Annotated in this window: 53 protein-coding genes; 24 read left to right on the top strand and 29 right to left on the bottom strand. The window is 74.4% G+C overall.

Annotation, left to right across the window (positions count from 1 at the left end; genetic code table 11):
* Positions 1-32 precede the first annotated feature (32 nt).
* Positions 33-398: an STAS domain-containing protein gene (locus AC3WT4_RS02190; RefSeq protein ID WP_021482430.1), complete on the top strand. Its 366-nt coding sequence runs from the start codon at positions 33-35 to the stop codon at positions 396-398.
* Positions 399-451: 53 nt separating this feature from the next.
* Here the strand turns inward: AC3WT4_RS02190 and ppgK are convergent, their stop codons facing one another.
* Both ppgK and map read right to left on the bottom strand, forming a co-directional pair.
* The gene (ppgK, locus tag AC3WT4_RS02185) at positions 452-1,249 is read right to left on the bottom strand and encodes a polyphosphate--glucose phosphotransferase (RefSeq protein WP_108048370.1); all 798 of its coding nucleotides are present in this window, start codon (positions 1,247-1,249) and stop codon (positions 452-454) included.
* Positions 1,246-2,139: a type I methionyl aminopeptidase gene (gene map / locus AC3WT4_RS02180; protein WP_492314572.1), complete on the bottom strand. Its 894-nt coding sequence runs from the start codon at positions 2,137-2,139 to the stop codon at positions 1,246-1,248. The genes ppgK and map overlap by 4 nt, the downstream gene beginning before the upstream one ends.
* Before the next feature lie 69 nt (positions 2,140-2,208).
* Between map and AC3WT4_RS02175 the strand changes: the two genes are divergently transcribed.
* Positions 2,209-2,430: a hypothetical protein gene (locus tag AC3WT4_RS02175; protein WP_108048367.1), complete on the top strand. Its 222-nt coding sequence runs from the start codon at positions 2,209-2,211 to the stop codon at positions 2,428-2,430.
* Positions 2,427-3,344 carry an N-acetylmuramoyl-L-alanine amidase gene (locus AC3WT4_RS02170; protein WP_186810388.1) on the top strand — a complete coding sequence of 306 codons (918 nt, stop codon included), beginning with the start codon at positions 2,427-2,429 and terminating at the stop codon, positions 3,342-3,344. The genes AC3WT4_RS02175 and AC3WT4_RS02170 overlap by 4 nt, the downstream gene beginning before the upstream one ends.
* A 21-nt stretch (positions 3,345-3,365) precedes the next feature.
* Here the strand turns inward: AC3WT4_RS02170 and panB are convergent, their stop codons facing one another.
* Together panB and AC3WT4_RS02160 are read right to left on the bottom strand one after the other, a co-directional pair.
* Positions 3,366-4,214: a 3-methyl-2-oxobutanoate hydroxymethyltransferase gene (gene panB, locus AC3WT4_RS02165; RefSeq protein WP_492314571.1), complete on the bottom strand. Its 849-nt coding sequence runs from the start codon at positions 4,212-4,214 to the stop codon at positions 3,366-3,368.
* 56 nt (positions 4,215-4,270) lie between these two features.
* On the bottom strand, positions 4,271-5,974 hold the full coding sequence (locus AC3WT4_RS02160) for an NAD+ synthase (RefSeq protein ID WP_492314570.1): 1,704 nt from the start codon (positions 5,972-5,974) through the stop codon (positions 4,271-4,273).
* Positions 5,975-6,090: 116 nt separating this feature from the next.
* Between AC3WT4_RS02160 and glnA (AC3WT4_RS02155) the strand changes: the two genes are divergently transcribed.
* Positions 6,091-7,428: a type I glutamate--ammonia ligase gene (gene glnA, locus AC3WT4_RS02155; protein ID WP_021483141.1), complete on the top strand. Its 1,338-nt coding sequence runs from the start codon at positions 6,091-6,093 to the stop codon at positions 7,426-7,428.
* Positions 7,425-10,583 (top strand): bifunctional [glutamine synthetase] adenylyltransferase/[glutamine synthetase]-adenylyl-L-tyrosine phosphorylase, encoded by a 3,159-nt coding sequence (locus tag AC3WT4_RS02150; RefSeq protein WP_492314569.1) that lies wholly within the window; start codon positions 7,425-7,427, stop codon positions 10,581-10,583. Before glnA (AC3WT4_RS02155) ends, AC3WT4_RS02150 begins: the two co-directional genes overlap by 4 nt.
* A 21-nt stretch (positions 10,584-10,604) precedes the next feature.
* Here the strand turns inward: AC3WT4_RS02150 and AC3WT4_RS02145 are convergent, their stop codons facing one another.
* Positions 10,605-11,312 (bottom strand): NADPH-dependent F420 reductase, encoded by a 708-nt coding sequence (locus AC3WT4_RS02145; protein WP_492314568.1) that lies wholly within the window; start codon positions 11,310-11,312, stop codon positions 10,605-10,607.
* Positions 11,313-11,338: 26 nt separating this feature from the next.
* Between AC3WT4_RS02145 and AC3WT4_RS02140 the strand changes: the two genes are divergently transcribed.
* Both AC3WT4_RS02140 and AC3WT4_RS02135 read left to right on the top strand, forming a co-directional pair.
* Positions 11,339-12,934 carry an SLC13 family permease gene (locus tag AC3WT4_RS02140; RefSeq protein ID WP_286185824.1) on the top strand — a complete coding sequence of 532 codons (1,596 nt, stop codon included), beginning with the start codon at positions 11,339-11,341 and terminating at the stop codon, positions 12,932-12,934.
* Positions 12,935-13,052: 118 nt separating this feature from the next.
* Positions 13,053-14,798, top strand: coding sequence for a flavin-containing monooxygenase (locus tag AC3WT4_RS02135; RefSeq protein ID WP_492314567.1), 1,746 nt, complete (start codon positions 13,053-13,055; stop codon positions 14,796-14,798).
* A gap of 99 nt (positions 14,799-14,897) precedes the next feature.
* On the opposite strand, the gene AC3WT4_RS02130 is transcribed toward AC3WT4_RS02135, so the two are convergent.
* The 3 genes from AC3WT4_RS02130 to glnA (AC3WT4_RS02120) form a co-directional block, all read right to left on the bottom strand.
* The gene (locus AC3WT4_RS02130; protein ID WP_257419291.1) at positions 14,898-15,815 is read right to left on the bottom strand and encodes a glycoside hydrolase family 19 protein; all 918 of its coding nucleotides are present in this window, start codon (positions 15,813-15,815) and stop codon (positions 14,898-14,900) included.
* A 160-nt stretch (positions 15,816-15,975) separates the two neighbouring features.
* Positions 15,976-16,506 carry a hypothetical protein gene (locus tag AC3WT4_RS02125; RefSeq protein WP_257419290.1) on the bottom strand — a complete coding sequence of 177 codons (531 nt, stop codon included), beginning with the start codon at positions 16,504-16,506 and terminating at the stop codon, positions 15,976-15,978.
* Positions 16,507-17,090: 584 nt separating this feature from the next.
* Positions 17,091-18,515: a type I glutamate--ammonia ligase gene (glnA, locus tag AC3WT4_RS02120; protein ID WP_061269191.1), complete on the bottom strand. Its 1,425-nt coding sequence runs from the start codon at positions 18,513-18,515 to the stop codon at positions 17,091-17,093.
* A gap of 262 nt (positions 18,516-18,777) precedes the next feature.
* Between glnA (AC3WT4_RS02120) and AC3WT4_RS02115 the strand changes: the two genes are divergently transcribed.
* Entirely contained in the window at positions 18,778-19,254 is a 477-nt protein-coding gene (locus AC3WT4_RS02115) for an RDD family protein (protein WP_074809558.1), read from the top strand.
* Between the two features lie 117 nt (positions 19,255-19,371).
* Here the strand turns inward: AC3WT4_RS02115 and AC3WT4_RS02110 are convergent, their stop codons facing one another.
* The 5 genes from AC3WT4_RS02110 to AC3WT4_RS02090 all read right to left on the bottom strand — a co-directional run bounded on the left by AC3WT4_RS02110 (position 19,372) and on the right by AC3WT4_RS02090 (position 23,838).
* Positions 19,372-20,115 (bottom strand): DUF4191 domain-containing protein, encoded by a 744-nt coding sequence (locus AC3WT4_RS02110; protein ID WP_492314566.1) that lies wholly within the window; start codon positions 20,113-20,115, stop codon positions 19,372-19,374.
* Positions 20,116-20,125: 10 nt separating this feature from the next.
* On the bottom strand, positions 20,126-21,136 hold the full coding sequence (gene lipA, locus AC3WT4_RS02105) for a lipoyl synthase (RefSeq protein WP_400112333.1): 1,011 nt from the start codon (positions 21,134-21,136) through the stop codon (positions 20,126-20,128).
* A 106-nt stretch (positions 21,137-21,242) separates the two neighbouring features.
* Entirely contained in the window at positions 21,243-22,571 is a 1,329-nt protein-coding gene (locus AC3WT4_RS02100) for an MFS transporter (protein ID WP_492314565.1), read from the bottom strand.
* Positions 22,572-22,653: 82 nt separating this feature from the next.
* Positions 22,654-23,325: a lipoyl(octanoyl) transferase LipB gene (gene lipB, locus AC3WT4_RS02095; protein WP_492314564.1), complete on the bottom strand. Its 672-nt coding sequence runs from the start codon at positions 23,323-23,325 to the stop codon at positions 22,654-22,656.
* A 9-nt stretch (positions 23,326-23,334) separates the two neighbouring features.
* Entirely contained in the window at positions 23,335-23,838 is a 504-nt protein-coding gene (locus AC3WT4_RS02090) for a MarR family winged helix-turn-helix transcriptional regulator (RefSeq protein WP_257418696.1), read from the bottom strand.
* A gap of 104 nt (positions 23,839-23,942) precedes the next feature.
* Between AC3WT4_RS02090 and AC3WT4_RS02085 the strand changes: the two genes are divergently transcribed.
* Positions 23,943-26,237: an MMPL family transporter gene (locus AC3WT4_RS02085; protein ID WP_492314563.1), complete on the top strand. Its 2,295-nt coding sequence runs from the start codon at positions 23,943-23,945 to the stop codon at positions 26,235-26,237.
* Here AC3WT4_RS02085 and AC3WT4_RS02080 read toward each other — a convergent pair.
* A complete protein-coding gene (locus AC3WT4_RS02080; RefSeq protein WP_074809542.1) occupies positions 26,150-26,863 on the bottom strand; it encodes an HNH endonuclease family protein in 714 nt (237 codons plus the stop codon). The genes AC3WT4_RS02085 and AC3WT4_RS02080 overlap by 88 nt on opposite strands.
* Positions 26,864-27,026: 163 nt before the next feature.
* Here AC3WT4_RS02080 and AC3WT4_RS02075 point away from each other — a divergent pair, with 163 nt between their 5' ends.
* Both AC3WT4_RS02075 and AC3WT4_RS02070 read left to right on the top strand, forming a co-directional pair.
* Positions 27,027-28,067, top strand: coding sequence for a Gfo/Idh/MocA family protein (locus tag AC3WT4_RS02075; protein ID WP_257418694.1), 1,041 nt, complete (start codon positions 27,027-27,029; stop codon positions 28,065-28,067).
* A 94-nt stretch (positions 28,068-28,161) separates the two neighbouring features.
* Positions 28,162-29,688: a hypothetical protein gene (locus AC3WT4_RS02070; RefSeq protein ID WP_492314562.1), complete on the top strand. Its 1,527-nt coding sequence runs from the start codon at positions 28,162-28,164 to the stop codon at positions 29,686-29,688.
* A gap of 90 nt (positions 29,689-29,778) precedes the next feature.
* Here the strand turns inward: AC3WT4_RS02070 and AC3WT4_RS02065 are convergent, their stop codons facing one another.
* The 3 genes from AC3WT4_RS02065 to lpdA form a co-directional block, all read right to left on the bottom strand.
* On the bottom strand, positions 29,779-30,672 hold the full coding sequence (locus AC3WT4_RS02065) for a TIGR01777 family oxidoreductase (protein ID WP_492314561.1): 894 nt from the start codon (positions 30,670-30,672) through the stop codon (positions 29,779-29,781).
* Between the two features lie 170 nt (positions 30,673-30,842).
* Entirely contained in the window at positions 30,843-32,654 is a 1,812-nt protein-coding gene (gene sucB, locus AC3WT4_RS02060; protein WP_492314560.1) for a 2-oxoglutarate dehydrogenase, E2 component, dihydrolipoamide succinyltransferase, read from the bottom strand.
* A gap of 30 nt (positions 32,655-32,684) precedes the next feature.
* Positions 32,685-34,067, bottom strand: coding sequence for a dihydrolipoyl dehydrogenase (gene lpdA / locus AC3WT4_RS02055; protein ID WP_492314559.1), 1,383 nt, complete (start codon positions 34,065-34,067; stop codon positions 32,685-32,687).
* A 224-nt stretch (positions 34,068-34,291) separates the two neighbouring features.
* Between lpdA and AC3WT4_RS02050 the strand changes: the two genes are divergently transcribed.
* Positions 34,292-34,645 (top strand): oxidoreductase, encoded by a 354-nt coding sequence (locus AC3WT4_RS02050; RefSeq protein ID WP_492314775.1) that lies wholly within the window; start codon positions 34,292-34,294, stop codon positions 34,643-34,645.
* 86 nt (positions 34,646-34,731) lie between these two features.
* Here AC3WT4_RS02050 and AC3WT4_RS02045 read toward each other — a convergent pair whose 3' ends face one another.
* A complete protein-coding gene (locus tag AC3WT4_RS02045; protein ID WP_108048337.1) occupies positions 34,732-36,237 on the bottom strand; it encodes a leucyl aminopeptidase in 1,506 nt (501 codons plus the stop codon).
* Between the two features lie 89 nt (positions 36,238-36,326).
* Here AC3WT4_RS02045 and AC3WT4_RS02040 point away from each other — a divergent pair, with 89 nt between their 5' ends.
* The 4 genes from AC3WT4_RS02040 to AC3WT4_RS02025 are packed head-to-tail and all read left to right on the top strand — an operon-like array spanning position 36,327 to position 38,554.
* Complete coding sequence (locus AC3WT4_RS02040) at positions 36,327-36,683, top strand: hypothetical protein (RefSeq protein ID WP_108048335.1); 357 nt, start codon at positions 36,327-36,329, stop codon at positions 36,681-36,683.
* 16 nt (positions 36,684-36,699) lie between these two features.
* Complete coding sequence (locus AC3WT4_RS02035; protein WP_492314558.1) at positions 36,700-37,239, top strand: hypothetical protein; 540 nt, start codon at positions 36,700-36,702, stop codon at positions 37,237-37,239.
* Positions 37,236-38,348, top strand: coding sequence for a quinone-dependent dihydroorotate dehydrogenase (locus tag AC3WT4_RS02030; protein WP_492314557.1), 1,113 nt, complete (start codon positions 37,236-37,238; stop codon positions 38,346-38,348). Before AC3WT4_RS02035 ends, AC3WT4_RS02030 begins: the two co-directional genes overlap by 4 nt.
* Entirely contained in the window at positions 38,345-38,554 is a 210-nt protein-coding gene (locus AC3WT4_RS02025) for a hypothetical protein (protein ID WP_034652937.1), read from the top strand. Before AC3WT4_RS02030 ends, AC3WT4_RS02025 begins: the two co-directional genes overlap by 4 nt.
* A 39-nt stretch (positions 38,555-38,593) precedes the next feature.
* Here AC3WT4_RS02025 and yczR read toward each other — a convergent pair whose 3' ends face one another.
* Complete coding sequence (gene yczR, locus AC3WT4_RS02020; RefSeq protein ID WP_108048331.1) at positions 38,594-40,105, bottom strand: MocR-like transcription factor YczR; 1,512 nt, start codon at positions 40,103-40,105, stop codon at positions 38,594-38,596.
* A gap of 62 nt (positions 40,106-40,167) precedes the next feature.
* On the opposite strand from yczR, the gene yczE reads away from it, so the two are divergent.
* Positions 40,168-40,929 (top strand): membrane protein YczE, encoded by a 762-nt coding sequence (gene yczE / locus AC3WT4_RS02015; RefSeq protein ID WP_167405708.1) that lies wholly within the window; start codon positions 40,168-40,170, stop codon positions 40,927-40,929.
* Positions 40,930-40,987: 58 nt separating this feature from the next.
* Here the strand turns inward: yczE and AC3WT4_RS02010 are convergent, their stop codons facing one another.
* Together AC3WT4_RS02010 and AC3WT4_RS02005 are read right to left on the bottom strand one after the other, a co-directional pair.
* On the bottom strand, positions 40,988-42,001 hold the full coding sequence (locus AC3WT4_RS02010) for an aldo/keto reductase family protein (protein WP_108048329.1): 1,014 nt from the start codon (positions 41,999-42,001) through the stop codon (positions 40,988-40,990).
* A gap of 50 nt (positions 42,002-42,051) precedes the next feature.
* Entirely contained in the window at positions 42,052-42,645 is a 594-nt protein-coding gene (locus AC3WT4_RS02005; protein WP_074809513.1) for a DUF3043 domain-containing protein, read from the bottom strand.
* Positions 42,646-42,719: 74 nt separating this feature from the next.
* On the opposite strand from AC3WT4_RS02005, the gene AC3WT4_RS02000 reads away from it, so the two are divergent.
* On the top strand, positions 42,720-44,129 hold the full coding sequence (locus AC3WT4_RS02000) for a dipeptidase (RefSeq protein WP_108048476.1): 1,410 nt from the start codon (positions 42,720-42,722) through the stop codon (positions 44,127-44,129).
* 37 nt (positions 44,130-44,166) lie between these two features.
* Here AC3WT4_RS02000 and AC3WT4_RS01995 read toward each other — a convergent pair whose 3' ends face one another.
* Both AC3WT4_RS01995 and AC3WT4_RS01990 read right to left on the bottom strand, forming a co-directional pair.
* A complete protein-coding gene (locus AC3WT4_RS01995; protein WP_286185817.1) occupies positions 44,167-45,006 on the bottom strand; it encodes a DUF8817 family protein in 840 nt (279 codons plus the stop codon).
* A 49-nt stretch (positions 45,007-45,055) separates the two neighbouring features.
* Complete coding sequence (locus tag AC3WT4_RS01990) at positions 45,056-45,586, bottom strand: acyl-CoA thioesterase (RefSeq protein WP_074809507.1); 531 nt, start codon at positions 45,584-45,586, stop codon at positions 45,056-45,058.
* Positions 45,587-45,679: 93 nt separating this feature from the next.
* Between AC3WT4_RS01990 and AC3WT4_RS01985 the strand changes: the two genes are divergently transcribed.
* Positions 45,680-46,045 carry a DUF3817 domain-containing protein gene (locus AC3WT4_RS01985; protein WP_241769880.1) on the top strand — a complete coding sequence of 122 codons (366 nt, stop codon included), beginning with the start codon at positions 45,680-45,682 and terminating at the stop codon, positions 46,043-46,045.
* A 30-nt stretch (positions 46,046-46,075) separates the two neighbouring features.
* Here the strand turns inward: AC3WT4_RS01985 and AC3WT4_RS01980 are convergent, their stop codons facing one another.
* Together AC3WT4_RS01980 and nadA are read right to left on the bottom strand one after the other, a co-directional pair.
* Positions 46,076-46,675, bottom strand: coding sequence for a DJ-1/PfpI family protein (locus AC3WT4_RS01980; protein WP_074809504.1), 600 nt, complete (start codon positions 46,673-46,675; stop codon positions 46,076-46,078).
* Positions 46,676-46,733: 58 nt separating this feature from the next.
* Complete coding sequence (gene nadA, locus AC3WT4_RS01975; protein WP_492314774.1) at positions 46,734-47,942, bottom strand: quinolinate synthase NadA; 1,209 nt, start codon at positions 47,940-47,942, stop codon at positions 46,734-46,736.
* 136 nt (positions 47,943-48,078) lie between these two features.
* Between nadA and AC3WT4_RS01970 the strand changes: the two genes are divergently transcribed.
* Positions 48,079-49,296, top strand: a complete 1,218-nt coding sequence (locus AC3WT4_RS01970) for a glycerate kinase (protein ID WP_492314556.1) — start codon at positions 48,079-48,081, stop codon at positions 49,294-49,296.
* Between the two features lie 6 nt (positions 49,297-49,302).
* Here AC3WT4_RS01970 and AC3WT4_RS01965 read toward each other — a convergent pair whose 3' ends face one another.
* Positions 49,303-49,731 carry a VOC family protein gene (locus tag AC3WT4_RS01965; protein WP_108051208.1) on the bottom strand — a complete coding sequence of 143 codons (429 nt, stop codon included), beginning with the start codon at positions 49,729-49,731 and terminating at the stop codon, positions 49,303-49,305.
* Positions 49,732-49,918: 187 nt separating this feature from the next.
* On the opposite strand from AC3WT4_RS01965, the gene erpA reads away from it, so the two are divergent.
* Positions 49,919-50,269 carry an iron-sulfur cluster insertion protein ErpA gene (erpA, locus tag AC3WT4_RS01960; RefSeq protein ID WP_043658948.1) on the top strand — a complete coding sequence of 117 codons (351 nt, stop codon included), beginning with the start codon at positions 49,919-49,921 and terminating at the stop codon, positions 50,267-50,269.
* Between the two features lie 115 nt (positions 50,270-50,384).
* On the opposite strand, the gene AC3WT4_RS01955 is transcribed toward erpA, so the two are convergent.
* Together AC3WT4_RS01955 and AC3WT4_RS01950 are read right to left on the bottom strand one after the other, a co-directional pair.
* Positions 50,385-50,663, bottom strand: a complete 279-nt coding sequence (locus AC3WT4_RS01955) for a sulfurtransferase TusA family protein (RefSeq protein ID WP_108051210.1) — start codon at positions 50,661-50,663, stop codon at positions 50,385-50,387.
* Complete coding sequence (locus tag AC3WT4_RS01950; protein ID WP_286186280.1) at positions 50,660-51,778, bottom strand: cysteine desulfurase family protein; 1,119 nt, start codon at positions 51,776-51,778, stop codon at positions 50,660-50,662. The genes AC3WT4_RS01955 and AC3WT4_RS01950 overlap by 4 nt, the downstream gene beginning before the upstream one ends.
* Positions 51,779-52,206: 428 nt before the next feature.
* Here AC3WT4_RS01950 and ctaC point away from each other — a divergent pair, with 428 nt between their 5' ends.
* From ctaC to AC3WT4_RS01935, 3 genes are read left to right on the top strand one after another with little or no spacing between them, the layout of a single operon-like run.
* Positions 52,207-53,127 (top strand): aa3-type cytochrome oxidase subunit II, encoded by a 921-nt coding sequence (gene ctaC, locus AC3WT4_RS01945; protein WP_074809487.1) that lies wholly within the window; start codon positions 52,207-52,209, stop codon positions 53,125-53,127.
* Positions 53,127-54,953 (top strand): aa3-type cytochrome oxidase subunit I, encoded by a 1,827-nt coding sequence (gene ctaD / locus AC3WT4_RS01940; protein ID WP_108051214.1) that lies wholly within the window; start codon positions 53,127-53,129, stop codon positions 54,951-54,953. The genes ctaC and ctaD overlap by 1 nt, the downstream gene beginning before the upstream one ends.
* Positions 54,950-55,348: a cytochrome c oxidase subunit 4 gene (locus tag AC3WT4_RS01935; RefSeq protein ID WP_074809483.1), complete on the top strand. Its 399-nt coding sequence runs from the start codon at positions 54,950-54,952 to the stop codon at positions 55,346-55,348. Before ctaD ends, AC3WT4_RS01935 begins: the two co-directional genes overlap by 4 nt.
* 365 nt (positions 55,349-55,713) lie before the next feature.
* Here the strand turns inward: AC3WT4_RS01935 and AC3WT4_RS01930 are convergent.
* A partial coding sequence (locus AC3WT4_RS01930) for a superoxide dismutase (RefSeq protein ID WP_492314555.1) occupies positions 55,714-55,920 on the bottom strand: 207 nt, incomplete at its 5' end.

Raw genomic sequence — 55,920 nt, 5'->3', positions numbered from 1 at the left:
GGGGTGGGCGAGGCAGGACGAAGGGCGGGGCAGTGTTGGTACAAGAGCTCGAACGCAGCGACACCGGAGCAGGGACGGGCGGCATCCGGCTGCTCGAGGAGCGCGACGCGAGCGTCGTGGACATGTGGGGTGAGATCGACGTCGCCCTGCGCAGCGAGGCGAGCGCCGCGCTCGCCAACGCGCTCGAACGCGACGTGCCCGTGGTCATCGACACGTCCAAGGTGACGTTCATGGACTCGACGGGCATCGCGTTCCTCGTGCAGTTCTACACGATCGGCTCCGAGGAGGGGCTGTCCGTGACGCTGCGCAACCCGCCGACGGTCGTCACCGACGTTCTCGAGATGCTCGGTGTGATCGAGATCTTCGGCACCGAGCACCACGAGGTCAGCCCGGCCTGACGGCACCGGCGCGCCCGGCCCCGGGGGACCGGGGCGCGCCGCGCGCACGACCGTCAGACGGCGTCGGCAGCGAGCGACGCGGCGCCCACGATCCCGGCCGCGTTGCGCAGCTGGGCGGGCACGATCGGCGCCCGCAGGTGCAGCAGCGGCAGGAAGTGCTCGTGCTTCTTGCTCACGCCGCCGCCCACGACGATGAGGTCGGGCGAGAACAGGTCCTCGACGACGCCGAAGTAGCGCTGCAGCCGCTCGGCCCACTGCGCCCAGTCGAGGTCCTCCCGGTCGCGCGCGGCGTCGGAGGCCCGCGTCTCGGCGTCGTACCCGTCGATCTCGAGGTGCCCCAGCTCGGTGTTGGGGAGCAGGTGGCCCTCGACGAGGAGCGCGCTGCCGATGCCGGTGCCGAGCGTCGCGACGAGCACGACGCCGTCCGCGTCGCGCGCGGCGCCGTAGCGCACCTCGCCTACGCCCGCGGCGTCGGCGTCGTTGACGGCGACGACGTGGCGCCCGGTCTCGCGCGCGACGAGCGCCGGGAGGTCGACGCCCGTCCACGACTTGTCGAGGTTCGCGATGAAGCGGACCACGCCGTGCTGGAGCGGGGCGGGGAACGCGACGCCGATCGGGACGTCCTGCGGGAGGTCGTAGGCGCCCACGAGCTCGGCGATCACCTCCGCGACGGCCTGGGGCGTCGACGGCTGAGGGGTGGGGATGCGGTGCCGGTCCTGCGCGAACTCGCCGGTGGCGAGGTCGACGGGAGCGCCCTTGATGCCGCTGCCGCCGACGTCGATGCCGAAGGCGGTACGGGGGCGTGCGCGGTCCGCAGGGGGTGCGGCGTGCGAGTCCTGGTGGGCGTTCATGGCAGTGTGAGGATCTCCGCTCCGTCGTCGGTCACCAGCAGCGTGTGCTCGAACTGTGCGGTCCGCGAGGCGTCCGCGGTGACTACCGTCCACCCGTCGTCCCACATCCGCCACTCGGACGTGCCGAGGGTGAGCATGGGCTCGATGGTGAAGACCATCCCGGGCTCGATCACCGTCGCGTGGTCCGGGGCCGCGTCGTAGTGCGGCACGACGAGGCCCGAGTGGAACGCGCGCCCGACGCCGTGGCCCGTGTACTCGCGCACGACCCCGTACTCGAAGCGGGCGGCGTAGCGCTCGATGACGCGACCGACGACGTTGATCTGGCGGCCGGGCGCCACGGCCTTGATGCCGCGGGCGAGCGCCTCGCGCGTGCGCTCGACGAGCAGCGCCGACTCCGGGTCCACCTCGCCGACGGTGAAGGTGGCGTTCGTGTCGCCGTGCACCCCGCCGACGTACGCGGTGATGTCGACGTTGACGATGTCGCCCTCGACGAGCTCCGTGGAGTCCGGGATGCCGTGGCACACGACCTCGTTGAGCGAGGTGCACAACGACTTGGGGAACCCGCGGTAGCCGAGCGTGGACGGGTAGGCGCCGTGGTCGAGGAGGAACTCGTGGCCCACGCGGTCGAGCTCGTCCGTCGTGATGCCGGGGGCGACGTGGCGCCCGACCTCGGCGAGCGCCTGCGCCGCGACGCGGGACGCGACCCGGATCCGGTCGACGGTCGCGGGGTCGTTGACCTCGCTCCCGTCGAAGGGCCGCGGCCCCGGTCGACCCACGTACTCGGGTCGCTCGATCGTCGGGGGGACCTGCCGCTGCGGCCCCACGACACCCGGCACGAGGGGGCCTCGGCGCCCGGGGGGTGGGGGAGCGGGGACGGGGGCGGTGCTCATGGCCGCCAGTCTACGAACGCGCGGGCGCCGTGGGCGGCCGGGTGGGGCCGTATGGGGGAGGATCGGACCATGAGCACCGGATCACGCTTCAGCGACGACGGCGAGCCCGCGGCCGCGGACGGGTACTACTTCGACACGCGCACCGGCGAGGTGCACCGCGGCCCGAGCGCGTCGTGGTCGCACCGCATGGGTCCGTACCCGACGCGCGAGGCCGCCGAGAAGGCCCTGGAGACGGCGCGCGAGCGCACCGACGCCTGGGACGAGGAAGACCGCCGCGAGCGCGAGGAGTGACTCACGCCCCGCCGCCCGGCCCGCGTCGGGTGTGGTCGGGTCGTCTCGGCCTCCTCCTCGCGGGGCTGGCGGTGGGCGCGCTGACGTTCCTCGTCGCGCTACAGGTGCGCGCGGTGTCGGGCGCCGGCCCGACGACGGTCACCCCCTCGGGCGGGGCCCTGCCGGCGGCGCCCGAGCCGGCGCCGTCGACGGCGTCACCCGGGCCGACCGTCACGGAGGCGGCACCCTCGCCCCCGCTCGCGGGCGTGACGGTCGCCGTCGACCCGGGGCACAACGGCGGCAACGGGGCGAACCCGCTCGTCGTCAACGCGCCCGTGCCGGACGGTCGGGGCGACACCAAGGCCTGCAACACCGTGGGGACGTCCACGGACTCCGGCTACCCGGAGCACGCGTTCACGTGGGACGTGGCCGGGCGGCTCGCGGCGCGCCTGACCGAGCTGGGCGCCGTCGTCGTGCTCACGCGTCCCGACGACGCGGGCGTGGGCCCGTGCGTCGACGCGCGCGGCCGGTTCCCGCAGGAGAACGGCGCGGACGTGCTCGTCTCGCTCCACGCCAACGGCACGGAGGACCGCCGCGCGCACGGGTTCTTCGCGATCGTGTCCGACCCGCCCGTGGACGAGGCGCAGGGCGAGCCGAGCGTCGCGCTCGCGCACGAGCTCGTGGCCGCGCTGACGGCGGCCGGGTTCGCGCCGTCGTCGTCGGTCGCGGCCGACGACGGTCCCGTCCAGCGGCGCGCCGACCTGGCGACGCTCAACCATGCCGAGCGCCCGGCGGTGATGCTCGAGCTGGGGGAGATGCGCAACCCGGACGAGGCCGCGGTCATGGAGTCGGAGGAGGGGCGCCAGCGCTACGCGGACGCCGTCGCGAGCGGCCTCGCCGCGTGGGTCACCGACGGCGGTGCGGGCGCGGGGTGACCCGGCGCCCGCACCGAGAGGTCAGCGGGCGAAGCTGTGCGCGTCGTCGGGGAAGGTCCCGCCGCGCACGTCGGCGGCGTAGTCGGCCGCCGCCTGGCCGAGCGCGGCGCCGATCTCGGCGTAGCGCTTGGCGAACCGGGGCGACCAGTCCGTCATCCCGGCCATGTCGGTCCACACGAGCACCTGGCCGTCGCACGCCGCGCCCGCGCCGATGCCGATGGTGGGGATGCGCAGGATCTCGGTGACGCGTGCGGCGACCTCGACCGGCACCATCTCGAGCACGACCGCGACGGCGCCCGCCTCGGACACGGCGAGCGCGTCCTCGCTGAGGCGCTCCGCGGCGTCGTCGCCCCGCCCCTGGACGCGCGGGCCGCCGAGCAGGTTCTCGGACTGCGGCGTGAAGCCGAGGTGCCCGACGACGGGGATGCCCGCGTCCGTGAGCGCACGGATCTGCGCCGCGACGCGTCGGCCGCCCTCGAGCTTGACCGCGCTCACGCCCGTCTCCTTGAGGAACCGGACGCCGGTCGCGAGCGCCTGCTCCGGGCCCGCCTCGTACGAGCCGAACGGCAGGTCCACGACGGTGAACGCGCGGCGCGCGGCGCGGGCGACGGCCCGGGCCGGCGGGACGAGGTCGTCGACCGTGACGGGCAGGGTCGACGCGTGCCCGTGCATCGTGTTGCCGATCGAGTCGCCGACGAGCAGCATGTCGATCCCCGCGTCGTCGAAGATGCGCGCGGTCACCGCGTCGTAGGCGGTGAGCATGGTGATCTTCTCGCCACGCTCCTTGGCCTCGGCGAGGTGGTGCACGCGGACGCGGCGCGGTCCCGTGCCGCCGGTCGCGGCGGGCTCGGGGGCGGTGTGAGCAGACATGACGGCCTTTCCTGGGTGCGGGAGGGGGGCGGACGACGCGCGGGGTGCCGCCGTCGTCAGGCGAGCGGCTCGCGCCAGCGGTTCGTGATCGGCAGACGGCGGTCGCGGCCGAACGCGAGCGCCGTGACCTTGGGGCCGGGCGGGTACTGGCGACGCTTCCACTCGGCGCGGTCGACGAGCGTCACGACCTTGTCGACGACCTCGGGGTCGAACCCGCGGGCGAGGAGCTCGGCGCGTCCCTCGGCGTGCTCGATGTAGGCGTCGAGGACCTCGTCGAGCAGGTCGTAGGGCGGCAGCGAGTCCTGGTCGGTCTGGCCGGGGCGCAGCTCCGCCGACGGCGGCTTGGTGATCGACGACTCCGGGATGGGCGGGATCTCGCCGCGGTCGAGCGCGGCGTTGTTGCGCCAGCGCGCGAGCTGCCACACGCGCGACTTGTCGACGTCCTTGAGCGGCGCGAACCCGCCGATGCTGCCCGCGTCGTAGATCGTGGCGTACCCGGTCGCGAGCTCGGACTTGTTGCCGGGCGCGATGACGAGGTGGCCCTCGCGGTTGGAGATCGCCATGAGGATCACGCCGCGCACGCGCGCCTGGAGGTTCTCCTCCGCGACGCCCTCCAGTGCGAGCTCGCCCTGGAACGCCTCGACCATGGGCGCGATGGGCTGGACGCGGTAGTCGGCGCCGAGCCGCTTCGCGAGGTCGGCCGCGTCGTCCTTGCTGTGGTCCGACGAGTACCGCGACGGCATCGAGACGCCGACGACGTTCTCGCCCCCGATCGCGTCCGCGGCGACGGCGGCGGTGAGCGCCGAGTCGATGCCGCCCGAGACGCCGAGCACGACCGAGCGGAAGCCGTTCTTGCGCACGTAGCCCGCGAGGCCCGTGACGCAGGCCCGGTACACCTCCTCGTCCGGGTGCAGCTCGGGGGCGCGCGGCCCGCGCGGGGCACCGTCGGCGGGGAGGTCCCAGACGAGCAGGTCCTCCACGAACTGCGGCGACGACGCGACCACCGTGCCCGCGGCGTCGGTGACGAACGAGCCGCCGTCGAACACGAGGTCGTCCTGGCCACCCACGAGGTTGACGTACGCGACCGGGGCGCTCACCTCGCGCGCGCGGCGCGCGGCGAGGTCCGTGCGGACGTGCCCCTTGCCCTCCTCGTACGGGGAGCCGTTGAGCACGAGCAGCAGGTCGAGCCCGTTCCCCGCCTCGTCGAGCGTCGCCATCTCGGCGACGGGGCCGCCGTCCTGCCAGATGTCCTCGCAGATCGCGATGCCGACGCGGCGCCCCTCGACCTCGACGACCGTCGTCGTCTCGCCGGGCGCGAAGATGCGGAACTCGTCGAACACGCCGTAGTTGGGCAGGTGGTGCTTGTCGTACGCGGCCTGCACGACGCCGTCGCGCAGCACGACGGCGCGGTTGGTCGGGAGGTCGGCGGGGGAGCCGGAGGCCTCGCGCTCCGCGGCGCCCGCACCGCGCGGCGCGCCCGAGGTGCCCACGGTGCCGAGCACGACGGTGACGGCGCCCAGCCCCTCGGCGTCGAGCCGGGCCGCGATGCCCGCGGCGGCGTCCCACGCCGCGCGCCGGAACGACGCCCGCAGCGCGAGGTCCTCGATGGGGTAGCCGGTGAGGGTCATCTCCGGGAAGGCGACGAGCTGCGCGCCCGCGGCCGCGGCCTCCCGGGTGCGCTCGAGGACCAGGGCGGCGTTGCCGTCGAGGTCCCCCACGCACGTGTCGACCTGTGCCAGCGCGACGCGCAGATCAGCCATGCGTCCACCCTAGACGAGCAGGGGGGACGGCTCGTCCGGGGGGCCGCCCCGCGGCACGACGTCCAGGACACGACCGTGTCACCCGTTCGTCACACGGATCAGGCAGGATGTACCGCATGGACAGGCAGCAGGAGTTCGTGCTCCGCACGGTCGAGGAGCGCGACATCCGCTTCATCCGGCTCTGGTTCACCGACGTGCTCGGCATGCTCAAGTCGGTGGCGATCGCGCCGGCGGAGCTCGAGTCGGCGTTCGCCGAGGGGATCGGGTTCGACGGCAGCTCGATCGAGGGCCTCACGCGCGTGTACGAGGCCGACATGATCGCCAAGCCGGACCCGACGACGTTCCAGGTGCTCCCGTGGCGCGGCGAGCGGCACGGCACCGCGCGCATGTTCTGCGACATCCTCACGCCCGACGGCGAGCCGTCCCTCGCGGACAGCCGCAACGTCCTCAAGCGTGCGCTCGCCCGGGCGAGCGACAAGGGGTTCACGTTCTACACGCACCCCGAGGTCGAGTTCTACCTGTTCAACCAGCCGGCCGACGCCGGGTCGCCGCTCGTCCCGGTCGACCAGGGCGGGTACTTCGACCACCTTGCCCGCGGGAGCACGCACGACTTTCGGCGCGCCGCGATCACGATGCTCGAGTCCATGGGCATCTCCGTCGAGTTCTCCCACCACGAGGCGGGGCCAGGGCAGAACGAGATCGACCTGCGCTACGCCGACGCGCTGACCACGGCCGACAACCTCATGACGTTCCGCACGGTCGTCAAGGAGGTCGCGCTCGAGCAGGGCGTGTTCGCGTCGTTCATGCCCAAGCCGATGGCCGACCACCCCGGCTCGGGCATGCACACGCACCTGTCGCTCTTCGAGGGCGACCGCAACGCGTTCCACGAGCCCGGCGCGCAGTTCGAGCTGTCCAAGACGGCGCGCCAGTTCATCGCGGGCCTGCTCGTCCACGCCGCGGAGATCACCGCGATCACCAACCAGTACGTGAACTCGTACAAGCGCCTCTGGGGCGGCGCCGAGGCCCCCAGCTACGTGTGCTGGGGCCACAACAACCGCTCCGCGCTCGTGCGCGTGCCCATGTACAAGCCGGGCAAGGGCAACTCGAGCCGCGTGGAGTACCGCGCGCTCGACTCGGCCACCAACCCGTACCTGGCGTTCGCCGTCATGCTGGCGGCCGGGCTCAAGGGCATCGAGGAGGGCTACGAGCTCCCCGAGGAGACCGAGGACGACGTCTGGGAGCTCACGGACGCGGAGCGTCGTGCGCTCGGCATCAAGCCGCTCCCGCAGTCCCTCGACGAGGCGATCCGCATCATGGAGGGCTCCGAGCTCGTCGCCGAGACGCTGGGCGAGCACGTGTTCGACTTCGTCCTGCGCAACAAGCGCCAGGAGTGGGACGCGTACCGCGCGCAGGTCACCCCGTTCGAGCTGAAGCGGTTCCTCCAGGTCCTGTGAGCGGGTCCACGACGACGTCCGGTCGGTCCGGCGGTTCCCGCCGGCCCACGCTCACGGGTCGGCTCGCGCGGTTCGGCTTCGCCGACATCACGCGCTCGGCCGGCCTGCTCGCGGACCCGGACCTGGCGCTGCTGCTCGACCCGGGCGCACGGTCCGACGACGACGGTCCGGAGGCCGGTGCGGCCGACCCGGCGGGCGTCGTCGACGACGAGCTGCTCGCCGCCTTCGGCCAGGCCGCCGACCCGGACCTCGCGCTCCTGCAGGTCGTGCGGCTCGCGGGCGCGCTGCGCCCCGAGGTCGAGGCGAGCGGCGCGCTCGCGGACCTCGCGCGGGGCACCCTGCGGCCCGGCCCGGCGCGTGACCGTCTGCTCGCGGTGCTCGGCGCGTCGGTCGCGCTCGGCGACGACGTCGTGCGGCGCCCCGCGCTGCTCGAGGTCGTCGCGGACCCGACGCCGGGAACCGGGGTGGCCGCGGGCGACGTGCGGGCGGAGCTCCTGCGCGCCGTGGGCGCCGACCCGGATGCCGCCGTCCCGGTCGCGGACGAGCCGGGGCCCGAGCGGGTCGACGCGCTGCGCCGCGCCTACCGCGAGCGGATCCTGCGCATCGCGGCGACGGATCTCACCGTGACCGACCCGCTGACCCGCATGCCCGCGGTCGGCGCCGCGCTGGCGGACCTCGCGGCCGCCGCGCTCGAGGGCGCGCTCGCCGTCGCGCGCGCGGAGCTCGACGACCACGGCGCGGGGGTGCGTCTCGCGGTCATCGGCATGGGCAAGTGCGGGGCGCGCGAGCTCAACTACGTCTCCGACGTCGACGTGATCTACGTCGTCGAGCCCGCCGAGGGCTTCGACGAGGGGTACGCCAGGACCGTGGGGGCGCGCCTCGCGACGAGCCTCGCGCGCGTGTGCTCGGGCACGTCCGGCGAGCCCGCCCTGTGGCAGGTCGACGCCGCGCTGCGACCCGAGGGCAAGCAGGGCCCGCTCGTGCGCACGCTCGCGAGCCACGTCGCGTACTACGAGCGCTGGGCCAAGACGTGGGAGTTCCAGGCGCTGCTCAAGGCACGCACCGTCGCGGGCGACCGCGACCTCGGGCGCGCGTACGAGGACGCGATCGCCCCGTTCGTGTGGTCGGCGGCGGGCCGCGAGAACTTCGTCGAGGACTCGCAGGCGATGCGCCGCCGCGTCGAGGCCCACGTGCCCGCCGCGGAGGCGGACCGCCAGCTCAAGCTCGGCAAGGGCGGCCTGCGCGACGTCGAGTTCACGGTGCAGCTGCTCCAGCTCGTGCACGGGCGGTCCGACGACTCGATCCGCAGCCGCAGCACCCTCACCGCGCTCGCCGAGCTCGCGGCCGGCGGGTACGTGGGGCGCGAGCACGCGGCCCGGCTCGGCGTCTGCTACCGCTTCCTGCGCTCGCTCGAGCACCGCATCCAGCTCTTCCGGCTCCGGCGCACGCACCTGCTCCCGACGGCCGACGACGAGCTGCGTCGTCTCGCCCGGTCCCTCGGCATGCGGACCGAGGGCGCCGCGGGCCTCACCGAGCGGTGGCGCGCGACGCGGCGCGAGGTGCGCGGCCTGCACGAGGAGATCTTCTACCGGCCGCTCCTGCCGGTCGTCGCGCAGCTCTCGCCGGACGAGGTGAGCCTGGCGCCGGAGGCCGCGAAGGCCCGCTTCGCCGCCATCGGCTACCGCGACCCGGCCGGCGCCATGCGGCACGTCACCGCGCTCATCGAGGGCGTGAGCCGCCGCGCCGCCATCCAGCGCCAGCTCCTGCCCGTGATGCTCGGCTGGTTCGCCGAGGGTGCGGACCCGGACGCCGGGCTGCTCGCGTTCCGCACGCTCTCCGAGACGCTCGGCACGACGCACTGGTACCTCCAGCTCCTGCGCGACTCCGGGTCGGCGGCGCAGCGGCTCGCGCACCTGCTGTCGAACTCGCGCTACATCGCCGACGCGCTCGGCCGCTCGCCCGAGTCCGTGCGCTGGCTCGCGGGCGACGCCGACCTCGTCCCGCGCGGCATCGAGCGCCTCGCGGCGGAGACCGACGCGATCCTCACGCGCGCCGACGAGGTCGAGCCGGCCACGGTGAGCCTGCGCGCCGTGCGCCGACGCGAGCTCGCGCGCACGGGCGCCGCCGAGCTGCTCGGCGTCGTCGACCCGGTCGACGCCGCGCGGAGCATCTCCGACGCGGCGGACGTCGTGCTCGCGGGCGCGCTCCGGGTCGCGGAGTTCGTCGCGCGCGACGAGCTCGGCTACGACGCGCCGGACCCGTCGTCCGCGCCGTCGCGGCTGCTCGTCGTCGCGATGGGGCGCCTGGGCGGCCGGGAGATGGGCTACGGCTCGGACGCCGACGTCATGTTCGTGCACGACCCGGCGCCCGGCGCGGCCGGCGACGCCGCCCAGGCGTACGCGCTCGCCGCGGCGACGCGGCTGCGGCAGCTGCTGTCCGCCGTCGGGCCGGAGCCCGCGCTGCCCGTGGACGCCGACCTGCGGCCCGAGGGGCGCACCGGCCCGCTCGTGCGCTCGCTCGCGTCGTACACCGAGTACTACGAGCGCTGGTCCAGCGTGTGGGAGGCGCAGGCGCTCCTGCGCGCGCGGCCCGTCGCGGGCGACGTCGCCGGGCTCGGCGAGGCGTTCACCCGGGTCGTGGACGAGCGGCGCTACCCGGCCGGAGGTCTCGACCTCGCGCACGTGCGCGAGGTGCGGCGCATCAAGGCCCGGGTCGAGGCGGAGCGGCTCCCGCGCGGGGTGGAGGCGTCGCGGCACCTCAAGCTCGGGCGCGGGGGGGTCTCCGACGTCGAGTGGACCGTCCAGCTCCTCCAGCTCCAGCACGCCCACGAGGTCCCCGCGCTGCGGACCACGTCCACGGTGGACGCGCTCGACGCCGCGGTCGACGTCGGGCTCGTCGACCCCGACGACGCCGCGACCCTCGGCGAGGCGTGGCACCTCGCGTCGCGCCTGCGCAGCGCGCTCGTGCTGTGGTCCGGGCGCACGACGGGCACGACGGTGGACGTGCTGCCGCACGACCGCTTCGCGCTCAACGGCCTCGCGCGCGTGCTCGACCTGCCGGGCGTCGACACGGGCGCCGAGCTGGAGGAGCACTACCTCCGCACGGCCCGCCGGGCTCGCACCGTCATGGAGCGCGTCTTCTACGGCGAGGACTGACCGGGGGCCGTGCGGGGACGGTCAGATCGTGCGCGGGGCGCGTGCGAGGTTGGCCCGCAGCTCGTCGGCGTCCTGCCGCGCGACGTACGCGGGGCGGTCGCGCTCGACGCGCCACGACTCCGCGAGCGGGCTCGTGTCGACGCTGTCGAAGCCGAGCTCGTCGTAGAACCGCTCGACCCACGCGGCGGCCTCGGGGAAGTCGCTCGACGTCGCCAGCGCGCGGCGCCCCGGCGTCCCGGCGGGCGTGCCGTCGGTCGTGATGTGCGGCGCCTGGATGTGGTTGAACGCCTTCGCCACCTTCGACGCCGGCAGGTGCTCCTGGAGCAGGTCCGACGACGTCGTCTCGCCGCGGTCGAGCGCCTCGACGTGGCCGTCGCGCTCCCAGTAGTAGTTGTTCGTGTCGAGCACGATCTTCCCCGCGAGCGGCTCGACCGGGACGTCGCGGTAGGCGTGGAACGGCACCGCCACGACGGCGACGTCGGCGGCCCGCGCCGCCTCCTCCGCGGTCGCCGCGCGGGCCTGCGGCCCGAGCTCGGCGACGAGGTCGTCGAGCGTGCGGGGGTCGCGCGAGTTCGCGATGACCACGTCGTACCCCTGCCCGACGGCGGCCCGCGCCACCTGGGAGCCGATGTTGCCTGCGCCGATGATCCCGAGAGTCGTCATGGTCATCGACAACGCACCCGCGGCGTCACTATTCCGCCCGCCTCGTCGTCCGGGCCGTTGTGGCATCCTGACGACGTCCGAGAGGGGGCCCCATGATCGACCCGCTGGTCGCCACGTTCGCGATCCTGGCGCTCGCCGTCGTGGGCTTCATGACGAACCGCCTGCCGCTCGTCGTCGTCGCGCTGTTCGTGCCCGTCGCGCTGTGGGCGACGGGCGTGCTCCCGCTCGACGAGGCGCTGGGCGGCTTCAGCGACCCGATCGTGCTCTTCATCGCGTCGCTCTTCGTGCTCAGCGAGGCGCTGGACGCGACCGGCGTCACGGCGTGGATCGGGCAGTGGCTCGAGCGGCGCGCGTCGCTCGGGCGCGCGGGCCTGCTCACGCTCATGGTCGGCGTCGCGGCGCTGCTCGCGGCGGTCATCAGCATCAACGGCGCCGTCGCGGCGCTGCTCCCCGTCGCGGTGGTCGCGGCGGCGCGCGCCGGCATCGTGCCGTCACGCATGCTCATCCCGCTCGCGTTCGCCGCCGGCGCGGGGTCGCTGCTCACCCTCACGGGCACGCCCGTGAACATCATCGTCTCCGAGGCGGCGGCGGAGGCCGGCGGCCGCGAGTTCGGCTACTTCGAGTTCGCGCTCGTCGGCGTCCCGCTCGTCCTCGCCACGGCCGTGCTCGTCGTGACGCTCGGCGACCGGCTGCTGCCCGAGCGCGTGCCCGAGCACCTGGCCGACACCGCGACCGACCCGCGCGAGCGCGTGCGCTCGTGGCGCGAGAGCTACACGCCCGACCTCGACACCGGTCGCCTGTTCACCGGCGGCACCGGGGTCGTCGAGGTGGTCATCGCGCCGCGCTCGTCCCTCGTCGGGCGCACCGTCAGCCCGGGCATGACGACGCGTGACGAGGGGCTCGTCGTCGTCGCCCTGCGCCGCGGAGAGGGGCACCCGTCGGCGTCCGACGCCGAGCGGGCGTCCGGGACGCTGACCCTCCAGCCCGGCGACGCCGTGCTCGTGCGCGGTCCGTGGGACGCGCTCCACCGGTACACGCAGTCGCCGGACGTCCTCGCGGTCGACTCGGCGCGCAGCCTCCAGCGCGGCGTCCCGCTGGGCCGCGGGTGGCGGCGCTGCCTCGCCGTGCTCGTCGTGACCATCGTGCTGCTCGCGACGGGCGTCGTCCCGCCCGTCATCGTCGGCCTGCTCGCCGCGGGCGCCCTCGTGGTGACCGGCGTCGTCACCGTGCCGCAGGCGTTCCGCGCGATCTCGTGGGACACCGTCGTGCTCATCGCGGCGCTCATCCCGCTGTCCGCGGCGTTCGTCTCGTCCGGGGCGGCGGAGGCGATCGCCGGCCTCGTGCTCCGGCTCACGGGCGACGGGTCGCCACGCCTCGCGCTGCTCGTGGTGTGCGTGCTCACGCTCGTGCTCGGGCAGTTCATCTCGAACGTCGCGACGGTCCTCGTCATGGCGCCCGTCGCGGTGTCGTTCGCGCAGACGCTCGACGTGAGCGTGCTGCCGTTCATGATGGCGCTCACCGTCGCCGGTGCGGCGGCGTTCCTCACCCCGATCGCCACGCCCGTCAACCTCATGGTCCTGCAGCCCGGCGGGTACCGGTTCGGCGACTACTGGCGCCTCGGCCTGCCGCTCGCCCTCGTCTTCCTCGCGGCCGCGGTCCTGTACGTGCCGCTCGTCTGGCCGTTCTGAGCGCGAGCGACGACCGTCCCGCGGTCACCCTGGCACGACGTCGCAGGTCGTGGCACGGTATACCGCGTCGCGCGGGCACCGGGCCTGCGACGACGCACCTGACACGGGGGAGTCGTCCATGGGGAAGACCACGAACGGCGCGCTCTACGACGCGGTCGTCATCGGGGCGGGCTACTCGGGCCTGGCGATGCTGCACCACCTGCGCGAGATCGGTCTGTCCGTCCTCGTCGTCGACGCCGCCGACGGGATCGGCGGCACCTGGTGGGCGAACCGCTACCCGGGCGTGCGGACCGACTCCGAGTACCTCGCGTACGCGTACTCGTTCTCGCGCGAGGTGCGCGAGGAGTGGGACTGGTCCGAGCGCTACCCGCGCGGCGAGGAGATCCGTGCCTATCTCGAGTTCGTCGCCGACCGCCTCGACCTGCGCCGCGACATCCGGCTCGGCGTCGTCGTCGAGCGGGCCGAGCACTCCGACGCGACGAACCTCTGGACGCTTACCCTCGCGGACGGCTCGCGGCTGCGCGCGACGTACGTCGTCTCCGCGACCGGCCTGCTCTCCCGGCCCCTGTACCCGGACCTGCCCGGGCTCGACACGTTCGCCGGGCCGGTCCACCACTCGGCCCGCTGGCCGCACGAGGGCGTCGACCTGACGGGCAAGCGCGTGGGCCTGCTCGGGGTCGGAGCCTCGGGGATCCAGATGCTGCCCGAGCTCGCGGCGGTTGCGGAGCACGTCACCGTCTTCCAGCGCACCCCCAACTACGTGCTGGAGACGACGAGCCCCGCAGTCACGGCCGACGAGCTCACCGCCCTGCGCGCCCGGTACGACGAGGTCTTCGAGCGCGCCGTGCGCCATCCCTTCGGCGTCCCCATGGAGATCCCCACGCGGTCCGCGCTCGAGGTCGACGACGACGAGCGCCGTCGGGTCTTCGAGTCCCGCTGGGAGGCGGGCGGCTTCCGGTTCGCCAACGAGTGCTTCACGGACCTCGTGTCCAGCCCCGAGGCGAGCGAGCTCGCGTCCGAGTTCCTGCGCGGCAAGATCCGCGAGGTCGTCGAGGACCCGCGGACGGCCCGCCTGCTGAGCCCGACGACGTACCGCTTCCTGGGCAAGCGACCCCCGACGGGCCACGGCTACTACGCGGCGTACAACCGCGCGAACGTCGAGCTCGTCGACGTGCTCACCACGCCGATCACGCGCGTGACGCCGCGCGGGGTCGTCGTGGGGGAGGTCGAGCACGCGCTCGACGTGCTCGTGCTCGCCACCGGCTTCGACGCCATGACCGGGGCGCTCACCGCGTTCGACGTCGTCGGGCGGGACGGCGTCACCCTGCGCGAGCACTGGGAGCGCGACGGTCTGCGCACCTACCTCGGCATCTCCGTCCACGGCTTCCCGAACTTCTTCATGTCGCTCGGGCCGCAGACGCCGCTGTCCAACCTCACGGTGCCGGTCCAGCGCGGCGCGCAGTGGCTCCAGCGCGCGCTCGCGTGCGCGCGCGAGCACGGCGTCGACCGGCTCGAGGCCACGCCCGAGGCCGAGGAGTGGTGGCGCGCGGAGACCGAGCGCGCGGCCCGCGCGACCGTCATGTACGAGGAGGGCAGGAAGGCGGGCGCGTGGTTCGTCGGCGGGAACGTGCCCGGCAAGCGCGAGGAGATCGCCGTGTACCTCGGTGGCGGGCACGTCTACCAGGACGAGTGCGCCCGGGCGGAGGCCGAGCACTATGCCGGGTTCCGCCCCGGCGCGGGGCTGCCGTCGTCCCACGTCGTGCGGCCAGAGCCTGCCTCTGCGCCCGCGCCCGCGCCTGCGCCCGACGCCGGTTCGGCGTCCGGGGCGCAGGACACGCCGGTGGCCGCCGGGGTCGGCGGCTGACCGGCGGGTGCGGTGCGCCCCCTGCGTGCACCGCACCCGCCGCTCATGCCGCCGGACGTGCTGCGGCCGACCGGCCGCCCACGCCGCGGTCCGGACCGCTCAGCAGGTCAGGCCCGAGCCCGGGGCCACGCCCAGCACCTCGGTGATCCGCACGTAGCGGTCCACGCGCGACTGCACCGACGCCGGGTTGCCGCCGCCGCACTCGAGCGCCCCGTTGAGCGAGTTGATCGTCTGGCCGAAGCCCGCGCCGGACACCATCGCCTGGTGCGACGTCATCACGCCGGGCCCGTTCTGGGTATTCCAGTACCAGAGCGCGGTCTGCCACGCGACGGACGGGTCCTCCTCGACGAGCCACGGGTCGTTGAGGAGGTCGATGCCCAGGGCGTCGCCGGCGGCCTTGTAGTTGAAGTTCCAGCTGAACATGATCGGCCCCCGCCCGTAGTAGGCCGTCTGGCCGGCCGGGCAGCCGAACGGCTGCTCGTCGTCGCACTTGATCCAGTAGTTCGCCTCGTTGATCTCCTTCACGTACCGCAGCCCGACCGACTCGAAGTCCGCGTGCGTGAGGAACGCCGCGGCCTCGCGCGTCCGGGTCTCGGGCGTCCCCGTGCTGGCGAACGCCGGGTACGCGCCCAGCGCGTCGACGAACCCGTCGTACGTGTAGAACGGGTGCCGCTTCGGGAAGATCGCGTCGAACTCCGCGCGGCTCACCACGAAGTCGTCCCCGCCCCCCGTGCACCGGCCCGCGTCCACCCAGACGCTCGTCGACCCCGGCGTCTCGCGCTGGGTCCACCACCGGGCCGTCCAGTTCCGCCCGTGGTGCGACGCCGTCCTCCCGCCGGTGTAGGCGGTCGTCGGCGACCACGTCGCGGCGCACGCGGTGGCGCTCGCGGCCTGGTCGGCACCCGCGGGGGAGGGACCCGTGGCCGCGCCCGCCGGTGCGGTGACGGACACGGCGAGGACGGCCGAGGTGAGGACGGCGACGACGGTGGTGAGGGCGCGCCGGAAGCGAGTGCTCATGAATCCCCCTGCTGTTGCGGGCGGCATCGTTACCGCCGCTCGCAAACCTAGCGCGCGACGCCGCCGCGCGACAAGAGTCGCTGAGGCGAGCATCCGCGCCTGGACCGACGAGCCCGCTCGGTCACCTCGAGCGCGCCGCCACGACGCGGCCGATCGCCTCTCAGGCCGGAGGCCACTGGCCGGGTCTCTCCGGCTGCGCAGGAACGGTGACCCGCAGGTCCTCGAGAGCGCTCGTCCAGGCCGACTCGTCGATGACCCGCGGGCACTCGAAAGCCAGCTGCACGACGTGGGTCGTCAGGTCGCCCGCAAAGCTCTGCGTGGTGATCGCTCGCGTGACGCCCCTGACTGCCACAGGGCCTCGCGGGGTCGATGCGTCCCAGTCCTGAGCCAGCGCGTTCACCCCGGCCGTCCCCTCGCCCGGCTGCGACGTCAGCGGGAGCAGGACGTTCCGCAGCGCGGACGGGTCAGCCCCCTCGTCGGACTCTCGGAGCGCGGAGAGAAGTTCCTGAGATGCCACGTACTGATCAGCCCGAGGATCGGCGCCGCCCGGATCGGTGTTCTGCGAGAGTGTGCACGGGCCGTGCTCGGACACTCCCTGCCACGCGCTGCGGGCGACGAGGGGGGTCGTCGTGCGCGACGGTCGGAGCGTCGTCACCGTGGTCTCCCCACCCTCTGGCTGCTCGCCGGGCACCTCGGCTCCTTGCCCGCCGGTGCGGTCGCCCCCGCCGTCAGGGCCGTCAGGCGCCTGGCCGGACATGGTCTCGCTCGCTCGGGGCGACGCCGAGGGAGGCGTCGGTGCTTGATCGCTGACGGGCCTCTCCACCGGAGTCCCTGTCGAGGTGCATCCGGACACGGAGAAGATCGCACCGAGGGCGAAGCCCACCAGAATGTCGGCTCGCGTTCGCACGAGTTCCCCCTGAGTCTCCGGTCCGCGCGAGGCGCGACCGCCCTGCCGGCGGTGAGGCGGCAGTCTACCCGGGCCGGTCAGGCTCCTGACCAGCAGCATTTCGCCCGGGCGAGACCCACGGGGGAGCACTCGAGCGCGGTCTCCGGGCGTCGATCGGCCACGGCGTCCCCGCTGCTTCCTTGCGTCGCTCGAGAGCGCGTTCCGGCAGGTCGAGCCCGGCGGCGTCGGCGTCGCGTCTCGACAGAGACTCGCAGGTGGTCGCCATACGACCGGCGCGACGGAGAACGGCCCCCGCCCGTGGTGGGCGTCGCGAGACGCTCACCACGGATGGGGGCCGCGGAGCTCCGAGGTCGGGTCAGACCAGGGAATCAGATGTCGTAGTAGAGCTCGAACTCGTGCGGGTGCGGGCGCAGGCGGATCGGGTCGATCTCGTTGGCCCGCTTGTAGTCGATCCACGTCTGGATGAGGTCCGGCGTGAACACGTCGCCCTGCGTGAGGAACTCGTGGTCGGCCTCGAGGTTGTCCAGCGCCTCGGAGAGCGAGCCGGGGACCTGCTGGATCTGCGCGTGCTCCTCCGGCGGCAGCTCGTACAGGTCCTTGTCGATCGGCTCCGGCGGCTCGATGCGGTTCTTGATGCCGTCGATGCCGGCGAGGAGCTGCGCGGCGAACGCGAGGTACGGGTTGGCCGACGGGTCCGGCACGCGGAACTCGACGCGCTTCGCGGCGGCGGACGAGCCGGTCACCGGGATGCGGATGCACGCGGAGCGGTTGCGGGCCGAGTAGACCAGGTTGACCGGGGCCTCGTAGCCCGGGACCAGGCGGTGGTAGGAGTTCACCGACGGGTTGGTGAAGGCGAGCAGCGACGGCGCGTGCTTGAGCAGGCCGCCGATGTACCAGCGCGCGAGGTCGGAGAGACCGCCGTAGCCCTTCTCGTCGAAGAACAGCGGCTTGCCGTCCTTCCACAGGGACTGGTGCGAGTGCATGCCCGAGCCGTTGTCGCCGAAGATCGGCTTCGGCATGAACGTGACGGACTTGCCGGCCTCGAACGCCTCGTTGCGGATGACGTACTTGAACTTCATCAGGTCGTCGGCCGCGTGCAGCAGCGTGTTAAACCGGTAGTTGATCTCCTGCTGGCCGGCGGTGCCCACCTCGTGGTGCGCGCGCTCGACCTCGAGGCCGACCTTCTCCAGCGTCGCGCACATCTCGTCGCGCAGGTCCGCGAAGCGGTCGGACGGGGAGACGGGGAAGTAGCCGCCCTTGTAGCGCGTCTTGTACGCGAGGTTGCCACCCTCCTCCTCGCGGCCCGTGTTCCACGCCGCCTCGACGGAGTCGAGGTAGTAGAAGCTCGAGTGCTGGTTCGTCGCGAAGCGCGCCTCGTCGAAGAGGTAGAACTCGGCCTCGGGCGCGAAGAACGCCGTGTCGGCGATGCCGGTGGAGCGCAGGTACGCCTCGGCCTTGGCCGCGATGTTGCGGGGGTCGCGGGAGTACGGCTCGCCCGTGAACGGGTCGACGATGGAGAAGTTCACGACGAGCGTCTTGCGCTTGCGGTACGGGTCCACGAACGCGGTCTTGACGTCCGGCACGAGCTTCATGTCCGACTCGTGGATCGCCTGGAAGCCGCGGATCGACGACCCGTCGAACATCAGGCCGTCCTCGAACGCCGACTCGTCGAACTGCGAGACGGGGATGTTGAAGTGCTGCATGATGCCGGGCAGGTCGCAGAACCGGACGTCGACGAACTCGACGCCTTCGTTCCGCGTGAAGGCGATTGCCTCCTCCGCGTTGTTGAACATCCGTTGCTCCTTGATCGGGTGGTGCCGTCGGGCTGCGCGGCGGACGAGCCGCTGACGTGGCGCCCACGAACCTAGGCCGGGGCGGTTTCCCCGCGGTGTACCCATTGTTTCGGTCGTGTTACGTCCCGCGTCCCCGTGTGACGATCGTGCGACACGAGGGCGCGCGGCAGCCGACGTGGGGTCGGTGTGCCGTTCGGCACGATACCGCCGTCCGGCGGCCGGGGGACCGTCCCGTCCACCGCGTGGCACGTACGCTGGTCCCGTGGTTTCACGCGAGGACATGGGTTCGTGGCTCGAGGGCGCCCCGGGCGACCAGCACAGCGGTCGTGGCGCGCGGCTCGGCCTCCCGCCGGAGGGCCCGGGCTCCCTCGCGACGCTCGGACGGCGCGTCGTCGCGCTGGCCATCGACTGGGTCCTCGCGACCCTGGTCGCGTTCCTCTTCTTCCGCCCCGCCGCGCCGGGCTTCTTCGAGGGCATCTCGGCCCTGCCGGTCTGGTCGCAGCCGCTGGTCTTCGCGATCGAGAACGTGCTGCTCGTGAGCACGCTCGGGTTCACCGTCGGCCACCGCGTCATGGGGATCCGGGTCCGGCGTCTCGCCGAGCCGGCGCGCATGGTCGGTCTCGGCCGCGGCGTGCTGCGCACGGTCCTGCTGTGCCTCGTGATCCCGGCGGTCGTGTGGGACGCCGACGGCCGTGGCCTGCACGACCGCGCCGCGGGCACGGTGCTCGTCCGCTCCTGACCACGGGCGGATCTCCGCCCTGACCACGGGTGGCCGGATCCCCACCCCACGCACGACGACCCGGCCGGCAGAGGACGGATCCTCGCCGACCGGGCGTCGTCGTGTGCGGGTGTCGCGTCAGCGCCCCTTGAGGCCCTTGCGGTCCGGGCGGGCCCGCGTCGGGTCGATCCCCTTGGGGATCGGCAGGCGCGAGACGCCGAGCGCGCGCAGGCGCTTGGAGACCTCCGCCGTCTCGGGCTTCGTGAGGGTCGGCTTGAGCTTCTGGACTGCGCGGGGGAGCTTGGGCAGCGCCACCTGGTCCTCGCCGTCGCCGACCTGGATCGTGGTGACCGGCACGTTCGGCAGCACGCGCGCGACGCGCTTGCGCTCGGCGTCGAGCAGACGCTTGGCGCGGTGCGGCGGGCCCTCGCTCACGAGCACCACGCCCGCGCGCCCGACGCCGCGGAACACGAGGTCCTGCGTGCGGGGGTCGATCGCGACGGGCTCCTCGTCGAACGTCCACCCGCGGCGGATCGTGCCGAGCGCGGCGCGCGCGGCGCCGGGCTGACCCTCGATCTGCTGGTAGGCGGCGCGCTCGGCGCGGCGCGTGAGGACGAACATCGCGCCCAGCGCCGCGAACGGGAGGCCGACGATGAGCGTGTAGACCCACTGGCCCCACCACAGGCCGATGCCCAGCGCGACGGCGAGGATGCCGACGAACACGCCGAGCATGACCCACGTGACCGCCGGGTCCTGCTTGCGGGTCATCTGGTAGGCGGCCCACACCTGGTGGTACCAGCGCTGCTTCTTGGGCTTCTTCTGCTTCGCGACCTGCTCGCCGGCGGCGGGCGCGCCGGTGCTGTCCGAGTTCTTGCGGGCCATGCCGGTCAGTCTAGTGGGGTGCGCGGGCCAGCAGGCTCGCGGCCTCCTGGCGGGACGTCGTCGGCTCGGCGAGGTGCGCGAGCGCGGCGGGGATCTCCATGCCGCGGCGCGTCATGGCCTGGCCCCAGAGGCGCCCGGCGCGGTACGACGACCGCACGAGCGGGCCGGACATGACGCCGAGGAACCCGATGGCCTCGGCGGCGTCCGACAGCTCGACGAACTCCTCCGGCTTGACCCAGCGGTCCACGGGGTGGTGCCGCAGCGAGGGGCGCAGGTACTGCGTGATCGTCACGAGGTCGCAGCCGGCGTCGTGCAGGTCCTGCAGCGCCTCCTTCGCCTCGTCGATCGTCTCGCCCATGCCGAGGATGATGTTCGACTTGGTGACGAGCCCCGCCTCGCGCGCCCGCGTGAGCACGGACAGCGAGCGCTCGTACCGGAAACCGGGCCGGATCTGCTTGAAGATGCGCGGCACCGTCTCGAGGTTGTGCGCGAGCACCTCGGGCCGGGAGTCGTTCACCTCGTCGAGCAGCTCGGGGATCGCGTTGAAGTCCGGGATGAGCAGCTCGACGCCGGTGCCCGGGTTGAGCGCGTGGATCTGGCGGACGGTCTCCGCGTAGAGCCAGGCGCCGCCGTCGGGCAGGTCGTCGCGCGCGACGCCCGTGATGGTCGAGTAGCGCAGACCCATCGCCTGGACGGACTCCGCGACGCGGCGCGGCTCGTCCGCGTCGAAGTCGGCCGGCTTGCCCGTGTCGATCTGGCAGAAGTCGCACCGGCGCGTGCACTGGTCGCCGCCGATGAGGAAGGTCGCCTCGCGGTCCTCCCAGCACTCGAAGATGTTGGGACAGCCCGCCTCCTCGCAGACCGTGTGCAGACCCTCGCGCTTCACGAGCCCCTTGAGCTCGGAGTACTCCGGGCCCATGGTCGCGCGGGTCTTGATCCACTCGGGCTTCTTCTCGATCGGCGTCGCGGCGTTGCGGGCCTCGACCCGCAGCATGCGCCGTCCTTCAGGTGCGATCGTCACGGGTGTCTCCCGGTCGTCGTGGCGAGTGAGCGCCGACGTCGCGCCCACCAAGCGGGCGGGCGGCGCACCGTTCGGGTGCGCGCCCTGGTACGACGCCGGACTCCGGTCAGACTACGCGCTCGCGCTCGTCGTCTCCCGCGCGTCGCTCACCCTGTGGACGTGACGTCAACGACACCCCGGTGACGACGAGCAGGACCGCCGCGATGACCGGGAGCGCGAACGCGCTCGTCGTCGACACGGTGTCGGCGAGCGCGCCGCCCCCGGACGCGCCGATCGCGACGCCGACGACGTTCGCGCTGGCCACGAGCGTCATGGCCGACGCCGTGCGCCCGGCCGGCGCGCGCTCGCCCGCGACCGTGAAGACCGTGACCATGACGGGCCCGACGAACAGGCCGGTCGCCGCCACGGCGACGACGACCGCGGTCAACGAGCCGCCCGCGGCCGCGAGCACGAGACCGGCGGTGCCCACCAGGAGCCCTGCCGCGAACGTGATCCATCGGCTGCGCAGCCCCCAGCGACGGGGCAGGGCGACCACGGAGAGCGCGGTGATCGCGGAGCCGACGCCCATGACCGCGTACACGAGCCCCGCGCTGCCCGGCACGCCCGCGTCGCGCGTGAGCGCCGTGAGCGCGGCCTGGGTCCCGCCGAACAGCAGGCCCATGGCGAGCATGCCGACGAGCACGACCGCCTCGCGACGCACCAGTGCGGCCGTCCCGCCGTCCGCGGGACCGGCCGCCGTGCCGTGCGCGCCGGTGCCGGTGCCGTGCGGCGCGGTCGCGCGCGCCGTCGGGTGGAGCGCGAACGCGGCACCGAACACGGCGATGCCGCCGGCCGCGGCGAGCACCGCGACCTGCGGCGAGCCCGCGGACGCGAGGACGCCCACGAGGGCAGGCCCCAGGACGAAGCTCACCTCGTCGGCCGTGCTCTCGTAGCTCATCGCGGCCTCGACGGTGCGCGGCTCGTCCGCCGCGAGGCGCAGCCAGCGCACGCGGGCCAGCGGACCGACCTGAGGAGCGCTCGCGCCCGTCGCCGCCGCGGCGAGCAGCACCGCGGCCGTGGCGCCCGGCGCGGACGCCGAGAGCACGAGGGCCAGCACGGCGACCGTCGCCACCGGCACGCACACGAGCAGGACGCGACGCTGGCCGACACGGTCGGCGAGCGCGCCCTGGGTCGGGCCGCCGAGCGCCGTCCCGAGCGCCGTCGCGGCGGACGCGAGGCCCCCGAGCGCGACCGACGAGGTGGTCGACGACACGAGCAGCAGCGTGCCGATCGTCAGCATGGAGAACGGCAGGCGCGCGAGGAACGCGACGGGGAGGAACGCACGGCCCGCGAGCTGGGGGAGCCGGGCGTAGCCCGTGCGGACGGGAACGCCGTCGGGCGGGGGAGGTGCGGGGGTGCGGGGGCGCGACGCCGCGCGCGCGGGGGTGGTGGTCATGCGGTCCAGGTCCTCGGGGTCGTCCAGCCGCGCGCCGACCCACCCGTACTCCGGCGCGCGAGGATTCCCTGGAGCCCCCAGCCTATCCCGCGAGCGCGGTCGGAGGGGTGTCTGCGGTGTCTGCGGCGAGCAGCGGGACGAGCGCCCTCCCGAGCGCGTCGACGAGGAGCGGCGCCACCTCGGCGAGCGTGACCTCGCGCCCGAGCTCGGCCGTGAGCGACGTCACGTCGGCGTCCTCGATGCCGCACGGGACGATCCGCTCGAACCGCGACAGGTCCGGGACGCAGTTGAGCGCGAGCCCGTGCATCGTCACCCCGCGCGCGACGCGCACGCCGATCGCGCAGACCTTGCGCTCGCGGCGGGTGTCGTCGGCCGCGACCCAGACCCCGCTGCGGCCCTCGACGCGCATCGTCGCGAGCCCGAGGCGCGTGCAGACCGCCATGACCGCGTCCTCGAGCGCCCGGACGTACGCGACGACGTCCACGGGCTCGGCGAGCCGGACGATCGGGTAGACGACCTGCTGGCCTGGGCCGTGCCAGGTGATCTTCCCGCCGCGGTCGACGTCCACGACGGGCGTGCCGTCGTCGGGCCGGTCCGAACGGTTCGTGCGGCGGCCGGCCGTGTAGACGTCCGGGTGCTCGACGAGGATCAGGGTGTCCGGCCGCGTGCCCGCGACGACGTCGTCGTGCACCGCGCGCTGCAGGTCCCAGGCCTCGTGGTAGTCCGTGATCCCCGGCAGCGCGAGCAGGTCCATCGGGCCAGGCTAACGCTCGTCCCCGGGTGTGCGCGGAAGGGTCTCGAGGAGCGTGAGGAGCGCACCGCGCAGCGCGGCGACCTGGTCGTCGTCGAGGCCGCGGGTCGCGAGGTCCTCGGCGGGACGGCGGCGCGCCGCGGCGAACCCGGCCGCGCGCCCGGCGTCCGTGATGGCCACGGCCCGACGGCGGCGGTCGGCGGGGTCGTCGGTGCGCGTCACGTAGCCGGCCCGCTCGAGCCGCGCGACGATCCGGCTCATGGTCTGCTCCGTGACGCCCGACTCGTCCGCGAGGACGCGCTGGGACCGCGGCCCGGCGAGCAGGTGCATGAGGACGGGGAAGCCGGCGTGGTTGAGGTCCCACTGCCCGAGGTGCGCGTTCCACTCCCGCTCGATCCGGCGCGCGACGGCGAAGAGGAGGCGGCCGGTGGCCCATTCCTGCGGGTCGCTGGGGGTGGGGTCGCCGACGTCCGGGTCGACGTGCGGCCCGGTGCGGTCCCTCGGTGCAAGCTCCAACGTGCATTCCTCCTTCCACCATGGCACCATTCCTCAGCATGCTGAGCAATCGGACGGGCGGGTTCCTCCGCGGACTGATCATTGTCGCAGTCATCGGTCTCTGGATGGCCATCGGCGCACTGGGCGGTCAGGCGCAGGGTCGCCTGAGCAGCGTGCAGACCAACGACGCCGCGGCGTTCCTGCCGGCGAGCGCCGAGTCGACGCGCGCTGCCGAGGTCGCGCAGGAGTTCACCGACTCCGAGACGCTGCCCGCGCTCGTCGTCGCGACGACCGGTGACGGGAGCGCGCTCACGCCCGACGACCTCGCGGCGCTCGACGCCTACGCGCAGGCCGTGCCCGGGGCGCCGCTCGAGGGGACCTCGGGCGACGAGCCCGCGACCGTGGGCGACGTCTCGATCGCCGACCCGGTCGTGGTGCCGTCCGAGGACGGGGAGGCGGCGCTCGTCGTCGTCTCGCTCGACGCGTCCGTCGCGTCCGACCGCATCGGGGCGGACGAGAGCAGCGTGAGCGAGCTCGCCGTCGGCGCGCTGCGCGACCTCGCCGCCGCGGACGCGGCCGACGGGGGCCTCGCCGGCACGTCGCTCGACGTGTGGGTCACCGGCCCCGCCGGCTTCGTCGCCGACCTCGTCACGGCGTTCGGCGGGATCGACACCGTCCTGCTGCTCGTCGCGCTCGGCGCGGTGCTCGTCATCCTCGCGGTCGTCTACCGGTCGCCGATCCTGCCGTTCATCGTCATCCTCACGGCCGTGCTCGCGCTGACCCTCGCCGGTCTCGTCGTCTACGAGCTCGCGGCGGCGGACGTGCTGACCCTCAACGGCCAGTCGCAGGGCATCCTCTCGATCCTCGTCGTCGGGGCCGCGGTCGACTACTCGTTGCTCGTCGTGGCGCGCTACCGGGAGGAGCTGCGCCTCGTCCGGTCGACGACGACGGCGCTGCGCCGTGCGGTGCGGGCCTCGGTCGAGCCGATCGCGGCGAGCGCCGGCACCGTCATCGCGGGCCTGCTCTGCCTGCTCCTGTCCGACCTGTCGTCCAACCGCAGCCTCGGCCCGGTCGCCGCGATCGGCATCGCCGCGGCGTTCGTCGCCGCGCTCACGCTCCTGCCCGCGCTCCTGCTGGTCGCAGGGCAGCGGTCCCGCGCGCTGTTCTGGCCGCGCATGCCGCGGTACGACGCCGACCACGCGGCCCACGAGGCGGCGGTGGCCGAGGCGTCGCCCGAGAGCGAGGACCGCGTCAGCATCGACGGGCACGGCGTGTGGTCGCGCGTCGCGAGCTTCGTCGGACGCCACGACCGGCGCGTGTGGATCGTCACGGCGCTCGTGCTGGCGGCGTGCGCGGCGTTCGTGCCGACCCTCGACGCCGAGGGGACCGGCGACTCGGAGGTGTTCCTCGCGGACGTCGACTCGGTCGCGGGCGAGGAGGCGCTCACCGCGCACTTCGAGGGCGTGTCCGCGCAGCCGGCGACCGTCATCGCCCCCGAGGCGGACCTCGACGCCGTCGTCACGGCGGCCGAGGGCACGGACGGCGTCGCCGCGGCGACGCCGGTCACGGACCAGCCCGCCGTCGCCCCCGGTGCGCCCGCCCAGGGCGACCCGCTCGTCGTCGACGGGCAGGTGCGCGTCGACGTCACCACCGAGGCGCCGTCCGACAGCCAGGAGGCCGTGCAGACGGTCTCGGCGCTGCGCGACGCCGTGCACGAGGTCTCGCCCGAGGCCGTCGTCGGCGGGGCCGCGGCCGAGCGACTGGACACCCAGCTCGCCGGTCAGCGCGACCTGCGGGTCATCGTGCCGGTCGTGCTGGTCGTGATCCTGCTGATCCTCGTCCTGCTGCTGCGGTCCGTGCTCGCACCCGTCCTGCTCATGCTCGCGAACGTGCTGTCGTTCGGGGCCGCGCTCGGCGTCGCCGCACTCGTCTTCAACCACGTGCTCGACTTCCCCGGCGCGGACCCGGCCGTCCCGCTCTACGCGTTCTGCTTCCTCGTCGCGCTCGGCGTGGACTACTCGATCTTCCTCATGACCCGGGTGCGCGAGGAGAGCCTGCGCGTCGGGACGCGGCGCGGCGTGCTGCGCGGCCTCGCGGTCACGGGGTCGGTCATCACGTCGGCGGGCGTCGTGCTCGCGGCCACGTTCGCCGCGCTCGGGATCATCCCGCTGCTCTTCCTCGCCCAGCTCGCGTTCATCGTCGCGTTCGGCGTCCTCGTCGACACCCTCGTGGTGCGGTCGCTCCTCGTGCCCGCCCTCGTGCACGACGTCGGTCGTCGCGCCTGGTGGCCGAGCGCCCTCGGGCGTCTGGACCGCGGACCGGGGGAGCCCGGTCAGCCCGCCGGGAGCGGCTCGGCCGGGCAGTCCGCCAGGACGCGCGCCATCGCCTCGGACTCCGACGGCGTGACCGAGAGCTCGTAGGCCGCCTTCACGGCGATCTGCCGGGCGACGTACGGGCACCGGAACGCGTGGTTCGGGGGCAGCCAGGCCGACGCGTCGCGTGCGCCCTTCGACTGGTTCGCCGGGCCGTCGGACGCGAGCAGGTTGAGGGGGTCGTTCGCGAACTCGCGGCGCGTCTCGTCGTCCCAGGCGCGGGCGCCCTTGCGCCACGCGTCGAGCAGGGGAACGACGTGGTCGATCTGTACCGCTGCGCTCGTCGCGTTGCCGCGGCGGAAGTCGATCGTCTCGCCCGTGTACGGGTCCTCGAAGGTGCCCGTGCGGACCTCGCAGACGTCGCCGCGCGTCGAGAAGGTCAGGTCGGCGAGGTCGCGCGCGAGGATGTCGTTGCGGGTGTCGCACCCGTTGCCGTCGACGTCGGCCCACGCCGGGCCGAACAGCGCGCGCTCGTAGCCGGTGTCCGGCCCGGGGCCCTTGACCTCGAGCCCGGCGAGGGCCTCGAGCGCGCTCCCGGCGACCGGCTCGGGGTCGGTGTCCGCCGCGACGGACCGCTGGTTGACGACGTTCGCGACGACGATCGCGATCGCCAGGGCGATGAGGACGTAGCGCAGGACGCTCCGACGAGGGACCTGGCGGCTCGTGGTGCTCAAGGGACGACCTTCCCGAAACCGATTCTCGGCCCGACCCCCGCGAGACGGTACGCAGCGCTCCATATCGGACCAACGCGCACATTCTGCCAGGTCGCCCGGAGTGCTCCGACCCGCGCCCGGCACGCCTCGGGCACCCGTCCGCGACGCGGCTAGATTGGTCCGCATGGACACCGCCGCACGCACGCTCAGGGTCGGGATCGTCGGGTACGGAGGGGCCGGTCGCGGCATCCACGCGCGGCTCGTGCGCGAGGCGGGGCACGTCGTCACGGCCGTCGTCGTGCGCTCGCCGGAGCGCCGCGCCGCGGCCGCGGAGGACTGGCCCGGCGTGCACCTGCACGACGACGTCGACGCGCTCCTCGCCGACCGCGCGGCCTACGACGTCGTCGTCGTGGCCAGCCCGTCCGCGCTGCACGCCGACCACGCGACCGCGCTCGCGCGCGCGGGCGTCCCCGTCGTGGTGGACAAGCCGCTCGCCCTGGGCGCCACGGCCTCGCGCGCCGTCGTCGACGCCGCCGAGGAGGCCGGGACCCCGCTCACCGTGTTCCAGAACCGCCGCTGGGACCCGGAGCAGCTCACGCTGCGGTCCGTGCTCGACCGCGGCGACCTCGGCGGGGTCCACACGTTCGAGCGCCGCTGGGAGCGCTGGCGTCCCGTGCCGCAGCAGCGCTGGAAGGAGAACGACCTCGTCGGCGGCGGCCTCCTCCTCGACCTCGGGCCGCACCTCGTCGACTCGGCCACGCAGCTCTTCGGGCCCGTCACCGGCGTGTGGGCCGAGCTCCGCTCGCACACGACCCCCACCGAGGACGACGTGTTCCTCGTGCTCCACCACGCCCCGGACGCCGACGGGAACGCCGTCGTGAGCCGGCTGTGGGCCGGGTCCGTCGTCGGCGCGCCCGGCCCGCGCACGCGCGTGCTCGGCACGGGCGGCGCGTACGTCGTCACGACGTTCGAGAACGACGCGTCGCCCTTCGAGGTGTTCGACGACGCCGCGCCCGCAGGGACCCTCGGCTGGGTGACGCGCGGGCGTGAGCGTGAGCCCGTGCCCCAGGCCCCCGGCGGGCACGCGGACTTCTACCGCGCCGTCGCGGCGTGGCTGCTCGACGACGGCCCCGTGCCGGTCGACCCGCGCGACGCCGTCCGCACGGCCGAGGTCCTCGACGCCGCGCGTCGCAGTGCCCGGGAGGGTCGCCTGCTCGAGGTGTGACGGGCCGCTCGGCCGGCCCGTCGCGCCCGCTCGGGGTGCGATCCGTCCTGTGGACGACGGCTCTCGGGGGTGCGTCGTGCGGTGGGATGGGGACATGCCGTCGTCGTCCCGCCGCCCGCGCCCGCCCGGGCCGTCCGTCGCCGACCTCGGGCCGTTGCTCGCGGCGGCGGGGTGGTCACTCAGGCGGGAGCCGGGTGCGGTCGGCGGGATGGTCGCGTGCGACGCCGCCGGGACGGTGTGCGAGGTCGCGCTGCTCACGGTGCCCGAGGACGCGGGGGAGCGGGCGGCACTCGTCGAGCACCTGCGCGGACTCGGGGAGGAGCACGACCACCTCGCCGTGGTGCGCGGCGTCGTGGCGGCGGGCGGGTCGTCGCTCGCGGTCCTCCTCGACCATGTCGGCGGGCTGCGGCTCGGCGAGCTCGCCGCCGCGCGCGAGCCGCTCCGCGCGGGAGAGGCGGTGACGGTCCTCGTCCCGGTCGCCCAGGCGCTGACGGCGCTCCACCGCGAGGGCCGCAGCCACGGTCGCCTGGACGCCACCTCGGTCGTCGTCACCTCGGGCGGGAGGGTCGTGCTGCGCCCACCGCTCGCGCCCACGGCGGCCTCGACCGCGGACGACGTCCGCGACCTCGCCCGCACGGTCCTCGGTCTCGTCCCTCCGCCCGCGACGAGCCATCCCGCGCACGCGGCGCCGTCCGACCCCGACGAGGCGCGGGCCCTCGCCGCGCTGCACGCGGAGCTCTCCGTCGCGCTCCGCGACGAGCCTGCCGCCCGTCCCGCCGTGGGGACGTTCGCCGCGCGCTGCTACGACGCGGTCGAGCCCCGGCCGATCGCCATGCCGGACGCCGCCCGCCTCGTCGCCGGTGCCCTGGCGGGCCGACGCACGCCCCCCTCGGTCCTGCCGGGACGGCGCGTGGCCTGCGACGAGGTCGCCGCGCCGGCCGGACGCCGAGGGGCGCGAACGGTCCGCCGCGTCCCGGACCGCCCGGGGCGCGGAGCGCCGCTGTCCGGCCTCCGGCGTGGGGCGAGGGCCGGTGCGCACGCCCGCCCCCCGGACCGGCGGCGCCTCTGGACCGGCCGCACGGCTGTCCTCGTCGGGTGCGCGGGGCTCGTCGCCGCGGTGGTCGTCGCGCTCGCGATCGTCACGCCGTGGCCCTCGCCCGCGCGCGACGACCGTCCCACGACCACCCGCACGGCGGCGGCCGTGGATCCGCCGAGCGACCCCACGCTCGACCGGGCGGACCCGCTCGGCGCGGCGCGCACCCTCACCACGCGGCGGTTGGCGCTGCTCGCCGACGGCGCGGGGGACCTGTCGGCGGTCGTGGTCGCCGGTTCGCCCGCGGAGGCACGCGACGCCGAGCTGCTCGCCGCGCTCGACGGCGTGGAGGTGGTCGGGGCGCGGGCCGAGGTCGGCGACGCCCGGTACGCCGAGCCCGGGACGCCGCCCGTCGTCGGTGCCGGAGAGGATGCCGGGGACGCGACCGTGGCGGTGGACTACGCGATCGCCGCCCACCGCCAGCGCACCGCGTCGGGCGAGGTCCAGGTGCCCGCCACGTCGCGGACCACGGTCGTCCTGGTGCTGCGCTGGACCGACGCGGGGTGGCGCGTCGTCGAAGCACGGTGACCGTGCCCGAGTCCCCGGCCGACCCGTCGGCCGAGCCGTCGTCGAGCGTGCGGGGTCCTGACCCCTGGGCCCGCCGGAGGGGCGAACCGGTCAGCGGCTCTCGACGACCTCGCGCGCGGCGTCCTCCAGGACGGGGTCGGACCACGTGAACCCGCTCGCCTCGAGCACGGTCGGCAGGGCGCGCTGGGAGCCGAGGATGTCGGACGCGAGCTCGCCGAGCGCCACGTGCAGGGCGAACGACGGCACGGCGAGCACGGCCGGGCGGCGCAGCGCCCGGGCGAGCGCCCGGGTGATCTCCGCGTTGGTCGCCGGGTGCGGCGAGGAGAGGTTGACGGGGCCGTGCACGGGCGCGGTGAGGAGGTGCTGCAGCGCGGCGACCTCGTCGCGCAACGTGATCCAGCTCCAGTACTGGGTCCCGGGACCGAGGCGCCCGCCGACACCGAGCCGGAGGAGGGGCAGCAGCCTGCCGAGCGCGCCGCCGTCGGGGGAGAGGACGATGCCGGTGCGGGCGTGCACCACACGGACCCCTGCCTGCTCGGCGGGTGCGGTCGCGGCCTCCCACTCGCGGACCAGGCGCGCGAGGAAGCCGTCGCCCGACGCCGACGTCTCCGTGAGCACCTGGGCGCCCCGGTTGCCGTAGTACCCGATGGCGGAGCCCTGGACCCAGACCGGTGGCGGCGAGTCGAGCCCGGCGAAGGTGCGGGCGAGCAGCCCGGTGGTGCGCGTGCGGGACGTGACGAGCGTCCGCTTGTACGCCGTCGTCCAGCGGTGGTCGCCGATGCCCGCCCCGGCGAGGTTGACGACGGCGTCCGCCCCGGCGAGCGCGCCCGGGTCCAGCCGGCCGGAGTCGGGTTCCCACTCGTGCTCGTCCGAGGTCTGCGGTGCGCGGCGCACGAGGCGGCGCACGTGGTGACCGTCCTCGCGCAGTCGTTCGAGCAGAGCGGTGCCGATGAGCCCGTGCGAGCCCGCCACGACGATGTCCATGGGGGACACGCTACGGGTCCGTGGCGGACTCGGCACGGTCCGCGGGGCGCGCCCGCGGGGCGGACGGAGGGACGCGCGAGGGCCCCGACCGGCGTGCGGTCGGGGCCCTCGTCAGCGTGGCGTCGGAGCAGTCCGGCGCCGTCCGCGGCGGGTGCCGCGGAGCGGGTCCGTCAGAGGCCGACCTCGGCCTCGAACGCGCCCTCCTCGATGCGGTTCTTGATGGTGGTGAGGAAGCGCGCGGCGTCCGCACCGTCGACCAGGCGGTGGTCGTAGGACAGGAAGATGAAGCACGTCGAGCGGATGCCGATCGTGTCGTTCCCGTCCACGTCCGTCACGACGACGGGGCGCTTCGTGATCGTGCCCGTGCCGAGGATCGCGACCTGACCCACCGGGACGATCGGCGTGTCGAAGACGGCGCCGCCCGAGCCGGTGTTGGTGATCGTGAACGTCGCGCCCGCGAGCTCGTCCGGGCCGACCTTGTTGGCCCGCGTGCGCGCGCCGAGGTCGGCGATCTTGCGCGCGATGCCGGCGAGGTTGAGGTCGCCCGCGTCCTTGATGACGGGGACGACGAGGCCGCGCTCGGTGTCGACCGCGATGCCCACGTTCTCCTGGCCGTGGTACGTGATCTCCTCCTCGGCGAAGGTCGCGTTGATCTTCGGGTAGGCCTTGAGCGCCTCGACCGCGGCGAGCGTGAAGAACGGCAGGAACGTGAGGTTCGCACCCTCGCGCGCCTTGAAGTCCGCCTTCGCGCGGTTGCGCAGGGCGGCGACGCGCGTGACGTCGACCTCGACCGCCGTCGTGAGCTGGGCCTGCGTGCTCAGCGCCTCGACCATGCGGCTCGCGACGAGCTTGCGCAGGCGGCTCGTCTTCTCGGTCGTGCCGCGCAGCGGGGAGACCGCCGGGACCGATGCCTTCTTCGGAGCGCCACCGGCCGCGGGGGCGGCGGGGGCGGCAGCGGCGGGCGCCGCCTTGGCCTCCTCGGCCTTGCGGGCTGCCTCGAGCACGTCCTCCTTGCGGATGCGGCCGCCGACGCCCGTGCCCGTGAGGGACGAGAGGTCGACGCCCTTGTCCGCGGCGAGCTTGCGCACGAGCGGCGTGAGGTAGGTGCCACCGGCCTTGGCGGCCGGGGCCGGGGTCGCACCCGGAGCCGACGGCGCGGCCGGCTTCTCGGTGGCGGGGGCGCTCGTCGACGGGGCGGGCGTCTCCTCCTGCGCGGCCTGCGCGGGGACGTCCGCCTCGCTCGCCGGGGTGCGCGCCTCGGTCGGCGCCTCCTCCTGCTTCGGCGCCTCCTGCTTCGGCGCCTCCTGCGCGGGCTGCTCGGCCGGAGCGGCGGGGGCCGCGGCCGGGGCGGCACCGGAGCCGACGATCGCGAGCACGGCGCCGACCTCGACCGTCTCGTCCTCCTGGACGAGGATCTGCTGGACGGTGCCCGCGACGGGCGACGGGACCTCGGTGTCGACCTTGTCGGTCGAGACCTCGAGCAGCGGCTCGTCGACCTCGACGGTGTCGCCGACCGACTTGAGCCACCGCGTGACGGTGCCCTCGGTGACGGACTCGCCGAGCGCCGGGAGCTTGATCTCCTCGCCGCCACCGGCGGAGTCGCCGGAGGGCGCGGGCTGCTCGGCCGGGGCCGGGGCGGCGGGCGCCTCCTGGGCGGCGGGCTGCTCGGGCTCCGGCTCGGCCTGGGGGGCCGGAGCCTCGGCCTCGGCCTCGGCGGGGGCCGGCGCGGAGCCGCCACCGCCCGAGCCGTCGCCGATCACGGCGAGGTTCGCGCCGACCTCGACGGTCTCGTCCTCCTGGACGAGGATCTGCTCGAGCGTGCCCGCGACGGGCGACGGGATCTCGGTGTCGACCTTGTCGGTCGAGACCTCGAGCAGCGGCTCGTCGACGGCGACGGTGTCGCCGACCGACTTGAGCCAACGGGTGACGGTGCCTTCGGTGACGGACTCGCCGAGGGCCGGCATCTGCACGTTCTCAGACATGACCTGCCTGGTCTCCTTCGATCGTTGGGGTCAGTTGTGGGCGTGCAGAGGCTTGCCGGCCAGGGCCAGGTGCGCCTCTCCGAGTGCCTCGTTCTGGGTGGGGTGGGCGTGGACCAGGGCGGCGACGTCCTCGGGGTACGCCTCCCAGCCCACGATGAGCTGGCCCTCGCCGACGAGCTCGCCGACGCGGGCACCGATCATGTGCACGCCGACGACGGGACCGTCCTTGCGGCGCACGAGCTTGACGAAGCCGCTCGTCCCGAGGATCTTGCTCTTGCCGTTACCGGCGAGGTTGTACTCGAGGGACTCGACCTGGTCGGCCCCCCACGTCTCCACGGCGTCGGCCTCGGTGACGCCGACCGAGGCGACCTCGGGCTCGCAGTACGTGACGCGCGGGATCGACGACTCGACGATCGGCGTCGGGTCGAGGCCCGCGATCTGCTCCGCGAGGAAGATGCCCTGCGCGAAGCCGCGGTGGGCGAGCTGGAGGCCGGGGACGATGTCGCCCGCGGCCCAGATGTTGCCGACGCCGGTGTGCAGGCGCTCGTCCACGATCACGAAGCCGCGGTCGAGCGTGAGGCCCTGCTCCTCGAACCCGAGGTCCGCGGTGCGCGGGCCGCGTCCGACGGCGACGAGCAGCAGCTCGGCCTCGAACGTCTTGCCGGATTCGAGCGTGACGGTGACCCCGGAGTCGGTCTCCTTGACGCCCGCGAACCGGTCGCCGAGCGAGAACGCGATGCCTCGCTTGCGGAACGCGCGCTCGAGCGCCTTCGACAGCGCCACGTCCTCGTTCGGCACGAGGTGGGGCAGCGCCTCGACGATCTGGACGTCGGCACCGAACGACTTCCACACGCTCGCGAACTCGACGCCGATGACGCCGCCGCCGAGCACGACGACCGACTTCGGCACGCGGTCGAGCCGCAGCGCCTGGTCGGACGTGACGACCCGGCCCCCGATCTCGAGACCGGGCAGCGACCGCGCGTACGAGCCGGTGGCCAGCACGACGTGGCGTCCGGTGTAGCGGGTGCCGTCGACCTCGACGGTGTCCTTCGACACGAGGCGCCCGTGGCCCTCGACGAACGTGATGCCGCGCGAGGAGACGAGTCCCTGCAGGCCCTTGTACAGGCCGGCGACGACGCCGTCCTTGTACGCGTTGACCCCCGCCATGTCGATGCCCTCGAGCGTGCTGCGCACGCCGAACTTCGCGCCCTCGCGGGCGCCGTCGGCGAGCTCGGCCGCGTGGAGCAGCGCCTTGGTGGGGATGCACCCGTTGTGCAGGCAGGTGCCGCCGAGCCGGCCCGACTCGACGAGCGCGACGTCGAGACCGAGCTGGGCGGCACGCAGCGCGGTGGCGTAGCCGGCGCTGCCTCCGCCCAGGACGACGACGTCGAATGGTGTGCCGGGTTCGGCCACGTGCGACTCCTTCAGCGAGGGGAGAGCGAGAGCGGGCGTCCACGGCACGACGGCGGGCCGGACGGGAACCGCTGACCCACGGTGCGTGAACGTTCTCCGGGAGCCATCTTGGCACCTCGGGGACGGGCTCCCCAATCGAAACCCGGGCCGTGCGGCTGTGACGATGGAGACAGCGCGCCCACCGTATGACCAGGGTCACGCTGTACCCTGCCGCTGTGCCCCGGCTGCCCAAGCTGTCCAGCCTGTTCTCCCGCCGTCCCGCGACGACCTCGTCATCGACGGGTGGCGCGGCCGCGCCGTCGGACGCCCGCCGCGCGACGCTCGCGCACCTGCAGGAGTTCGTGCGCACGCGCGTCGGTGTCGAGGCCTACGTCGAGCCGCCCACGCCGGACACGGGCGCGACGCTCCTGCTCATCGCGACGACGGGGGAGTGGACGCGTCGACGTGTCCCGGACGAGCGCACGGCGTTCGACGTCGCCGGCTCCCTGGGCGTCCCGGTCTACAACGTGCGCTTCACCGGGTACCCGCAGCGCATGCGGGACTGGAACTCGCGCCAGCGGCAGCGCCGGAGCTCCTGACCGGGCGGCGCCGCGCCGGGCCGAGCAGGCGGTCGTGGTCCGTCAGGTCGCCCGGAGGCACCAGGACCACCTGCTCGGCAGAGGGGTCAGCGGCGGGCGCGGCCCTCGACCAGGCCGAGCAGGGTGCGGACGGCGACACCCGTGCCGCCGACCGGCGTGTACCCGTGCGCGGAGCCCTCGTTGAACGCCGGGCCGGCGATGTCGAGGTGGGCCCACGGCGTCTCGCCGACGAACTCCTGGAGGAACAGCCCGGCGACGAGCATCCCGCCGAACCGGTCGCCGATGTTGGCGAGGTCCGCGACCTTCGACTTCAGCGACGCGCCCAGCTCCTCGGGCAGCGGCATCGGCCAGAACTGCTCGCCCGCGGCCTCGGCCGCCGCGACGACCTCCGCGCGCACGTCGTCCGCGCCCATGACCGCGGAGACCCGGTTGCCGAGCGCGACCATCTGGGCGCCGGTGAGCGTCGCGACGTCGAGCACGACGTCGGGCTTCTCCTCGACCGCGGCGACGAGGCCGTCGGCCATGACGAGGCGGCCCTCGGCGTCGGTGTTGAGCACCTCGACCGTCTTGCCGCCACGGATCGTGATGACGTCGGACGGGCGCTGCGCGGTGCCGGACGGCATGTTCTCCGCGAGGCACAGCCAGCCGGTGACCGCCACGGGCAGGCCCAGGCGCGCGGCCGCGACGACGGTCTGGAGCACCGCGGCGGCACCGGCCATGTCGGACTTCATCGCCTCCATGCCCTTCGCGGGCTTGATGGAGATGCCGCCCGAGTCGAACGTGATGCCCTTGCCGACGAGCGCGACCTTCGCCGCGGGACGCGACGGCGTGTAGGCGACCTTGACCAGACGCGGCCCGCGCGCCGAGCCCTGACCGACGCCGACCAGGCCGCCGTACCCGCCCGCGGCGAGCGCCTTGTCGTCGAGCACCGTGACCTTGAGGCCCTTCGCGCCGGACTCCTTGACGGCCTGCTTCGCGACGTCGGCGAACGCGGCCGGGTACAGGTCGTTGGGCGCCGCGTTGACGAGGTCGCGCGTCGCGTTGACCGCGGCGGCGACGACGGTCGCGCGCTCGACGGCGGCCTTCGCCGCGGCGCTGCGCGCGTTCGCCGCGAGGATCTCGACGGTCGCGGGCGGACGGCTCCCGGCCGACGTCGCGGCCTCGCCCGTGCGGTAGCGCGCGAACGTGTACGTGCCCAGGAGCGCGCCCTCGGCCACGGCGGCGAGCTGGGCGTCGTCCTCGACGGGCAGCGCGACGGCGACCGACGTGGTGCCGGCGAGCGCGCGCAGCGCGGCCCCCGCGGCACGACGCAGCGCCTCGGCGCCGAACGTGCCGTCGGCGCGACGGGCGCCGAGGCCCACGAGCACGAGCACGCCCGCCTTGAGGTCGGGACCGGCGGGGACCTTGCGGACCTCGTCGGCGGCGCCCGTGATACCGAGCGCGGGTGCGAGGTCCTCGAGGGCGGCGACCACCGGGCGGGGCAGGTCGCCCCCGACGATCGCGACGCCGTCGGACGTCGTGTGGGTGCCGACGACGAGCGCGTCGACCTTGGCACCGGCGGGATTCTTGCTGGAGACGGTCAGTTCAGCCACCCCGCGATGCTATCCCCGGCCGCACGCCGGGTCCGCCGGGGCTGTGGACGATTCCCGCGCCGCCCACCGCCCCCGGTACGCTCGGCGGCGTGGTCCTCCCCCTCCTGCTCCTCGTGGTCGCGGCGTGCGTCGCGCTCGCCGCCTGGGCGGTCGTGTTCGTCGCACGCGACCGCGCGGTGATCCTCCGCCAGCTCTGGGGCGCCGCGGTGATCGAGGGGCTGATCCTCGTGCAGGCGGTCGTGCTCGGTGTGCTCGGCGCGACGGGGACGGCGCCCAGCGACCCGGTCCTGCTGTGGGGCTATCTCGTGACCGCACTCGTCATCCTGCCCGTCGCCGCGCTGTGGGCCTTCGCGGAGCGCTCGCGCTGGAGCTCCGTCGTGCTCGCGGTCGCCGCGCTCACGGTCGCGTTCCTCGAGTGGCGTCTGTGGCAGATCTGGAACGCCTGACCTGGAGGTCCTCGCCATGAGCGCACCTGCCGCCCCCGACGGGTCGGACCCGTCGGCGACGCCCGCAGGGAGCGGGCGCCCGGCCGCGCCGTCGGGACGGCGCCGCACCAACGCCGGCTTCGGCCGGGTGCTCGTCGCTGTCTACGGGATCTTCGCGCTCGCCGCGACGGCCCGTGCCGGGGTCCAGCTCCTGCGCGACTGGCACGAGGCGCCGCTCGCCTACGCGCTGTCGGCGCTCGCGGCGGCGGTCTACGTCGTCGCGACGATCGCCCTCGCGCGCGGCGGCCGGGTCGCGCGTCGCGTCGCGTGGCTCGCCGTGGGCGTCGAGCTCGTCGGCGTCCTGACCGTGGGTGCGTTCTCGCTCGCCGACCCGGAGGCCTTCCCGCGCGCGACCGTCTGGTCGGGCTTCGGTCAGGGCTACGGGTACGTCCCGCTCGTGCTGCCGTTCGTCGGGCTCTGGTGGCTCTGGCGCACCCGGCCCGCCGGTCTCGGCGGGGCGACCCCGCACCCCACCACCCGCACCCCTGTCACCGACGCCCCGGAGGACGCCGCATGACCCGCCGCCGCCCGCTCCTCTACGGACTCCTCTTCGACACCGTGTTCCGCCGGATGGACCCCGAGCGGGCCCACCACGTGGCGTTCGACCTCATCGGGTTCGCCGGACGCGTCCCCGTCCTGCGCGACGTCGTCCAGGGTGCGCTCGCGCCCTACCTGGGCCGCGCGGCGGGGGGCCGGGGGAGCGTCGAGGTGCTCGGCAAGGTCTTCCCGGCGCCGTTCGGGCTCGCGGGCGGCTTCGACAAGGACGCCCGGGCGGTGCGCGGGCTGACGATGCTCGGCTTCGCGTTCGTCGAGATCGGCACCGTGACCGCGCGCCCCCAGCCCGGCAACGAGCGGCCGCGCCTGTGGCGCGAGCTCGACGTCCAGGGCGTGCGCAACCGCATGGGGTTCAACAACGAGGGCGCCGAGGCGGCCGCGCGCCGGCTCGCGGCCCTGCGCTCGACGCGGGGCGGGCGGGCCGTGCTCGTGGGGGCGAACATCGGCAAGACGAAGGTCACGCCCGCCGAGGAGGCGGCCGCGGACTACGCGACGAGCGCGGGCCTGCTCGCGCCGTACGCGGACTACCTCGTGGTGAACGTATCGTCCCCGAACACCCCGGGCCTGCGCGACCTCCAGGAGGTCGAGTCGCTGCGGCCGATCCTCGTGGCGGTGCGCGAGGCGGCCGATGAGGCCACCGCGGACGCGGGCGTCGACCGGGTGCCGCTGCTCGTGAAGATCGCCCCGGACCTCGCGGACGAGGACGTCGACGCCGTCGCCGACCTCGTGGACGAGCTCGACCTCGACGGCGTCGTCGCCGTGAACACGACGATCGGGCACGACCGCGGCCCCGGCGGCCTCTCGGGTCCGCCCGTCCGCGCGCGCGGCCTGGCCGTCGTCGCGCGCCTGCGCGAGCGGCTGGGGCCGCAGCGCGCGATCATCGGCGTCGGGGGGATCACCACCGCGCACGACGCGCGCGACTACCTGCACGCGGGCGCGGACCTCGTGCAGGGGTACACCGGGTTCCTCTACCAGGGCCCGTTGTGGGCGGCGCGGATCAACCGCTCGCTCGCGCGGTACCCGGAGCCGGGCGCGCACGTGCGGGGCGCCGACGCGAAGGAGGCACGATGATCCGGCCGCAGTGGGTCTGGGAGCTCGACGACGCCGAGGGGCGCGCCCTCGCGGCTCCGGTGAGCCCCGTCTTCACCACGCAGTACGACGCCGAGCAGTGGCTCGGCGAGACGTGGCGGAGCCTCGCCGCGGAGGGGGCCGCCGCCGCACGGCTCCTGCACGACGGGAGCCAGGCGACCGCGACGGTGGAGCTGCGCGTCCCCTGACCGGGTCGCCGGCCGCCCGACCCGGACGCGCGGAGCCCGTCAGGCCGCGACGCGGGCCCACGCCGCGGAGAGCCGTGCCACGGCGTGCTCCAGCTGCTCGGGCGGTCGGGAGAAGGTCAGCCGCAGCCGGTCGGCCGCGCTGCCGTCGGGCGTGAAGGTCGGACCGGCGTTGACGAGCACCCCCTCGGCCGCCGCGGCGGCGGCGAGCGCCTGCGCGACCGGTGCCCCCAGGTCCACCCACAGCGAGAGCCCGCCCTCGGGCACGTCCACGCGCCACTGCGGCAGCGCCCGGGCGAGCAGGCCGCACAGCAGGTCGCGCTGCGCGCGGAGCGTCCGACGGCGTTCGGCGAGCACGGCGGCCGCGTCGTCGAGCAGCTCGACGACGGTGAGCTGCTCCAGCACCGCGGTGGCGATGTCGGCGGACTGGCGCGTGCGCGCGAGGCGTGCGACGAGGTCCGGGTGGGCGCGCACCCAGCCGACCCGCAGCCCGCCCCAGAACGACTTCGACGCCGACCCGACCGTGACGACGTACGGCGAGGTGCCGTCGCCCGCGAGCGGCTCCACGACGGGTCCGGTGGCGTCCGGGTCGCCGTCGAGGTCGAGGTCGGTGAGCGTCTCGTCGCCGACCACGGTCACCCGGTGCCGCGCCGCGGCGTCGCGCACGCCCGCCCGCTCCTCGGGCGTGAGGGTGTAGGCGGTCGGGTTGTGGAAGTCCGGCACGAGGTAGACGAGGCGCGGTGCGACCTGGCGCAGCGTCGAGTCGAACAGGTCGACGTCGAAGCCCGGCGCGTCGTGGTCGCGGCCGCCTCGCGCCCCGCGGTCGCCCCGGCCCACGGGGACGGGCACCAGCCGCGCGCCCGCCCGTCGCAGCGACTCCATCGCGTGGTAGTACGTGGGCGACTGCACGACGGCGCGGTCTCCCGCCCCGAGGAGGGTGTCGGCGAGCGTGGTGATGGCGTGCTGGGCGCCCGTGGTGACGAGCACCTCGTCGGGCGTGGTGGGCGTGCCGCGGCGCGTGTGGTGGTCGGCGAGGGCCTCGCGCAGCACGCCGAGGCCGTACGGCTCGTAGCCGCCGCCGGACAGGTACTCGGGGAGCCGCTCCAGCGCGCGCGAGTAGGCGGCGTGCAGCCCGCTCGGGGCCGCGGAGGTGGCCTGCGACAGGTCGGCGAGGTCGATCGGCGCGGTGCGTGGCGCTGGCCCGGGCGGGGCGTCCCCGCCGGCCGCGCGGTCGGCGGGCCGACGCGCGCCCGGCCGGGGGAGCGCGACGACGGTCCCGGAGCCCGTGCGCGAGCGCGCGAACCCGAGCTCGCGCAGCCGCCCGTACGCGGCGGCGGTGGTGGTGCGCGAGACACCGAGGGCCGCCGCGAGGTCGCGCTCCGACGGCAGGCGCGTGTGCGGCGCGAGGGTTCCGGCCAGGACGGCGGCCCGCAGCGCGTCGGCGAGGGCGGTGTAGGCGGGGCCGCCCGCGTGCCACCGGCCGAGGAGCCGGGCGGCGGCAGCAGGGGACAGGTGGCGGTGGACGTCGACCGTCCTGGCCGGGGCAAGGCTCATGGGGCCACTCTCTCGCAATTGGCTATGGATGTCGATGCCACTTGGCGCTCAGGATGACACCCATGAGCCCCACCCGTCGCACCGTCCAGCTTCTCCTCGGCCTGCTCGGCTACGCGCTGTCCATGGCGCTGCTGATCCACGCCGGCCAGGGCGGGATGCCGTGGGACGTGCTGCACCAGGGCGTCGTCCGCCGCACGGGGCTCCCGTTCGGCGTCGTCGTCGGGTCGCTGAGCGTGCTGGCCCTGCTCGCCTGGATCCCGCTCCGGCAGCGGCCCGGGATCGGCACGGTGGCGAACGTCGTCGTCATCACGCTGACGATCGACCCGGCGATCGCGCTCGTCACGCGCCTCGTGCCCGACCCGGGCGTCGCCGCGAGCGTGGCCCTGGCCGTCGGGGGCATCGTGCTCAACGGCCTCGCGACGGCGGCCTACCTGGGAGTGCGGCTCGGCCCGGGACCGCGCGACGGACTCATGACCGGCCTGGTGGCGCGCACCGGCTGGTCGGTGCGGCTCGTGCGGACGCTCCTCGAGGTCGTCGTGGTGACGCTGGGCTGGGCGCTGGGCGGCACGCTCGGCTGGGCGACGGTCGCCTACGCGCTCGCCGTCGGGCCGATCGTGCAGCTCACGGCGCGGTGGTTCGCGCCGCGCGGGCTCGTCGCCCCGGTGGCCGGGCGCACGCCCGTCGGAGAGCCCGCGCGCACGGACGGTCTCGAGGGCGCGGCCGCCGGGGCGGCGTCGGACGTCGAGACGGCGTCGCGGGAGCCCGTCCCCGCGACCGCAGGCCCCCGGCCGGACGAGGGAGGCATGCCCGCGTCCGGCCGGTGAGGAGACGACGACGGCCCCGGCGCGCTGCCGGGGCCGTCGTCGCGTGCGGTGTCGTGCGTCAGGCGACGCGGCCCTGCGGGGCGTTCTCCGCCGTCTTGCCCGGGTCGCGCTCGACGGCGCCCCCGAGGATCTCGTCGATGCGGGTCATGAGCTCGGCCGGGATCGTGACGCCCGACGCCTTGACGTTCTCCGCGACCTGCTCGGGGCGCGAGGCCCCGACGAGCGCCGCGGCGACGTTGTCGTTCTGCAGCACCCACGCGATCGCGAGCTGCGCCATGCTCAGGCCCAGCTCGTCCGCGACGGGCCGGAGGTTCTGCACGCGCGTGAGCACGTCGTCGGTGAGGAAGCGCTGGATCATCCGTGCGCCGCCCTTGTCGTCCGTCGCGCGCGACCCCGCGGGCAGCGGCCGGCCGGGGAGGTACTTGCCGGACAGCACGCCCTGCGCCATGGGCGACCACACGATCTGCGAGAGCCCGAGCTCGCGCGACGTCGGCACGACCTCGTCCTCGATGACGCGCCACAGCATGGAGTACTGCGGCTGGGAGGAGATGAGCTGGAACCCGAGGTCCTGCGCGAGCGCGTGGCCCGCGCGGATCTGGTCCGCCGTCCACTCGGAGACGCCGATGTACAGGGCCTTGCCCTGGCGCACGATGTCGGCGAACGCCTGCATGGTCTCCTCGAGCGGCGTCTCGGTGTCGTACCGGTGCGCCTGGTAGAGGTCGACGTAGTCGGTGCCGAGCCGCTTCAGGGAGCCGTTGATCGACTCCATGACGTGCTTGCGCGACAGGCCGGTGTCGTTGGGGCCGCCGGGGCCGGTCGGCCAGTAGACCTTCGTGAAGATCTCCAGCGACTCGCGTCGCTGGCCCTTGAGGGCGTCGCCGAGCACCTGCTCGGCCTTCGTGTTGGCGTAGACGTCCGCGGTGTCGAACGTCGAGATGCCGGCGTCGAGGGCTGCGTGCACGCACGCCGTCGCGACGTCGTTCTCGACCTGGGAGCCGTGGGTGAGCCAGTTGCCGTAGGTGATCTCGGAGATCTTGAGACCCGAGTTGCCGAGGTAGCGGTAGGTGGGCATGGACCCAACCTAGCCGCGGGCCCGGCCGCTCGCGGCGCCGGGCGCCGTCGTCACTCGGGGAAGACGCCGTGCTTCTTGTGCGTCGGCTTGGGCAGGCGCGCGCGGCGGAGCTGGAAGGCACGCATGACCGCGTACATGACGGTGCCCTTGGGGATGTCGCCGAACTTCGCGAGGAGGCGCTTGCGCAGGCGGCGCCACATGATGAAGCCGTCGACGACGGTCAGCAGGACGATGACGTACAGCGTCATGACCGTGAGGAACGCGAGCTCCTGGTTCTGCGCCGTGAGGAACGAGAACACGATGAAGACGAGGGCGACGGGCAGGAAGAACTCACCGAGGTTCCAGCGGGCGTCGACGTACTCGCGCACGTAGCGCTTGACCGGGCCCTTGTCGCGCGGCGGCAGGTAGCGCTCGTCGCCGGTCTGCATGGCCTGGTACTGGCGGTCGCGCATCTCGCGCTGCTTCTCCCGCGCGGACTTCGCGGCGGCGCGGCGGTCGTTCGGCACGAGGGGACGCTTGTTCGCGGCCTCGGAGACCTTGCGCTTGGGCGTCGGGCGGCCCTTGCCGGCGCGCTCGATCTCGGCCGCCTCCTCGACGGGGTCGGGGGCGGCGGGGGTCGCGGCGGCCTTGTTGCGGGAGAACACCCCTCCAGGGTAGTCGAGCCGACGGGGTGCCCGGGCGCGGGTCCGGGGCCGCACGGTGTCGTACCGTGCTGGTCGTGACGAACTCACCCGAACCCACCGGCCCCGCGCCCGGCGCCGCCCTCGCGACCACGCTCCGCGAGACCGTCGCCCGGCTCTTCCCCGCGCTGCGCGCCGACCTGGAGTCGCTCGTGCGCGTGCCGAGCGTCTCGAACGCCGCGTTCGACCAGGCGCACGTCGCCGCCAGCGCCGACGCCGTGGCCGCGCTCCTGCGCGACGCCGGACTGCCCGAGGTGCAGGTGCTGCGCGCCCGGGCCGAGGACGGCACCGAGGGCGCGCCCGCCGTCGTCGCGCGCCGCCCGGCGCCCGAGGGTGCGCCGACCGTCCTGCTGTACGCGCACCACGACGTCCAGCCCCCGGGCGACGCGGGCACCTGGGAGACCGACCCGTTCGAGCCCACCGAGCGCGACGGCCGTCTCTACGGCCGCGGCGCGGCCGACGACAAGGCGGGCGTCGTGGCCCACCTCGGCGCCCTGCGTGCCCTCCTGGAGATCGGCGACCTCCCCGTCGGGGTGACGGTGTTCGTCGAGGGCGAGGAGGAGATCGGCTCGCCGACGTTCCTGCCGTTCCTCACGCAGCACCGCGACCTGCTCGCGGCCGACGTCATCGTCGTCGCCGACTCCTCGAACTGGAAGATCGGCGTCCCGGCGCTCACGACGTCGCTGCGCGGGCTCGTGGACTGCGAGGTCGAGGTCGCGGTGCTCGACCACGCGGTGCACTCGGGCATGTTCGGCGGTCCCGTGCTCGACGCCGTGACGCTGCTCGCGCGGCTGATCACGACCCTGCACGACGACGCCGGCAACGTCGCCGTGCCCGGGCTGGTCACGGCGGACGAGCCGACCGTGGACTACGCGGAGGGCGACTTCCGCGCCGACTCCTCGCTGCTCGACGGGACCGTCCTCGCGGGCGAGGGCAGCATCGCCGGCCGGCTGTGGACCAAGCCGGCGATCGCCGTCATCGGGCTCGACGCACCGAGCGTCGCGCACGCGTCGAACACCCTCACGCCCCGCGCGACCGCGAAGCTCTCGGTGCGGCTCGCGCCCGGCCAGGACCCGGCGGCCGCGATGGCGGCGCTGCGCACGCACCTCGAGTCGCACGCGCCGTTCGGCGCGCGCGTGACCGTGCGCGACGGGGAGCAGGGCAAGCCGTTCCTCGCCCCGGCGGACTCCGAGGCGATGCGCGCCGCGCGGTGGGCGTTCGCGACGTCGTGGGGCACCGACCCCGTCGACATCGGCATCGGCGGGTCGATCCCGTTCATCGCCGACCTGCTCGAGGTCTTCCCCGACGCGGCGATCCTGGTCACGGGAGTCGAGGACCCGGACTCGCGCGCGCACGGCGCGAACGAGTCCGTCCACCTCGGCGAGCTGGAGAAGGTGGTGCTCGCCGAGGCGCTCCTGCTCGCGCGGCTCGGCGGCGCGGTCGCCTGACCCGCGACGTCCGGCTCCGCGCGGCGGCGTTCCCCGGTCAGCCGGGGAGCGCCGCCCGCACGTCGGCCGCCTCGGCGAGCGCGGGACCGACGGCGTCGCGCACCTCCGGGTCGAGGGTGCCTGCGAGCGCGTCGAGGTCGTCGAGGTACGTGCGCGCCGCGGCGGCGTCGTCCGTGCGCGCGGCGAGCTCGGCGAGATAGGCGAGGGCCCGCACCCGGTCGGCGGCGCCGACGTCCTCCCCGGCGCGCCGGAGCGCCCCTGCGAGGATCTTGCGGGCCTGGGCGGGGTCGCCGTGCGAGTCGGCCTGCACGACGGCGTCGTCCAGCGCCCGGGCGAGCCGTCCCTCGGGGCGTGCGGCGTAGGCGCCGGCGGAGGAGTCGCCCGCGGCGCCCGGAGAGGTGTCCGTGGCGTTGTCCGCAGAGGTGTCCGTGGAGGCGTCCGCAGCGGGGGAGCGGCGCACGACCCGGACCCAGTTGCCCGCCGGGTCGACGAGGCTGAAGCCGGTCGTGCCGCCCGCGTTCGCGCGCCGCCGCGGACGGGTGATGCGCGGGAAGCCGGTGAGCGGCAGCCGTCCGTAGCGGGCGCGGAGCCCCGCGGCGAACGCCTCGAAGACCGGGGCCGTGTCGTCCACGACGACGATGCACGTGCTGTAGCTGTCCTGCGGCGCGAGCCCGTCGAGCCCGAAGTAGTGGAGGTCGACGCCGCCGCGTCGCACCGCGAGGTAGGGGTTGGGCCGCAGCTGGCGGTAGGTGACGTCGAAGCCCAGCGCGGTCCAGAAGTCGCGCAGCTCGTCGATGTCCTGGCAGGGCAGGGCCGGGACCATGGTCGCGTCGAACGGGTCGGTCGCTGGGTGGTCGTGCTCTCGGTCGGCGGTCACCGACCCATCGAAGCACCCGGCCCACGCCCGGTACAGGGCGCCCTGGGTGTCAGCCGCGGTGCGCGACGTCGACCGCCCGGGCCCACCGCGCGACGTCGTCCGGGAGGTCGGGGGAGGCGACGTCGCCGCCCAGGAGCCCGACGACGTCGGGCGCGGCGATCCGGTCGCCCGACCCGCGCGCGAGGAAGCGCCCGGCGACGAGGCCGCGCGCGCAGAGGTCCCCACGGCGGGAGAACACCTGCTCGAGGTACACGACGCGCTCGTCCCACCCGAGCACGCGCGTCGTGATCTCGAAGCGGTCCCCGAGCTGCAGCGAGCGGCGGTACTTCATGGTCGACGCCGCGACGACGGGGTACCAGCCCTTGTCCTTGAGCAGCGGGAACCCGCCGAGGTCGGCGATGAAGTTGCTGCGTGCGACGTCCATCATCTGCAGGTACACGCCGTTGTTGACGTGCAGGTAGAAGTCGAGGTCGCCCGGGCGCACGCGCATGCGGGTGACGGACGGCTCGAGGACGCCGCGGCCCGGCACGGCCTTGCGCGGCATCGTGCTGGCGACGAGGAGCTGGATCTGGCGGGTCACCGAGGCAGGCTACTACCCCGCACCAGCGGTATCGGGTATCCGGCGCCGACGGCGGGGGACGCCCCTCCAGGTCGGTGTGCGAGGATGCGCGCCGTGACGACGACGAGCCCCGCCCCTCGCCCCACCGCCACCGCCGACACCGGGTCGCCCGCCCCGCACCCGTGGCAGGTCCGCGCGTTCCGCGCGGTCGCGATCGCCGAGGCGTTCTCCTGGGCCGGCCTGCTCGTCGGGATGTACCTCAAGTGGGTCGCCGGGACGACCGAGCGCGGCGTGGAGATCTTCGGTCCGGTCCACGGCGCGCTCGTGCTCGTGTACGTCGCGCTCGCCGTGCTCGTGGCCGTGCGCGTCCGCTGGTCGCTCTGGACGACCTTCCTCGCGCTCGCCGCGACCGTCCCGCCGTTCTGCACCGTCCTCTTCGACGTCTGGGCGCACCGCACCGGCCGCTACGCGCGGCGCTGAGCGCTCGGCCCGCTCAGGCCGGCCGACCGCTCAGACCGGCGGGTCGGGGTCGTACTGGATCCCGCGCCGCACGGCGCGCGCGACGTCGGGGCTCTCCAGGCGAGCGACGAGGTGCAGCGCCATGTCGATCCCGGCGGACACGCCCGCGGACGTGACCACGTCGCCGTCGTCCACGTAGCGCGCCTCCGTGTCGACCACGACGCTCGGGTCGATCCGCGCGAGCTCGTCGTAGTGCGCCCAGTGCGTCGTCGCGGGCCTGCCCGCGAGGAGCCCCGCGGCGGCGAGGACGAGCGAGCCCGTGCAGACGCTCGCGATCACCGGGGTGCGCGCCCGCATCGCGCGCAGCCACTCGAGGTGCACGCGGTCGGCGAGCAGCGGGCGCGTCCCGCGGCCACCCGGGTACACGAGCAGGTGGAGGGGGCCGACGTCGTCCGCCGAGCGGTCGGGGAGCAGGCGCAGGCCCTTCGCGAGCCGCACGCCGCCGCCGTCCCACGAGAACGTCGACACCTGGGGCTTGAGCACCGAGTGCTCGGCCCAGGCCGACAGCACCTCGAACGGCCCGGCGACGTCGAGCTCCTCGGCCTCGTCGAAGACGAAGATCCCGACGTTCGTCCCGTTGCCCGTACCCATGGCCACCTCCGCGTGCGGCCCGGCGTCCCGCGGGCCCCGACGGCTCCTGCCCGTGCGCCTAGAGGCCCGGCAGGGCGAGCATCTGGTCGAGCGCGACGCGCGCCCAGTGCGCGTCGTCGGCGTCCACGACGATCCGGTTCACCACGCGCCCCGCGACGAGCGACTCCATCGCCCACACCAGGTGCGGCAGGTCGATGCGGTTCATCGTCGAGCAGAAGCACACCGTCGAGTCGAGGTAGTGCACCTGCTTGTCCGGGTGGGCCCGCGCGACGCGGCGCACGAGGTTGAGCTCGGTCCCGATCGCCCACGCCGAGCCCGGCTCGGCGGCGTCGAGCATCTTGATGATGTACTCCGTCGACCCGACGAAGTCCGCCGCCGTGACGACCTCGTTCTTGCACTCCGGGTGGACCAGCACGTTGACGTCCGGGACGGCCGCGCGGACGTCCTCGACGTTCTTCGCCGAGAACCGCCCGTGGACCGAGCAGTGCCCGCGCCACAGGATCATGCGCGCGTCGCGCAGCTCGGCGTCGGTGAGCCCGCCGTTCGGCTTGCGCGGGTCGAACACGACGCAGTCGTCGAGCGACATCGCGAGCTTGAGCACCGCGGTGTTGCGCCCCAGGTGCTGGTCGGGGAGGAACAGGACCTTGCCCGTGCCGTCCACGCCGCCCACCTGGTCGAACGCCCAGCGCAGCGCGACCTCCGCGTTCGACGACGTGCACACCGTGCCGCCGTGGCGGCCCGTGAACGCCTTGATCGCCGCGGAGGAGTTCATGTAGGTCACGGGGATCGTCGAGTCGGCGATGCCGACCTCCTGCAGCACGTCCCACGCGTCCTCGACCTGGTCGATCGCGGCCATGTCCGCCATCGAGCAGCCCGCCGCGAGGTCCGGCAGCACGACCTGCTGCGCGTCGGACGTGAGGATGTCCGCGCTCTCGGCCATGAAGTGCACGCCGCAGAACAGGATGAACTCCGCCTCGGGGCGGGCGGCCGCCTCGCGCGCGAGCTTGAAGGAGTCGCCTGTGACGTCGGCGAAGTCGATGACCTCGTCGCGCTGGTAGTGGTGGCCCAGGACGAACGCGCGCTCGCCCAGCGCGGCGCGCGCCACGCGGGCGCGCTCCACGAGGTTCGGGTCGCTCGGCGCGGGCAGGTCGCCCACGCACTCGACGCCCCGCTCGGACGCGAGGTCACGACCCTGCCCCAGCAGGAGCAGGGCGGACGGGCTGGGCTCGACGAAACCGCCCTGGCGTGCGGTGCTCGGACCGCCCACGGACGACAGCAAGGTGCTCCCGGTGCTCACGGGACCATCGTCGCACAGCGCCGCGTGGACGGAGAGGCCCTCCCACGGCCCCTCGACGCGGCCCGCCGGACCGCGCCGACCGCTCCCGGGCTGGCACAATCCGGGCATGCGCGTGCTGCTGACCGGGTCCGCCGTCCCGCCCGTGCCCGACGGCGCCTGGCCGGGCCGCGACGTCGCGGCGTCTGCCGCCGGACCGAGCCTCGCCGACGTCGCCTCGTGGTGGTCCGCGCGCGGCGCCGTGGACACCGTGCCCCTCGCGGCGTCGGGGCCCGCATTCCTCGACGCCCTCGCTCTCGTCGCGCCCGAGGTCCTCGCGGGCGTCGTGCCGTGCCCGGGCGGCGGGGAGGTCCCGGTCGCCGTCCGACGGCGCGCGCCCACGTCGCGCGAGGGCGCGCGGGCCCGGACCGTCTTCGTCGACGTGTCCCAGGTCCCGGCGACCGGGGAGACCGTCGTCGTCGACGCCGACGGGAGACCGACGACGGTGCCCGCCCGCTCGTCGGCCGCCGTCGGGCACCTGCTCGCGCTCGCGGTCGACGCCGCCCGGGCGGGGTCGGACCCCGGCCGGGTCGTCCTCGCGACCGGGGGCAGCACGAGCCACGACGCGGGCCTCGGGGCTCTCCTCGCGCTCGCGGGCGAGCCGCCGGCGTCCGGGCACGTGGCGGACGTCGTGCCCGCCGGGCTGACCGACGTCGTGCGCGCCGCGCGCGCCGCGCTGGGTGGCACGCACCTCGTGGCGGCCGTCGCGTCCGACGTCCCGCTCCTCGGTCTGCACGGCGCGAGCGCGACCCTCGACGCGCGCGGTGTCGACCCGCTGGTGGCCCAGCACCTCGAGCGCGCGCTCGGCGCCGTCGCGCACGACGTCGCCGCCGCCGTCGACCGGGCGGACGCGGCCGGGCCGGGGGAGCGCGGGATCGTCGGGCGCGACCTGCTCGCGGGCGCGACGGCGGGCCGCCGCCTCGCCGGGCTGCCGGGGGCGGGCAGCGGGGGAGGGCTGGGCTTCGCCGTCGCGGCGCTGGGCGGGCGGCTCGTGCCCGCGCTGCGGGTCGTGGGGGACGACGTCGGGCTCGACGCGCGGCTCGCGGCCGCGGACGTCGTCGTCGTGCTCGCGGACGAGCTCGGGGCGCACGAGCTGGGGGAGGGGACGGTGCACGAGGTCGCGTCCCGTGCGGCCCGGCACGCGCTGCCCGTCGTCGTGGTGGCGCGCGAGGTGGTCGCCGGACGGCGCGAGCAGGCGGCCGCGGGGATCAGCGGCACGTACGCGTGGGGCGACGGCGACCCGCGCGACCTCGTGGAGCGCGTCGCGCGCACGTGGTCGCGCGGCTGAGGCGCGTCAGCCGAGGTCGACGTCGCCGTCCGCGCGCACGGACCACGCGGGGTTGTGCGCGATCTCCCACACGAGGTCGTTCGGGTCGGCGACGTGGGCGTGGAAGACGCCCCCGAACTCTCCCTCCTGCGGCTCCTTGCGAACGGTCCCGCCCGCGGCCACCATCGCGTCCACCAACTCGACGACGGCGGCGCGCGACCCGACGTTGTGCGACAGGGTCACGCCCGTGGTCGCGGGCGGCGCGCCGGCCGCCCCGGCGTCCCGCGCGAAGCTCGCCGCGTCGAAGAGACCGAGGAGCTGGCCCGCCGCGGACCGGTAGAACACGATCTCCCCCGGCACGTCGAGCCGGGGCTCCCAGCCGAGCGCGCCGTAGAAGCGCCGGGCCGCGTCGAGGTCTCGCGTCGCGACCGTCACGAAGTGCACCGCCTGGTCCATGGGTCCTCCGTCGTGGCCCTCGCGCCCCGTGCGCCGAGGTCCGTTCGACCCTAGTGCCGTGCGGGGTCGTAGACTCGGGAACACCACCGGCACGTGTGGTGTTGAGGACCTGACGGGATCTCTCTCGAGAGATCCGAGAAGCCGGCCACCACCGGGGCAGCACTGCCCCCGACAGCGCGGAGACGAGATGAGCGAGACCACCGACATTGCCACGCACGGCGTCAACCTGACCGACGAGGCCGCGGACAAGGTCCGCACGCTCCTCGAGCAGGAGGGTCGTGACGACCTGCGCCTGCGCGTCGCGGTGCAGCCCGGCGGCTGCTCCGGCCTGATCTACCAGCTCTACTTCGACGAGCGCGTGCTCGACGGCGACGCGCTGCGCGACTACGACGGCGTCGAGGTCGTGGTCGACAAGATGAGCGTCCCCTACCTCGAGGGCGCGACGATCGACTTCGCCGACACGATCGAGAAGCAGGGCTTCACGATCGACAACCCCAACGCGGGCAGCGCCTGCGCCTGCGGCGGCTCCTTCAGCTGAGCCGTCCGGAGTGCCGCGCGCACGCCTCCGGAGCGCACGAGCCCGGTCACCCGTCCGCGGGTGGCCGGGCTCGCGTCGTCCGCGGGTCGTGCTGCCCCGACCTGCTCGCTCCGGGTCAGCCGCCGAGCTCGACGGTGATCGCCCAGGCCTCCGCGTCCTCCTGCCCGCGGAGCGGCTCCTCGCCCACGACCGTGTGCCCACGCATCCGCGCCCACGCGGGGACGTCGAGGCGGGCGGCCGGGTCGGTCGACCACACGGTGAGCCGCCGACCCGGGGCGAGGTCGCGCGCCGCCGCGGCGAGCCGGATCACGGGGAGCGGGCAGCGCAGCCCGCGCGCGTCGACCACGTCGTCGGCCGCGCCGGACGAGGCGGCGGACGGGGGTGCGTCGGTCACAGGCCCTGCACCCCCAGCGTCGCGCGCACGCGGGCGACGGCGTCCGGCAGCGCGGCGAGCAGGCGCTCGACGTCCGCCTCCGTCGTCGAGCGGTCCAGGGCGACGCGCACGTTGCCGTGCGTGAGCACCCCCATCGCCGCGAGGACGTGCGAGGGCTCGAGCGAGCTCGCCGTGCACGCCGACCCGGAGCCCACGGCGACGCCCTGGCGGTCCAGGTCCGTGAGCAGCGCCTCGCCGTCCACGTAGAGGAACGAGAAGGTCGCGACGTGCGGGAGCCGGTCGTCGGGGTCGCCGACCACCTCGACGTCGGGGATCCGGGCGACCCGGGCCCGTACGCGGTCGACGAGCGCCCGACGCCGCGCGTCCTGCGCCTCCCGGTCGGCGAGCACCGCCTGGAGCGACACGGCCGCCGCGAACGCCGCCGGGACGGACACCCCGCCGGGTGCCCACGGGTCCGCGTCCTCGGGGAACGCGGTGCGGCGCCGGACGCGGGAGCGCACGGCGAGGACCCCGATGCCCGGCCCGCCGCCCCAGTCGGCCGGGTCGGCGGCGAGCGCGTCCCAGGTCTCGGGGACGACGTCGTGCCCCAGCGCGGCCCCCGCGTCGACGAGCAGCGGGACCCCGGCCCGGCGCGCCGCCTCGTGCACGGCCGCGACCGGCTGGCGCGTCCCGACCTCGCCGTTGGCGGCCTGGAGCGCGGCGAGGGCCACGCCGGAGAGGCCGACGGCGTCGGACATCGTCGCGGCGTCGACGCGGCCGGACCCGTCCACCCCGACGACCTCCCGCTCCAGACCACCGTGCTCCGCGGCGTGCAGGACGGCGGCACGCTCGACGGCGCCGACGACGACCCGACGCCCCGCGCGGTGACGCGCGCCGGCGAGCGCGGCCACGGCCGTGTGCAGGGAGACGGTGTGGTTGGCGGTGAATGCGACCTCCTCCGTGCGGGCGCCGAGCGCGGCGGCGACGGCCTCCCGGGCGCCGTCGAGCAGCGCCGCCGCACGCCTGCCCTCCGCGTGGAGCCGACGGGGGTCGGCCCAGCCGTCGTCGAGCGCGCGGTCGAAGGCCTCGCGCGCGAGCGGGTGCCAGGGGGCGTGGCCCCCGTTGTCGAGAAGCACCCGGCGATCGGGGGTGGTGTGTGTCACATGGCCTCCAGGGCGCGGGCGGGGCCGTCGCGGAGCCGGGGACGTCCGCGCCGGGACGGCCCGAGCGGGCGCAGGGCGCCGGTCGGGGTCGGGCGCACGGCGCCGGATCGTTGCGCTCGCGCGCCCCGCGACGAGGTGCCTCCGGGAGTCCGAAGGTCCCACCGGCACGCTACCGCGCTGCCCGGTGGCCCGGTGGTGTGGCAAGGATCTGACAGACTCGGGACGGGTGTGCCGAACCCACCGCTGACCGGCCACGACGTGTGCCGCATCTCGCCCGTCCGCAGCGCGTTCCGGGCCACGAAGGGCGGAATCCCGCGCTAGGCTTCGTGTGTCGAGGACGAAGGTCCTGTGCTGGGCTCGTAAAGACGGGCACGGGCAGGACGTGACGTGAAAGGCCCCCCTTGCACTCGCAACCCCCTAGCCGCACACGGCGCACCATCCTGCGGGCGACGGCCCTCGCCGTCGCCGTCGCCGCGGTGGCGTCCGGCTGCGCCACCGACACCGTCCAGCGCGGGTTCCTGCCCGGTTACGAGGACGGGGAGGTGACCAACCAGACCGCCCGGATCACGTCGCTGTGGACCGGCTCCTGGATCGCGGCCCTCATCGTCGGCGTGATCACGTGGGGCCTGATGCTGTGGTGCGTCGCCGCGTACCGCAAGCGCAAGGACGACCACCAGCTCCCCGTGCAGACGCGCTACCACCTGCCGCTCGAGATCATGTACACGGCCGTGCCGATCCTCATGGTCCTCGTCCTGTTCTTCTACACGGACCGTGACATGAGCGCGATCGTGGACAAGGACGTCGAGTCCGACATGACCGTCCAGGTCATCGGCAAGCAGTGGAGCTGGGACTTCAACTACGTCGACGAGGACGTCTACGAGACCGGCCAGCACCTCGCCGACGTCGGCGGCACCATGACGGTGGACGCGGAGATCGACGGCGCCCCCGGCACGGCCGAGGCGCTGCCCACGCTCTACCTGCCCGCCGGCGAGAGCATCCGCTTCGTCCTGGACTCGCGCGACGTCATCCACTCCTTCTGGATCCCCGCGTTCCTCTACAAGCTGGACATGATCCCGCACCGGACGAACGAGTTCGTGGTCACCCCGCAGCGCGAGGGTGTCTACGCCGGCAAGTGCGCCGAGCTCTGCGGCGAGCACCACTCCGGGATGCTGTTCAACGTCGAGATCGTGGACCGCGCGGAGTTCGACGCGCAGATGGAGGCGCTCCGCGAGAAGGGCCAGGAGGGCCAGATCCCGGTGGAGGGCTTCAGCCGTCTCCAGGACCCGAACCCTGTCACCGCTACCACGGAGGGTGAGAACTGATGGTCGCGCAGGCCGAAGTCATCCCCGGTCTCGCGCCGCGGCGTCAGACCCTCGGGCGGACCGTGATCAAGTGGGTCACGTCCACCGACCACAAGACGATCGGGTACATGTACCTGATCACGTCGTTCATCTTCTTCTGCATCGGCGGCCTCATGGCCCTCGTGATCCGTGCCGAGCTCTTCGAGCCCGGCATCCAGATCGTGCAGAGCAAGGAGCAGTACAACCAGCTCTTCACGATGCACGGCACGATCATGCTGCTGCTGTTCGCGACCCCGCTCTTCGCCGGGTTCGCGAACGTCATCATGCCGCTGCAGATCGGTGCGCCGGACGTCGCGTTCCCGCGACTGAACATGTTCGCGTACTGGCTCTACCTCTTCGGCGGTCTGATCGCCTCGGCCGGCTTCTTCACGCCGCAGGGCGCCGCCTCGTTCGGGTGGTTCGCGTACGCACCGTTGTCGAACACGACGTTCAGTCCAGGCCTCGGGGGAGACCTCTGGGTGTTCGGGCTCGCGCTCGCCGGGTTCGGGACGATCCTCGGTGCGGTCAACTTCATCACGACGATCATCACGATGCGCGCGCCCGGCATGACGATGTTCCGCATGCCGATCTTCACGTGGAACACGCTCATCACGAGCCTCCTCGTGCTCATGGCGTTCCCGCCCCTGGCCGCCGCGCTCTTCGCGCTCGGCGCCGACCGGCGCTTCGGGGCACAGATCTTCAACCCCGAGAACGGGGGCGCCATCCTCTGGCAGCACCTGTTCTGGTTCTTCGGGCACCCTGAGGTCTACATCATCGCGCTGCCGTTCTTCGGCATCGTGTCCGAGATCTTCCCGGTGTTCGCCCGCAAGCCGATCTTCGGCTACAAGGGCCTCGTCTACGCGACGATCGCGATCGCGGCGCTGTCCGTCACCGTGTGGGCCCACCACATGTACGTGACCGGTGCGGTGCTCCTGCCGTTCTTCGCCTTCATGACGATGCTCATCGCCGTGCCGACCGGTGTGAAGTTCTTCAACTGGATCGGGACCCTCTGGCGAGGGAAGCTGACGTTCGAGACACCGATGCTGTGGTCGATCGGGTTCCTCGTGACCTTCCTCTTCGGCGGTCTGACGGGCGTCATCCTGTCCAGCCCGGCGCTCGACTTCCACCTGTCCGACTCCTACTTCGTGGTGGCGCACTTCCACTACGTGGTGTTCGGCACCGTGGTGTTCGCGATGTTCGCCGGCTTCTACTTCTGGTGGCCCAAGTTCACCGGGCGCATGCTCAACGAGCGGCTCGGGAAGGTCCACTTCTGGCTGCTCTTCATCGGCTTCCACATGACGTTCCTCATCCAGCACTGGCTGGGTGTCGAGGGCATGCCGCGCCGCTACGCGGACTACGCGCCCTCCGACGGCTTCACGTGGGAGAACCAGGTCTCGACGGTCGGTGCGTTCATCCTCGCGGCGTCGACGCTGCCGTTCCTCTGGAACGTCTACACGACCTGGCGCAACGCGCCCAAGGTCCAGGTCGACGACCCGTGGGGCTACGGCCGCTCGCTCGAGTGGGCCACGTCCTGCCCGCCGCCGCGGCACAACTTCACGTCGCTGCCGCGCATCCGCTCCGAATCGCCCGCGTTCGACCTGCACCACCCCGAGGTCGCCGCGATGGACCACGCGGAGCCGAACCCCAACGTCCTGGAGAAGGTCTACGGGGAGGCCGACCGCCGCGGTGAGAAGAGCGTCGCGCTCGACCGCCTCGGCGACAAGCAGGCAGGCAGCGACTCGACGTCGACGGTCATCATCGACGAGCCGCGCACGACGGGTGACACGGACGAGGAGGCCGGCAAGTGAAGGTCGAGTACAAGCTGTTCATCTTCCTGACGCCCTTCTTCGCGCTCATCGGCGTGGTGTACGGGCTCTGGAGCGGCTGGGAGCCCGTCGGCAGCGCCGCGCTCCTCCTGACCGCAGGCCTCTCGGGCATGATCGGCGCCTACCTGGCGCTCACCGCGAAGCGGATCGACGCCCGCCCGGAGGACGACCCGGACGGCCTCATCGAGCAGGGCGCCGGCGACCAGGGCGTGTACGCGCCGTGGAGCTGGTGGCCGCTCGCGATCGCGGCTTCGGCGGCAGTCGTCTTCCTGGGCCTCGCGGTCGGCTGGTGGCTCGTCTACGTCGGGTTCGCGCTGAGCGCGGTCGCCCTCGTCGGCTGGGTCTTCGAGTTCTCCCGCGGCCAGCACGCGCACTGACGGACGACATCTGGACGGCCCGATCCCCTCGCGGGGGTCGGGCCGTCTTGTCGTCTGCGGGGAGTCGCCACGTCGCGCGCAGGAGACGGGCCGGACGGGTGGCCAGCGCTCCCGCGATGCCCTGGCGGCGCTGTGGTGCCCTACGGGAGGGCGGCAGCATTCACGGCAGGGCGTCGGGCTCGGTGACCCCCGGGGCCGACGACGTCGCGCGGCACCTGTTCGTGACCGCGGACTGACGGGCTTGTGGCCCTGGGCGGCCGGTGAGAACGAGGTTGGTCCCGCTATCCAGTGGATAGCGGGACCAACCTCGTTCTGGTGGGGGAGCGGTGTCGTGCTCGCCGACCGGTGTCGTGCGGCGGGGGTCGTCAGGGGACGATGAGCCCGGCGGTCTGGGTCTTGGCGCGCTGGAGGCGGGCCTCGGCGTCGGACCAGTTGACGAGGTTCCACCAGGCGGTGACGTAGTCGGCGCGCACGTTCTGGTAGTCGAGGTAGTAGGCGTGCTCCCAGACGTCGAGCAGGACGATGGGGGTCAGGCCGAGGGTGAGGTTGCCCTGCTGGTCGTAGAGCTGGAC

It is taken from the genome of Cellulosimicrobium sp. EB106-03-01-XG111 (genome assembly GCF_058792115.1).
Note: the sequence above shows the minus strand (reverse complement) of the source record. Positions and strands in the feature narration are given on the sequence as shown.

Bases quoted from the DNA above. Each gene is read 5' to 3' on its own strand.
- yczE (WP_167405708.1), top strand. From the start codon at position 40,168: ATGAGCCCCACCCGTCGCACCGTCCAGCTTCTCCTCGGCCTGCTCGGC.
- AC3WT4_RS02025 (WP_034652937.1), top strand. From the start codon at position 38,345: ATGATCCGGCCGCAGTGGGTCTGGGAGCTCGACGACGCCGAGGGGCGC.
- AC3WT4_RS02145 (WP_492314568.1), bottom strand. From the start codon at position 11,312: ATGCCACAACGGCCCGGACGACGAGGCGGGCGGAATAGTGACGCCGCG.
- ctaD (WP_108051214.1), top strand. From the start codon at position 53,127: ATGGTCGCGCAGGCCGAAGTCATCCCCGGTCTCGCGCCGCGGCGTCAG.
- lipB (WP_492314564.1), bottom strand. From the start codon at position 23,325: ATGGACCTGCTCGCGCTGCCGGGGATCACGGACTACCACGAGGCCTGG.
- AC3WT4_RS02160 (WP_492314570.1), bottom strand. From the start codon at position 5,974: ATGGCTGATCTGCGCGTCGCGCTGGCACAGGTCGACACGTGCGTGGGG.
- AC3WT4_RS02100 (WP_492314565.1), bottom strand. From the start codon at position 22,571: ATGACCACCACCCCCGCGCGCGCGGCGTCGCGCCCCCGCACCCCCGCA.
- ppgK (WP_108048370.1), bottom strand. From the start codon at position 1,249: ATGAACGCCCACCAGGACTCGCACGCCGCACCCCCTGCGGACCGCGCA.
- yczR (WP_108048331.1), bottom strand. From the start codon at position 40,105: ATGAGCCTTGCCCCGGCCAGGACGGTCGACGTCCACCGCCACCTGTCC.
- AC3WT4_RS01965 (WP_108051208.1), bottom strand. From the start codon at position 49,731: ATGGACCAGGCGGTGCACTTCGTGACGGTCGCGACGCGAGACCTCGAC.
- sucB (WP_492314560.1), bottom strand. From the start codon at position 32,654: ATGTCTGAGAACGTGCAGATGCCGGCCCTCGGCGAGTCCGTCACCGAA.
- AC3WT4_RS01970 (WP_492314556.1), top strand. From the start codon at position 48,079: ATGCGCGTGCTGCTGACCGGGTCCGCCGTCCCGCCCGTGCCCGACGGC.
- AC3WT4_RS02130 (WP_257419291.1), bottom strand. From the start codon at position 15,815: ATGAGCACTCGCTTCCGGCGCGCCCTCACCACCGTCGTCGCCGTCCTC.
- AC3WT4_RS02070 (WP_492314562.1), top strand. From the start codon at position 28,162: ATGCCGTCGTCGTCCCGCCGCCCGCGCCCGCCCGGGCCGTCCGTCGCC.
- AC3WT4_RS02140 (WP_286185824.1), top strand. From the start codon at position 11,339: ATGATCGACCCGCTGGTCGCCACGTTCGCGATCCTGGCGCTCGCCGTC.
- AC3WT4_RS02085 (WP_492314563.1), top strand. From the start codon at position 23,943: ATGGCCATCGGCGCACTGGGCGGTCAGGCGCAGGGTCGCCTGAGCAGC.
- erpA (WP_043658948.1), top strand. From the start codon at position 49,919: ATGAGCGAGACCACCGACATTGCCACGCACGGCGTCAACCTGACCGAC.
- glnA (WP_021483141.1), top strand. From the start codon at position 6,091: ATGGACAGGCAGCAGGAGTTCGTGCTCCGCACGGTCGAGGAGCGCGAC.
- AC3WT4_RS02010 (WP_108048329.1), bottom strand. From the start codon at position 42,001: ATGCCCACCTACCGCTACCTCGGCAACTCGGGTCTCAAGATCTCCGAG.
- AC3WT4_RS02110 (WP_492314566.1), bottom strand. From the start codon at position 20,115: ATGGCCCGCAAGAACTCGGACAGCACCGGCGCGCCCGCCGCCGGCGAG.
- AC3WT4_RS02175 (WP_108048367.1), top strand. From the start codon at position 2,209: ATGAGCACCGGATCACGCTTCAGCGACGACGGCGAGCCCGCGGCCGCG.
- AC3WT4_RS02065 (WP_492314561.1), bottom strand. From the start codon at position 30,672: ATGGACATCGTCGTGGCGGGCTCGCACGGGCTCATCGGCACCGCTCTG.
- AC3WT4_RS01980 (WP_074809504.1), bottom strand. From the start codon at position 46,675: ATGGGTACGGGCAACGGGACGAACGTCGGGATCTTCGTCTTCGACGAG.
- panB (WP_492314571.1), bottom strand. From the start codon at position 4,214: ATGTCTGCTCACACCGCCCCCGAGCCCGCCGCGACCGGCGGCACGGGA.
- map (WP_492314572.1), bottom strand. From the start codon at position 2,139: ATGAGCACCGCCCCCGTCCCCGCTCCCCCACCCCCCGGGCGCCGAGGC.
- AC3WT4_RS02035 (WP_492314558.1), top strand. From the start codon at position 36,700: ATGAGCGCACCTGCCGCCCCCGACGGGTCGGACCCGTCGGCGACGCCC.
- AC3WT4_RS02135 (WP_492314567.1), top strand. From the start codon at position 13,053: ATGGGGAAGACCACGAACGGCGCGCTCTACGACGCGGTCGTCATCGGG.
- AC3WT4_RS02030 (WP_492314557.1), top strand. From the start codon at position 37,236: ATGACCCGCCGCCGCCCGCTCCTCTACGGACTCCTCTTCGACACCGTG.
- glnA (WP_061269191.1), bottom strand. From the start codon at position 18,515: ATGTTCAACAACGCGGAGGAGGCAATCGCCTTCACGCGGAACGAAGGC.
- AC3WT4_RS02075 (WP_257418694.1), top strand. From the start codon at position 27,027: ATGGACACCGCCGCACGCACGCTCAGGGTCGGGATCGTCGGGTACGGA.